At 38.4% G+C, this 57671-nt stretch carries 40 protein-coding genes and 1 pseudogene (2 of these 41 running past the window's edge); 25 read left to right on the top strand and 16 right to left on the bottom strand.

Features of this window, described 5'->3' with window-relative positions; all coding sequences use genetic code 11:
* Nucleotides 1–9095: the 3' portion of a non-ribosomal peptide synthetase gene (locus tag HWV03_RS11145; RefSeq protein WP_211679867.1), read on the top strand. It extends 6151 nt beyond the left edge of the window; the window shows 9095 of its 15246 coding nt (coding positions 6152–15246); its start codon lies off the left edge, out of view; it ends in the stop codon at nucleotides 9093–9095.
* Between the two features lie 662 nt (nucleotides 9096–9757).
* On the opposite strand, the gene HWV03_RS11140 is transcribed toward HWV03_RS11145, so the two are convergent.
* The 3 genes from HWV03_RS11140 to HWV03_RS11130 all read right to left on the bottom strand — a co-directional run bounded on the left by HWV03_RS11140 (nucleotide 9758) and on the right by HWV03_RS11130 (nucleotide 13987).
* Nucleotides 9758–11107 carry an ISNCY family transposase gene (locus HWV03_RS11140; protein ID WP_211680175.1) on the bottom strand — a complete coding sequence of 450 codons (1350 nt, stop codon included), beginning with the start codon at nucleotides 11105–11107 and terminating at the stop codon, nucleotides 9758–9760.
* Nucleotides 11108–11503: 396 nt separating this feature from the next.
* A complete protein-coding gene (locus HWV03_RS11135; RefSeq protein ID WP_211679864.1) occupies nucleotides 11504–13165 on the bottom strand; it encodes a chitinase in 1662 nt (553 codons plus the stop codon).
* A 399-nt stretch (nucleotides 13166–13564) separates the two neighbouring features.
* Nucleotides 13565–13987 carry a hypothetical protein gene (locus HWV03_RS11130; protein WP_211679860.1) on the bottom strand — a complete coding sequence of 141 codons (423 nt, stop codon included), beginning with the start codon at nucleotides 13985–13987 and terminating at the stop codon, nucleotides 13565–13567.
* Nucleotides 13988–14275: 288 nt separating this feature from the next.
* Here HWV03_RS11130 and HWV03_RS11125 point away from each other — a divergent pair, with 288 nt between their 5' ends.
* Nucleotides 14276–15214: a bile acid:sodium symporter family protein gene (locus HWV03_RS11125; protein WP_211679857.1), complete on the top strand. Its 939-nt coding sequence runs from the start codon at nucleotides 14276–14278 to the stop codon at nucleotides 15212–15214.
* Here HWV03_RS11125 and HWV03_RS11120 read toward each other — a convergent pair.
* The 3 genes and pseudogenes from HWV03_RS11120 to HWV03_RS11110 all read right to left on the bottom strand — a co-directional run bounded on the left by HWV03_RS11120 (nucleotide 15189) and on the right by HWV03_RS11110 (nucleotide 17942).
* A pseudogene (locus tag HWV03_RS11120) lies at nucleotides 15189–16446 on the bottom strand (TRAP transporter large permease). The gene HWV03_RS11125 and the pseudogene HWV03_RS11120 overlap by 26 nt on opposite strands.
* A complete protein-coding gene (locus HWV03_RS11115; RefSeq protein WP_211679854.1) occupies nucleotides 16446–16943 on the bottom strand; it encodes a TRAP transporter small permease subunit in 498 nt (165 codons plus the stop codon). The pseudogene HWV03_RS11120 and the gene HWV03_RS11115 overlap by 1 nt, the downstream one beginning before the upstream one ends.
* A gap of 12 nt (nucleotides 16944–16955) precedes the next feature.
* On the bottom strand, nucleotides 16956–17942 hold the full coding sequence (locus HWV03_RS11110) for a TRAP transporter substrate-binding protein (RefSeq protein ID WP_211679851.1): 987 nt from the start codon (nucleotides 17940–17942) through the stop codon (nucleotides 16956–16958).
* 473 nt (nucleotides 17943–18415) lie between these two features.
* Here HWV03_RS11110 and HWV03_RS11105 point away from each other — a divergent pair, with 473 nt between their 5' ends.
* Complete coding sequence (locus tag HWV03_RS11105; protein ID WP_211679848.1) at nucleotides 18416–19147, top strand: PEP-CTERM sorting domain-containing protein; 732 nt, start codon at nucleotides 18416–18418, stop codon at nucleotides 19145–19147.
* Nucleotides 19148–19212: 65 nt separating this feature from the next.
* On the opposite strand, the gene HWV03_RS11100 is transcribed toward HWV03_RS11105, so the two are convergent.
* From HWV03_RS11100 to HWV03_RS11085, 4 genes are all read right to left on the bottom strand, one after another.
* On the bottom strand, nucleotides 19213–21039 hold the full coding sequence (locus HWV03_RS11100; RefSeq protein WP_211679845.1) for a hypothetical protein: 1827 nt from the start codon (nucleotides 21037–21039) through the stop codon (nucleotides 19213–19215).
* Between the two features lie 105 nt (nucleotides 21040–21144).
* Entirely contained in the window at nucleotides 21145–25227 is a 4083-nt protein-coding gene (locus HWV03_RS11095; RefSeq protein ID WP_211679842.1) for a hypothetical protein, read from the bottom strand.
* A gap of 38 nt (nucleotides 25228–25265) precedes the next feature.
* The gene (locus tag HWV03_RS11090; protein ID WP_211679840.1) at nucleotides 25266–27098 is read right to left on the bottom strand and encodes a hypothetical protein; all 1833 of its coding nucleotides are present in this window, start codon (nucleotides 27096–27098) and stop codon (nucleotides 25266–25268) included.
* Between the two features lie 337 nt (nucleotides 27099–27435).
* Nucleotides 27436–27891 (bottom strand): tellurite resistance TerB family protein, encoded by a 456-nt coding sequence (locus HWV03_RS11085; RefSeq protein ID WP_211679838.1) that lies wholly within the window; start codon nucleotides 27889–27891, stop codon nucleotides 27436–27438.
* A 166-nt stretch (nucleotides 27892–28057) separates the two neighbouring features.
* Between HWV03_RS11085 and HWV03_RS11080 the strand changes: the two genes are divergently transcribed.
* Both HWV03_RS11080 and HWV03_RS11075 read left to right on the top strand, forming a co-directional pair.
* Nucleotides 28058–29854 carry an ABC transporter transmembrane domain-containing protein gene (locus tag HWV03_RS11080; protein WP_211679836.1) on the top strand — a complete coding sequence of 599 codons (1797 nt, stop codon included), beginning with the start codon at nucleotides 28058–28060 and terminating at the stop codon, nucleotides 29852–29854.
* Between the two features lie 118 nt (nucleotides 29855–29972).
* On the top strand, nucleotides 29973–30152 hold the full coding sequence (locus HWV03_RS11075) for a hypothetical protein (RefSeq protein WP_211679833.1): 180 nt from the start codon (nucleotides 29973–29975) through the stop codon (nucleotides 30150–30152).
* A gap of 34 nt (nucleotides 30153–30186) precedes the next feature.
* Here the strand turns inward: HWV03_RS11075 and HWV03_RS11070 are convergent, their stop codons facing one another.
* Nucleotides 30187–30735 (bottom strand): hypothetical protein, encoded by a 549-nt coding sequence (locus HWV03_RS11070; RefSeq protein WP_255547164.1) that lies wholly within the window; start codon nucleotides 30733–30735, stop codon nucleotides 30187–30189.
* A gap of 105 nt (nucleotides 30736–30840) precedes the next feature.
* Nucleotides 30841–33495 (bottom strand): beta-N-acetylhexosaminidase, encoded by a 2655-nt coding sequence (locus HWV03_RS11065; RefSeq protein ID WP_211679830.1) that lies wholly within the window; start codon nucleotides 33493–33495, stop codon nucleotides 30841–30843.
* Between the two features lie 632 nt (nucleotides 33496–34127).
* Here HWV03_RS11065 and HWV03_RS11060 point away from each other — a divergent pair.
* Nucleotides 34128–35246 (top strand): porin, encoded by a 1119-nt coding sequence (locus HWV03_RS11060; protein ID WP_211679828.1) that lies wholly within the window; start codon nucleotides 34128–34130, stop codon nucleotides 35244–35246.
* A gap of 243 nt (nucleotides 35247–35489) precedes the next feature.
* The gene (locus tag HWV03_RS11055; protein ID WP_211679825.1) at nucleotides 35490–36161 is read left to right on the top strand and encodes a DsbA family protein; all 672 of its coding nucleotides are present in this window, start codon (nucleotides 35490–35492) and stop codon (nucleotides 36159–36161) included.
* Nucleotides 36162–36220: 59 nt separating this feature from the next.
* On the opposite strand, the gene HWV03_RS11050 is transcribed toward HWV03_RS11055, so the two are convergent.
* A complete protein-coding gene (locus HWV03_RS11050; protein ID WP_211680170.1) occupies nucleotides 36221–36502 on the bottom strand; it encodes a peptidylprolyl isomerase in 282 nt (93 codons plus the stop codon).
* Nucleotides 36503–36733: 231 nt separating this feature from the next.
* Here HWV03_RS11050 and pgm point away from each other — a divergent pair, with 231 nt between their 5' ends.
* From pgm to ttcA, 12 genes are all read left to right on the top strand, one after another.
* Nucleotides 36734–38371, top strand: a complete 1638-nt coding sequence (gene pgm / locus HWV03_RS11045) for a phosphoglucomutase (alpha-D-glucose-1,6-bisphosphate-dependent) (protein ID WP_211679823.1) — start codon at nucleotides 36734–36736, stop codon at nucleotides 38369–38371.
* A gap of 445 nt (nucleotides 38372–38816) precedes the next feature.
* A complete protein-coding gene (gene ccoN / locus HWV03_RS11040) occupies nucleotides 38817–40244 on the top strand; it encodes a cytochrome-c oxidase, cbb3-type subunit I (RefSeq protein WP_211679821.1) in 1428 nt (475 codons plus the stop codon).
* Nucleotides 40245–40259: 15 nt separating this feature from the next.
* Entirely contained in the window at nucleotides 40260–40862 is a 603-nt protein-coding gene (ccoO, locus tag HWV03_RS11035) for a cytochrome-c oxidase, cbb3-type subunit II (protein ID WP_211675523.1), read from the top strand.
* 11 nt (nucleotides 40863–40873) lie between these two features.
* Complete coding sequence (locus tag HWV03_RS11030) at nucleotides 40874–41065, top strand: cbb3-type cytochrome oxidase subunit 3 (RefSeq protein WP_211679818.1); 192 nt, start codon at nucleotides 40874–40876, stop codon at nucleotides 41063–41065.
* Nucleotides 41066–41077: 12 nt separating this feature from the next.
* Nucleotides 41078–41989 (top strand): cytochrome-c oxidase, cbb3-type subunit III, encoded by a 912-nt coding sequence (gene ccoP, locus HWV03_RS11025; protein WP_211679815.1) that lies wholly within the window; start codon nucleotides 41078–41080, stop codon nucleotides 41987–41989.
* 96 nt (nucleotides 41990–42085) lie between these two features.
* Nucleotides 42086–42577, top strand: a complete 492-nt coding sequence (locus tag HWV03_RS11020; protein WP_211679811.1) for a FixH family protein — start codon at nucleotides 42086–42088, stop codon at nucleotides 42575–42577.
* On the top strand, nucleotides 42577–44970 hold the full coding sequence (locus HWV03_RS11015) for a heavy metal translocating P-type ATPase (protein WP_211679808.1): 2394 nt from the start codon (nucleotides 42577–42579) through the stop codon (nucleotides 44968–44970). Before HWV03_RS11020 ends, HWV03_RS11015 begins: the two co-directional genes overlap by 1 nt.
* On the top strand, nucleotides 44970–45161 hold the full coding sequence (gene ccoS / locus HWV03_RS11010) for a cbb3-type cytochrome oxidase assembly protein CcoS (RefSeq protein ID WP_211679805.1): 192 nt from the start codon (nucleotides 44970–44972) through the stop codon (nucleotides 45159–45161). Before HWV03_RS11015 ends, ccoS begins: the two co-directional genes overlap by 1 nt.
* Nucleotides 45151–45840: a sulfite exporter TauE/SafE family protein gene (locus HWV03_RS11005; RefSeq protein WP_211679802.1), complete on the top strand. Its 690-nt coding sequence runs from the start codon at nucleotides 45151–45153 to the stop codon at nucleotides 45838–45840. Before ccoS ends, HWV03_RS11005 begins: the two co-directional genes overlap by 11 nt.
* Nucleotides 45841–45884: 44 nt before the next feature.
* The gene (locus HWV03_RS11000; protein ID WP_211679800.1) at nucleotides 45885–46625 is read left to right on the top strand and encodes an FNR family transcription factor; all 741 of its coding nucleotides are present in this window, start codon (nucleotides 45885–45887) and stop codon (nucleotides 46623–46625) included.
* Nucleotides 46626–46786: 161 nt separating this feature from the next.
* Nucleotides 46787–47698 (top strand): universal stress protein UspE, encoded by a 912-nt coding sequence (gene uspE / locus HWV03_RS10995; RefSeq protein WP_211679798.1) that lies wholly within the window; start codon nucleotides 46787–46789, stop codon nucleotides 47696–47698.
* A gap of 118 nt (nucleotides 47699–47816) precedes the next feature.
* A complete protein-coding gene (ttcA, locus tag HWV03_RS10990) occupies nucleotides 47817–48746 on the top strand; it encodes a tRNA 2-thiocytidine(32) synthetase TtcA (protein ID WP_211679796.1) in 930 nt (309 codons plus the stop codon).
* Nucleotides 48747–48840: 94 nt separating this feature from the next.
* On the opposite strand, the gene HWV03_RS10985 is transcribed toward ttcA, so the two are convergent.
* Nucleotides 48841–49488 (bottom strand): DUF2987 domain-containing protein, encoded by a 648-nt coding sequence (locus tag HWV03_RS10985; protein ID WP_211679794.1) that lies wholly within the window; start codon nucleotides 49486–49488, stop codon nucleotides 48841–48843.
* Nucleotides 49489–49751: 263 nt separating this feature from the next.
* Between HWV03_RS10985 and potA the strand changes: the two genes are divergently transcribed.
* The 4 genes from potA to HWV03_RS10965 all read left to right on the top strand — a co-directional run bounded on the left by potA (nucleotide 49752) and on the right by HWV03_RS10965 (nucleotide 53586).
* Nucleotides 49752–50855, top strand: a complete 1104-nt coding sequence (gene potA / locus HWV03_RS10980; protein ID WP_211679792.1) for a spermidine/putrescine ABC transporter ATP-binding protein PotA — start codon at nucleotides 49752–49754, stop codon at nucleotides 50853–50855.
* The gene (potB, locus tag HWV03_RS10975) at nucleotides 50848–51705 is read left to right on the top strand and encodes a spermidine/putrescine ABC transporter permease PotB (RefSeq protein WP_211679789.1); all 858 of its coding nucleotides are present in this window, start codon (nucleotides 50848–50850) and stop codon (nucleotides 51703–51705) included. Before potA ends, potB begins: the two co-directional genes overlap by 8 nt.
* Nucleotides 51698–52468, top strand: coding sequence for a spermidine/putrescine ABC transporter permease PotC (potC, locus tag HWV03_RS10970; RefSeq protein WP_211675498.1), 771 nt, complete (start codon nucleotides 51698–51700; stop codon nucleotides 52466–52468). Before potB ends, potC begins: the two co-directional genes overlap by 8 nt.
* A gap of 83 nt (nucleotides 52469–52551) precedes the next feature.
* Nucleotides 52552–53586, top strand: a complete 1035-nt coding sequence (locus HWV03_RS10965) for an extracellular solute-binding protein (protein ID WP_211679786.1) — start codon at nucleotides 52552–52554, stop codon at nucleotides 53584–53586.
* An 87-nt stretch (nucleotides 53587–53673) separates the two neighbouring features.
* On the opposite strand, the gene cobB is transcribed toward HWV03_RS10965, so the two are convergent.
* Nucleotides 53674–54399: a Sir2 family NAD+-dependent deacetylase gene (gene cobB, locus HWV03_RS10960; protein WP_211679774.1), complete on the bottom strand. Its 726-nt coding sequence runs from the start codon at nucleotides 54397–54399 to the stop codon at nucleotides 53674–53676.
* Between the two features lie 272 nt (nucleotides 54400–54671).
* A complete protein-coding gene (locus tag HWV03_RS10955) occupies nucleotides 54672–55400 on the bottom strand; it encodes a phasin-related domain-containing protein (RefSeq protein ID WP_211679772.1) in 729 nt (242 codons plus the stop codon).
* A 244-nt stretch (nucleotides 55401–55644) separates the two neighbouring features.
* Here HWV03_RS10955 and HWV03_RS10950 point away from each other — a divergent pair, with 244 nt between their 5' ends.
* Nucleotides 55645–56871, top strand: a complete 1227-nt coding sequence (locus tag HWV03_RS10950; protein ID WP_211679769.1) for a threonine/serine ThrE exporter family protein — start codon at nucleotides 55645–55647, stop codon at nucleotides 56869–56871.
* Nucleotides 56872–56954: 83 nt separating this feature from the next.
* Nucleotides 56955–57671, top strand: partial view of a DNA repair protein RadA gene (gene radA, locus HWV03_RS10945; protein ID WP_211679767.1) — the 5' portion only. It continues 678 nt past the right edge of the window; only the first 717 of its 1395 coding nucleotides appear in the window; the start codon lies at nucleotides 56955–56957; its stop codon lies beyond the right edge, outside the window.

Raw genomic sequence — 57671 nt, 5'->3', positions numbered from 1 at the left:
TGCCAGAGTACATGGTTCCTGCGAGTTTCACGGTTATCGAGCAGGTACCTTTAACTATTAACGGTAAGCTTGACCGTCGTGCATTGCCTGAGCCAGAGTTTACTGAAAGTGACACATATGTGGCACCGCGTACTGCATTAGAAGCCCAGTTGTGTCAGGTCTGGCAAGATGTGCTGGCTATCGAGCAGGTGGGCATTCAGGATGACTTCTTCCGTATTGGAGGGGATTCGATTACCGCGATACGGTTAACAGCCGTTACCCGTAAGGAGATGCACCTTGATACACCGTTGAGCTTGTTGTTTGAACACAAAACAATCGCAAGTCTTGCTCAGTGCTTAGCAAGTTTAGACAGTGCTGAAATGGTGATTATTCCTAAGTGTGATTTAGATGAACCTGCCCTGTCTTTTGCGCAAGAGCGTTTATTGTTCATCGAGACTTTCGAACAGGGTTCAAGTGCGTACCACATTCCCGCGTTACTGCAATTGGATAATACTGTCGACATTGATGTGTTAGCACAGGCTATTCGCTGTGTCGTCGAACGTCATCCGATATTGAATTCAAGCTATCGTAGTCACAATGATGGTCAGTATTATCAGCAGTTACTGGGTCAGCCACCCGTAATACATAAGCACACTGTGGCCGATAAAAATACGCTTGTCGCTTTAGTGCACGATATGACAGCCCAGCCTTTTGATTTGGCCAATGAAGCGCCGATGCGAGTACATCATTATTCGCTACTATCAGAAAGCTATTTATTGATACTTTGGCATCATATTGCTTTTGATGGCTGGTCTACCGAAATCTTTGAGCGAGAGTTATCACATTGTTATGCGGCATTACTGGATAGCAAGCCGATAACCTTACCGGAACTCAGTATTACCTATGGTGATTATGCGGTATGGCAACGGGGTTACTTGCAAGGTGAAGTGCGAGAGCGGTTGCTGGATTATTGGGGAACGCAATTATCTGGATTTGAAACGCTTAACTTACCTACAGACAAGGTACGTCCAGCGCAAATTGATTATACAGGTAGAGACCTTGACTTCACACTTGATGAAGGACTGTCTCAACAATTACGGTCACTGGCGAAACAACAAGGCACAACACTCTACACCGTTATGTTAAGTGCTTTCTATGTCACCTTATCTACGTTATCTGGGCAAGATGATATCGTGTTGGGGTCACCATCGGATAATCGCCATCATGCACAAACGCAAGCGCTTATTGGTTTCTTTGTAAACGTATTGGCTTTGCGCAGTCAGGTGAATAAGCAGCAAACAATAGAGGCGTATCTATCGCAGGTTCATGAAGTGGTTACCGGGGCTAAAGTACACCAAGAGCTGCCGTTTGAACGTATTGTGGATTACCTAAAACTCGAACGTGATACCTCACGTCATCCACTATTCCAAGTGATGTTCAGTGTTCAAAATTTTGCAGGGCAAGATTTTGTTGAGCAAAATGCGGAAGGAAATGAACTGCAATTAAAACCTGTTGTGTTGGGTGCGTCAGATGCGCAAGTATATGCTCCGGCCAAATACGACATTAGCTTCGTTGTCAATGATGGGCAGGGTAGATTATCGATTAACCTTAACTATGCAATCAGCTTGTTTGACGCTGAAAGTATGCAGCGTTTAGTAGGCATGTATCAGCGTGTGATTAAGGCGATGGTGGTTAATCCACAGCAGCAGATAGCAGATATAGATATGTTATCAGCGGAAGAAAGGCATACTCTATTGCACACGTGGAATCAAACAGATGCGCCATACCCGCAAGATAAAACCATTCACCAGTTATTCGAAGCGCAAGTGGAGCGAACACCTGACAATATTGCATTGGTATTTGAAGGGGAAGCGCTGACTTATCGTGAATTAAACAATAAGGCAAACCAGTTAGCGCGAGTAATCGTAGCGCAGCATGCAAGGATGACAGGGCAGGCACAAGCAACACAAGCGCACTCATTACCCGCAGATACCTTGGTTGCACTTTATCTCGACCGCAGTCTAGAAATGGTGATGAGTATATTGGCGGTATTAAAAGCCGGTGGGGCCTATGTGCCCGTGTCTCCTGAATATCCCGCAGAGCGTATTCAGTTTATTCTGGAAGATACGAAGACGAGCCTGTTGTTAACGCAACAGCATCATATGTCATCGCTTGATGTGTTGTTCACTGAGGCGGATGAAATATCCTCTGTATTCAGATTAGCGGTTGATGATGAAAAGCACGCCGAAGGTGTATCAACAAATAACTTAATTGCTGAGAATAATCCAACATCACTGGCGTATGTTATTTATACCTCGGGGACAACGGGTAAACCGAAAGGGGTGATGATTGAGCATCATAGTGTTTGCCATTTAGTCGCTGCGCAAGCTGAGAGATTTAATGTAAATAACATGAAGAACGCTTTATTGTTTTCAGCTTATGTATTTGATGCTAGCGTGTTTGAACTGTTTGTTAGTTTATCTACAGGGCATACACTTTACCTCTGTAATGAGGTCGTTCGTAAAGACTATCTACAACTGTCATTTTTTATCGAAGACAATGCTATAGAGCTAGCAACCTTGCCACCTGTAATGCTGTCTATGATGTCGCCTGAACGCTTGATGTCGATAAAAAGTCTGATTGTAGCGGGTGAGTCACCCCAGCGAGAAATGATGGAGACATTTGGTCGTCAAACTAATATATTTAATGCTTATGGACCAACAGAATCAACGGTATGTGCGTCAGTACACTGTTACGATAAGGGGTTGGTGAACAATATTGGTGTTGCGATTAATAATGTTCAATTATTTGTATTGGATCGTTATTGTAATCTTTTACCGATAGGCACTTCTGGTGAGCTTTACATTGGTGGAGCAGGTTTAGCACGTGGTTACCTAAACCGCCCTGATTTAACAGCGGCGAGTTTTATCGACAATCCATTTGCAACGGAAGCGGATGTTGAGAAAGGGTATACCCGCTTATATAAAACCGGCGACTTGGTGCGCTGGTTACCGGATGGAAACCTTGAATACCTAGGGCGTAATGATAATCAGGTTAAAATCCGGGGTTACCGTATTGAGCTGGGTGAAATAGAGACGGTATTAGCCGCACAAGATAACGTTAAGCAAGCCGTGGTAATTGACCGTGAGCGTAATGGCCGCAAATATCTGGCCGCTTATCTGGTTGCTGATTTACATCCCGAAGACCCTTGTGAAAATAGTATCGAAGCCGATCATGTTGAGGTAGTTCGTGAGTTAGATATAGACACTATTCGTCATGCCCTTTTGTCCGCATTGCCAGAGTACATGGTTCCTGCGAGTTTCACGGTTATCGAGCAAGTTCCTTTAACCATTAACGGTAAGCTTGACCGTCGTGCATTGCCTGAGCCTAATTTTACTGAAAGTGACACATATGTTGCGCCACGTACAGCATTGGAAATCCAACTGTGTCAGGTCTGGCAAGATGTGCTGGGTATCGAGCAGGTGGGCATTCAGGATAACTTCTTCCGTATTGGAGGGGATTCGATAATCAGTATTCAACTGGTTTCTCGGTTACGCCGCGCATCCTTTGACGTGCAGGTTAAGGATGTTTTTGATGCACCTAGTGTTTCTCAATTGGCATCATTGCTGTTATCTTCACGAGACGTGGTAGAGATTGATGCTGAGCAAGGTGTATTAACGGGTGAACTTAGATTACTGCCTATTCAGTCTTGGTTCTTTGACCAGCAATATGCGGTGCCAAACCATTGGAATCAATCTTTCACTGTGCGTATCCCTCACGATATAAGCCGTGCTGATATTAAGCGTGTATTAGAGGTGATGACCGAGCACCATGACATATTGCGTGCTGGGTTTAAGTTCAATAATGAAAACGGTATTAACCTCGCTAATACAAGTAAGGTCAGTCAGCATTATCTCTCACCTCAAGACGCAGTAATGGCGCCATTGCATCATTGTGATGTCAGTCGATACAGTGGTAATGAAGATGCTGAATTAATCGCACAAATGACCCAATGGCAAGCGAATTTCAATATTGAAAACGGCCCCTTATGGCGTGCGGTACATTTAACGGGTTGTGAAGACGGTCAGGCAAGGGTCTGGTTTGCATTCCATCACTTGATTATCGATGCGGTATCTTGGCGTATTCTGGCGGATGATATGATGAGCCTGCTGAAGCAGTCATTAGCTGTCAGGTTGAAGGGGGATGTTGACGCCTCTACGTCAATACCGTCGTTATTATCATTGGGTAAGAAAACCAGCAGTTATCGACAATGGACTGATGCGGTGAATGCCTATCCAGCGGGAAACCCGGATGAGCAAGCGTACTGGCATAGTGTATTATCAGACCTTGGTGAGCCCCCTGTGTTGTCGGAAGTACAGCATCAGGTTGTGTCCTTGTCTGAATTGGACACGAAGCGTCTGTTGCATAAAGCGAATCTGGGTTATAGCAGTGAAATTAATGATGTTTTACTCAGTGCATTAACATTGGCATTGCAGCATACTTTTGAGCACACGACGCATCATATTGCCTTGGAAGGGCATGGGCGTGAACAATTGAATGCCTCCATTGATGTGTCTCGTACCGTAGGCTGGTTTACAACCCAGTATCCAGTGAGACTGGAAGGGCAGAAAACTTTAAGGGACACACTCATCTCGACGAAAGAGATGCTCAGGGCGATTCCTAATAAGGGGATTGGTTTTGGTCCTTGTGCCAGTATGGGTGATAATGGCCAGCGGTTGGCTATGCCTGCAATTTCGTTTAACTATCTGGGGCAATTTGATAATGCAACGGGAGATAGTCATGCAGATGGCATGTGGCAGCTTACCGGTGAGCCAGCGGGACTTGATGTTTCAGCGGGTAATCAGAGTGATTTAGCGTTAAACATAAACGGGTTTGTGCAGGATGGACAGTTGATGATGATGGTTAGCTCGCAACTTTCGGATGAGCAAACACGGGTCTTTAACTGGGAATTTGAACGAGCATTACAAGATGTGATTGCCCATTGTTGTGAAGTGGCGGACGCTGGCGGTATTACCACTGCTTGTGATTACCCGTATGCGGGTATCACTCAGGCTCAGCTTGAACCGTTGCAATCAAATTATGACATTGAAGACTTATACCCGGCTAACAGTTTACAGCAAGGGTTCATTTATCATCATTTACATCAGCCTAATGATGATGCTTATCGGGTTCAGTTATTATTAGATGTACATGCTGAACTGGATATCGTCAGTTATCAGCAGGCTTGGGCATTGGCGTCGTTACGTTATCCTATTTTACGCACCGCGTTTAACTGGGATAATAATATGCTACAGGTGATAACGAAAGGGGCGAGTATCAGTGCGGACAACTTCACCGTTATCGACCTGAGTCACCTCGATACGGTCGCACGTGATGCGGAAATTGAACGTATTCAAGTGCAAGATAGAAAAGTTGGCTTTGATTTAACAAAGCCGGGATTATTGCGTTTCGTCATCATGAAACATCACAATAGTCACTACAGTATATTGATGAGTGAGCATCACAGTATCAGTGATGGTTGGAGCGGCCCAGTTTTACAGCAAACGGTATTGACTTACTACAAGGCATTGATGGCGGGTCAGACGCCAGCGGTAGAGCAGGACAACGCTTATCCGGCAGCACAGGCCTACCTTGTTAAAAATAAAAAGAATGCACAGGCATATTGGGATAAGAAAGCGGCGGAGTTTGCAGAGAGCAATGATATTAATACGTTATTGAGTAATCCGATTGATTTATCGGTAACGCAGGTAATAATAACACCCGCAGAGCAAGCCTTAGTGATAAAAGGTGATGATTATCACGCCTTGAAACAGTGTTGCCGTCAGTTAGGTATCACCATTAATGTGATGGCACAGTTTGCCTGGCATAAGTTGCTCCACACATACACGCATGATGAACAAACGATTGTCGGGACCACGGTTTCGGGACGGGACATACCGATCGACGGTATTGAGTCGAGTGTGGGGTTATACATTAATACCTTACCACTCGCCATTGATTGGCGCGAGGATGCAACGGTTCGTGATATGTTAACGCATATACAAGAGGAAATATCATCGATAAACAGTCACAGTGGTGTTGCATTAGCGAGCTTACAAAAGCAGGGTGAGCGACTGTTCCACAGTTTGTTTGTATTTGAAAACTACCCAACCCCCGAAGGTGATTCGGACGAAGATACACTGAACATTTGTTTATGCAAGGCCGTGGAGAAGGTTGATTATCCCCTCTCTGTAATGGCGTATGAACATGACGGCAGTCTTGTTATTAAATTAAGTTACGATGAATCGTGGTTAAGTGCTGAGCAGGCCAATCGTTTGCTCGGTCAGATGTCGAATGTTGTGAATAAATCGGTTATCACGCCCGATATGCCACATAATGCCATATCGCTGATTAGTGATAATGAGCGTCATACGCTATTACACACGTGGAATCAAACGGATGCACCATACCCGCAAGATAAAACCATTCACCAGTTATTTGAAGCGCAAGTGGAGCGAACGCCTGACAATATTGCATTGGTATTTGAAGGGGAAGCACTGACTTATCGTGAATTAAACAATAAGGCGAACCAGTTAGCGCGAGTAATCGTAGCGGAATATGCAGGGGTGACAGGGGGTGCGCAAGCAACACAAGTGCACTCATTACCCGCAGATACACTCGTTGCACTTTATTTCGACCGCAGTCTAGAAATGGTGATGAGTATATTGGCGGTATTAAAAGCCGGTGGGGCCTATGTGCCCGTGTCTCCTGAATATCCCGCAGAGCGTATTCAGTTTATTCTGGAAGATACGAAGACGAGCCTGTTGTTAACGCAACAGCATCATATGTCATCGCTTGATGTGTTGTTCACTGAGGCGGATGAAATATCCTCTGTATTCAGATTAGCGGTTGATGATGAAAAGCACGCCGAAGGTGTATCAACAAATAACTTAATTGCTGAGAATAATCCAACATCACTGGCGTATGTTATTTATACCTCGGGGACAACGGGTAAACCGAAAGGGGTGATGATTGAGCATCATAGTGTTTGCCATTTAGTCGCTGCGCAAGCTGAGAGATTTAATGTAAATAACATGAAGAACGCTTTATTGTTTTCAGCTTATGTATTTGATGCTAGCGTGTTTGAACTGTTTGTTAGTTTATCTACAGGGCATACACTTTACCTCTGTAATGAGGTCGTTCGTAAAGACTATCTACAACTGTCATTTTTTATCGAAGACAATGCTATAGAGCTAGCAACCTTGCCACCTGTAATGCTGTCTATGATGTCGCCTGAACGCTTGATGTCGATAAAAAGTCTGATTGTAGCGGGTGAGTCACCCCAGCGAGAAATGATGGAGACATTTGGTCGTCAAACTAATATATTTAATGCTTATGGACCAACAGAATCAACGGTATGTGCGTCAGTACACTGTTACGATAAGGGGTTGGTGAACAATATTGGTGTTGCGATTAATAATGTTCAATTATTTGTATTGGATCGTTATTGTAATCTTTTACCGATAGGCACTTCTGGTGAGCTTTACATTGGTGGAGCAGGTTTAGCACGTGGTTACCTAAACCGCCCTGATTTAACAGCGGCGAGTTTTATCGACAATCCATTTGCAACGGAAGCGGATGTTGAGAAAGGGTATACCCGCTTATATAAAACCGGCGACTTGGTGCGCTGGTTACCGAATGGAAACCTTGAATACCTAGGGCGTAATGATAATCAGGTTAAAATCCGGGGTTACCGTATTGAGCTGGGTGAAGTAGAGACGGTATTAGCCGCACAAGATAACGTTAAGCAAGCCGTGGTGATTGACCGTGAGCGTCATGGCAGCAAATATCTGGCCGCTTATTTGGTTGCAGATTTACATTCCGAAGACCCTTGTGAAAATAGTATCGAAGCAGATTATGTTGAGATAGTTCGTGAGCTAGATATAGACACTATTCGTCATGCCCTTTTGTCCGCATTGCCAGAGTACATGGTTCCTGCGAGTTTCACGGTTATCGAGCAGGTACCTTTAACCATTAACGGTAAGCTTGACCGTCGTGCATTGCCTGAGCCTAATTTTACTGAAAGTGACACATATGTGGCACCGCGTACAGCATTGGAAATCCAACTGTGTCAGGTCTGGCAAGATGTGCTGGCTATCGAGCAGGTGGGCATTCAGGATGACTTCTTCCGTATTGGCGGAAATTCGATTCTTGCAATTCAATTGGTATCAGTGATCCGCCGACAATTAGATATTGAAATACCATTAGCGATAATATTTAGTCATACATGTATTTTCTCTTTATCTGATTGGTTGGGTATTAATTGCTTTCAAAACGAATTACTCAGTTTACTCACTCCAACTTCAACAGCAACGCAAGCGTTGTTTATGATCCATGCTACAGGATGTGGAAGTGAAGTATATGCATCATTAGCTGAGGCATTGTCTACCGAATATAATTGTATTGGTATTAATAACTACAACTTTTTAAATAGTGAGAAAGTTGATTCATTACATAAGTTAGCGTCTATATATCTAGAATTAATTTTAAATGTAACGTCAATTGAACAACCTATTAGACTTTTAGGATGGTCATCAGGAGGGCTGTTGTCTATGGAGATTGCTTATCAATTAGAGCAACTTGGTGCTAGGGATATCAAGATATACTTGCTGGACTCTGTGATTGCAACCAAACGAATTATTGAATTATCAGCACAACAGGGTTCATCAGTGATGTTAGAAACTTTTGAAAAACAGTTGCGTAAAGAAGGGGTTAGCCATTCTTATATTGATAATGTATTGGCTGCATTGCCATTTGAATTAAAAATAGGTAATTGTACTCCTAGTGGTAAATTATTATATTCTAACGTTGTTCTATTTAAAGCTGGCAAGCGTATTAACGATTTTGGTAGTGCTACTCAGGAGTTTAATCAATTGATAGTTGAAATGCATGATAATAACATCACGAAATGGGTAAGTAACACGATTGAAAACATTGTAATAGAGGAATGTGATCATCAGGATATTTTAACAGCCAAAGATATTTTATGCAGAGGAATTAAAGATAACAAGCCTAAGGATCAACAGAGAAAACCTATTACGAGTAAAGTTGATTAAGAGCTTATGACAAGGTCGTTAAACTTAGCATTAAAAATTGGATTTACTTATTGCCACCCCAATTTTGGACTGTATGTTATTTTTTGTAAGATATAGTTGAGTGAATATTGTATGACAAACCAGTCTCAACAAACGTTCGTTTTATGAGACTGGTTTATAAATGTAACTTATAGCCTTATGTACAGGCTTCATTAGTCTTATAAACTCATCTCATATATCAAGATATCATTAATTCATTGAAATGATAGTAATTGAGACTTTGGGACAAAAAAATTGGATACATGAGCTAGTTTCTATTTTTAATGGCTATGCAAAAATATTCACGCGCTCAAAAGAACTCGAACATTTAAAGTCAGCTAGGTAATTTTAATAATCAAACCCGGAAATAACATGCGCGCTGTGTGAAATCTGCTGTAACTATAGTGGTAAAAGATTTCAGATTTCACGTAGCGCACGGTAATTTTGTAGTAAATAGAATGGTTTGAACAGAATAATGGCTAATGAACATGACATTTCTAACGGTGACAAACCTGACATCTCTAACTGGGACTTACAACAACTGTTAAACCCCGTTTAAAATGTCATGTGCTCTCACCGATAGAAATGTCGCTTTTGGTATTTAATAAAGATATGTAACAAACGGCGACAAATCAATTTATCAGTCACTGAGTTGATGAACTTGGCTTGAATTCATCTGGGTTAACTAACACAGGATTTATAGCCCGTAGTTGCTCTATTGCCCGCTTTTGAGCAGAACGTTTGGGGGCTTTTTTACTGCGTGAACGTTTATCTTCTAGCTCTAATATCCGTTGTTCAGTTTGAGCGAGTTTTAGCACTGCGCCAAGCCGTTTATTATCAACCACCTGACCTTGATTTACCTTTTGTAGCTTATCAAATATTTGATATTTTAACGTTCGATTCCCATAGTGAATTGCAATTGTGCCATCGGGATAATCTAGCACCTTAACCGTTTCACGCGTTAATCGATTATTTTCATCAGATGATTCAATCATATAAAGCACCTTGTCGTATTGTAAAGTTAATGAATTCGATAATTTACGGAGCTCATGCCAAGAGAAAATGTTATCTAATTCATAGGGTTGCTCTGTAACTGGTCGGTGCATATTTTTGGTGTAGAGCGGGGGTTTTGCAAATCGGCGATTAAAGTCCGCTATAAATTTTGGTAACCATATATTGGCGTCTTCGATATTATTGATTCCATCCAGGCGCATTTCTTTAATCAATCTGTCCTGTAATGTTTTGTTAGCACGTTCAACGCGGCCTTTCGCTTGAGAGCTATTAGCACAGAACAACTCTATATTCAGGTCTTTCAGAGCCCGTCCAAATTGCGTTATTTTAGCCGTTTTAGCATCCCGGTTATTAACTTTAAATACGGAATGTTTGTCTGAATAAAACGCGGTTGGCTTGCCATATTGCTTTATATATTCACGCGTTATCGCCATGTAATCGAGCGTTGTTTCTGCATTCGTAAATCTTAAACTCATGATCTGACTGGTAGCATCATCGATATAAACGATCAGGCAACATTTATCGCTGCGGCCTTCAAACCAGTCATGATGAGAGCCATCAATTTGTATGAGTTCACCGAAGCAATCACGACGATAGCGAGGCTGATATACCTTAGGTTTACGTTTGGCGTGTGGTCGCCACAGACCGTCGGAAATCATCCATTGACGCAGTGTTTCAACGCCCACAGAAATAGCATGTAGCTCGGTAAGTTTTTCGTGTGCGAGAGTTGGACCAAAATTTTGGTAATGAATCTGCACGAGGTCAAGAACGTGTTGTTTGAATTTATAGGAATGGTGATGGTTACTAGGCTGGCCACGTTTATGTGAAATCAAACCTTCAGTTCCATGTTTTAAATATTGCTTCGTCAGTCGATATACTTGTCGTGGACTTAGGTTTAGAAGCGCGGCAGCATCGACGCCAGAGATACGTTTATCAATGACATTTTTGATGGTGTTAATTCTGTATATTTCAATATCAGTCATAGTGAGTAACATCATGTAGGTCCAGAGCGTCGAATTGATGCTCTGAAGATAGTTCAACATGACATTTCTAACGGTGACAAACCTGACATCTCTAACTGGGACTTACAACAACACTGCGCATAATGTATATTATGTTAAATAGGGTTTATGGTCATCTGAAATCAGGCCCTATTTGATGACCGGTTGTATTATTCGATAGACAGAGATGATTTGAGATGTTGTCAATTTAACACCTGGGTTATTTACCATAAAGTATATGATATGCATCTAAATGATTACATCATATTTTATCCAAAATATGATGTAATCAAATATCTTCACACATATTAAAACACCAAAACATAAAATCCCCGTTAACTAACGAGGATTTTAGATTTAGACTAACAAAAGACTAACTTATTGGCAGGATATTTCGTCCCAAAGGTTGTTAGAAACCGCCGGAGTATCCCAAACGCCAGGAGCATTTTTAGCAATAAAACACTTACCACTATTTGTGACCTTGTCACCGTTGGCTACTTGAGACACACCGTCTTCCCAAATAATGAAATTAGTTGGAGAAGAATCAACTGACGTTGCAGTTACTGCAGTTACTGGAGTGACTGTTAAAGCCTTAATGAATAACCATGGCCCACCTGCGCCAGGTAAATCACCTTGTGTCCACCACTTACTTTCATAGATAGACTCTTTATAACTAACTTGCTCACCAGCCGAAGCATAAACTTTACTGGCATCCCAAGCCGCTACACCACCTGCACCGGGATCTGTCGGTTCAGTCGGTATAGTTGGCATTTCACTGCCAGGTACTATACGAACTTCAGGCCAACCTGCATGAGAGCCAAAGAAGTTTGTGACACATTTTCCATAATCACCTGGGACCAGAGCTGAATAAGCAGTTTGAAAGCCAACTAATTCACACTCAAAGGAAGCGCCACCTGGACGATCCGCGTAATATTTCCAGTTACCATCCCAGTTTGTGTAAAGCACATCAGTTGCGCCATTCAGATTAATACTGCCGTAGGGTGTTTGTTGAAAACATGTATTTTTTTCATCAGACTCAAGAAGGATTTGGTAGTGTGCTGATAACCCTTCCCAGTAACGAATTCGATTAACTGGCTGTCCTTTAGTTTTGTTTTGCTCTCCACACTCAATCCCGCCATTGATAACGTTGATTGTGGTACCAAAACCATAAGTAATTCCGGCATCTGCTTCACGCTGTGACGGAGACCATGTTCGGTCAATAACATGCAACATTGCTGGTTTTGGTGCTTGTGGAGTTAAAAAGAACCAAATAGCAGACGCCAAATTTAACCAAGAATCAGCAACTATACTTGGATTATTTAACAATACAGTCGCATCACCGTCGTACATGACTTCAGAGAACATGCCATAGTTAAAGTGGTAAGAAAGTTGTTTAGCACCACGACCAAAATAACCTTGTCCTGCAGAACATGGCCAACGGGCATTTTGCCAATCGTTCTGACCACAACCTGTCGTGTACCCTTCTTGACCTTCAGACCACCCCATCTCACGAACGTGTACAAGCGCTTGCAGCCACTCTTCTAAGGCTTGCGGGTTGTCTGAGATATTGTCTTTAGCAATATGCCCACCCGTTTCTTGTGAAAAATGAGCAAATGCAGTAATAATTGATTTTTTACAAATTTCATCTGAGTTACGGCCATCTGTGTATTCACCACAGAATGCAGGAAACTTACCAACAGCACGTAATAAACGTGTATAGGTATATTCAGGAGCGGCCATCTGCGTTAAGAAGATCCATTCATCTTGTGGGAAAACACGTTCTAAGCGTTTAACATTGTCTGGATTTGAAGCTGACCCAGATTCAATAGCGTCAACTACAGCGTTAGGTTGTGTCCGTAATGCTTGAGCCCAAATATCATACATTGGGTCTAATGTTTTAGCATCTTCTGCAGCTTTAACTTCTGATTGAGAAACGATAAATCCGGTTGGATTTAGTGGGTCTTCTTGTGGGGTCATTGCATAACTGTTGAGTACAACAGCATAGCCTATCAAAGTAGTTAGAAATGTACGTTTAAACATGATTTATCCTTAAATAATGCCAATCCTAGGCATATATCCATCATTTTTTGGTTCATTGAAAAAACCAAAAATCCATTCCGGAAAATATCTAATTATTTGAATTAAGCGAAATAATCAACTCAATATTTTCTGGATGATGCATAATTATCACAACTAAATATCATGTCAATAATTGTATTATCAATACCTTGCACGTGATGGGTTATCACAAAAAGGTCCGATCTGTTAGAGGTGGTAACTTGATGTGACTGCCCTTTTCTCTTTATTAACTTAACGCTCTCATGCTTGATTAATCGTGTTGGCTATCTATTTTTCTGCCTTACATAACATGCGCTATTTAAGATGAGCCAACTTAGCTTGTACCTAAGTTGGCGATGTCATTGCAGACACCTATCATTCTCACATTATCGTATAGGTAAGAGTATTTTGTCTGCCTACAGGCTCATTAGCGCCGGATATTTGAGTAAAGATCGCCATACCATATTTATCCGTTAAGCATTTGAAGATAACTGTATGTGAGGGTTTGTTCAGTGGTTTTGTTTCGTCACCCAAATAGATACCGACACCATTTTCATCGTCGAGTACTTTATAAGTATAAGATCCAGTGAAAGGACCAATTTCTTTATTAAGAAATTCGTTAAGATAACGATCTGTCGTATAGGTAACTTTCGATATAGCTCCTGCATTCGGATTCGTTGCACTGTATTGGGATTCAACATGATTGATCAACGTCATATTTTCCAAACTATTGGGCACGCTACAACTTGCATAAGTAAACCCTGAAAACATGACAGGTAGACATAATATAATTTTCTTAAACATTAACGTTCCTAATTGTTGTGTTAAAAATAGAGCGTTAATAGTACCCAACAATGGGTACTCAGTCTAGCGCGATTTATTGTGAGAGTTCAAGGTTTGGGAAAAATAGATAAGGGTAAAGATGATGTGTTTACACACTACCCCTTTTGACTATAATGCTTAGTTACAAAATAGCTAATGTTTTAAAAGGGTTATAATCAATCGACGTTTAAAACGGAACCAATAACTGGATAATTAATTAAACATACTTCTGCTGCAAATGAATGCGCACTAATTTAAAAAGGATAATACATGTTAAATAGAATTACAGCTCTTTTCCCGCTATGGGCACTTTTGGGGGCTATTTTCGCCTATGTTCAACCCGAACTTTTGATTCCTTTCAAAGGTTATATTGTTCCATTATTGATTATCATTATGTTATCCATGGGGTTAACACTCAGTTTTCGTGATTTTACCAATGTGCTTACGTATAAATATGCGGTTGGTGCCGGAGTATTACTACAATTTACTATTATGCCTTTGGTCGCGTTAATGATTAGCATATTTATGGGTTTGGATGAATCTCTGATGATAGGTATGGTATTAGTTGGAACTGTGGCAGGTGGGACTGCGTCGAATGTAGTGTGCTATTTGGCGAAAGGCGATGTTGCTTTATCTATCACCATGACGGCAACGTCAACACTGCTTGGCGTCGTATTAACCCCCTTATTGGCAGAGTTATTGATTGGCCAAAAAGTAGATATTCCAATGGCTGTGATGATATGGAGCCTAGTTAAAATTGTATTATTACCTGTGAGTATCGGTTTGCTAATAAATCAATTGATAGGAAGTAAAATTACTCGTATTACTCCTGTATTACCTCTTATCTCTATGCTATCGATTGTCACCGCAATTATGATTATTGTCGCACTTAATGCAAAACAATTTGCACAGCTTGGCCCCTTGATTGCACTTGCTGTTGTTTTGCATAACGGCATTGGATTATTGCTTGGGTATATCTGTTGCCGTTTAATGGGATTCAATAAAACGATTTGTCGAACCATTTCATTAGAGGTCGGATTACAAAATTCGGGGTTAGCGACCGCGCTGGCGATGAAATTCTTTACTCCGCTGGCAGCTTTACCTGCGGCTATATTTTCTGTGTGGCATAATTTATCCGGTGCATTATTGGCTGGATACTGGTCGCAGCGTGAGGAGACACCTCCTACCCCGTGTAATGATAAGGGATAAATAACGCGATCTCTGGTAACAGGTAGATAATCAAAACCGCCAATAAAATGAGTATGAAAAAAGGAGTTACACCTTTAGTTATATCGATTATTGGGCTGCCTGTTACTGCTTGTATCGTAAATAGGTTTAAGCCGACAGGTGGAGTAACCAGAGCGCATTCAATCATCATCACGAATAATATCGATCCCCATTAGCTGAATAGTGGGCAGTAATACAGGCATCATCAGTAGCAACATGGATATAGACTCTAGAAATAAGCCGATAATAAGCAGGCTAAAACAAATTGACAAGATAAGTGCTGGAGGAGTACTGAATGATTCGGTTAATGTTAATGAGATACTTTGTGGAATGTCATAGAAGGTTATCGCTTTACTAAATATTTTTGCGCCTGCAATAATAAAAAATACAGAAACAGTTGTTTTCAGTGTATCCATGACAGCGTATTTCATCGCATCCCAACTAAGTGTCCGCTTTAATAATACGATCAGCAGAGATGTTGTCACACCGACGGCGGCTGATTCTGTCGGGGTACACACACCTGTGTAAATACCACCAATAATAATGAATATGAGCAGTAATGTTGGTAATGCTTTGACACTGCAGATCATTCTTTCATGCCAGCTTGCTTTTAAAGATGGTGCATATTGATGATTGAATTTAGCCCAACAAAAACAATACAACATAAACAGAGTGATCAGTAAAATACCAGGTCCAATACCGGCAAGAAATAGATCTAATATGGATGATTCTGTAATAATACCGTAAATAATGAGAGGGATTGAAGGCGGGATCAGTATACCGAGCGTTCCACCTGCAGCAAGTAATCCAAGTACAAAACGACGTTCATAACCACGTGTGATCATTTCCTGAAAGGCAATATTGCCGATGGTTGCAGATGTTGCAACGGAAGACCCTGAGATTGCAGAAAAAATACCACAGGATAGGATCGTCGCCATGGCGAGTCCTCCAGGCCAATGCCCTATCCAACTTTGCACTGCACGGTATAGATCGGCACCAAGCTCACCTCGGATCAAAATGTTAGACATTAATAAGAACAGAGGGATAGAAAGTAAGATAAAGTTATCAGCTGTACTGTAAAGGGTTATGGGTATGTTCATTAATGATATGTCATCATAGATAAACAAACCGAGTCCTACCGTAGCAAATACGAAAGCAACGGGTATTCCTATTGCAAGTAGTATGACTAAGATAGTGAGAGTAATAACGGTCATTATCGATTATCACCTTGCTGTGTGGATAATGCATACTTAAGTGTTCGTATTATTTCTGATATGCATTGCAGTACCAATGTAGCAAAGCCTATTGGTATCGCTATTTCTGTTATCCACATAGGCAAGGCAAGCATACTGGAAGCAGCCCTGCTAAGTCTGATGGAATCTGTGACGACTTGGATGCCGTAATAGCAGGCTATGGTACTAAAAATAGCGATAATAATAAGGGATAATATATCGGAAAAAAGGATGAAATTAGGCCCTAACCATGGCCCTAGAATATCAATACGGATCATCCCTCTTTGTTGTATTGTATACGCAGCACCAAGGTAGATAGCCCATATCATACAACACATTGATAATTCTGCGGCCCAAATTGTGGGACTATTAAAAAGATACCTAGCGATGACTTCATAGGTAATCATCCCTGCGATAACAACAAATAACCAACCCATTATTTGCCCTAATAGGGATGATATCGCATCTATATATTTCATCCCTTTATATCCTTATAATGCGTTAGCTAGTTTGACAAGCTCATTACCGAGTTCGCCAGCAGATTCAATATATGTCTCCACGACTGGAGATGACGCCGCTTTCCACTGCTTAATCTCTGCATCATTTAGCGTAATCACTTGCATAGACGTTTTCTTGATCTTATCTAAAGCTGCATGTTCTTTTTCCGCAATATTCCCACGTAGCTCTTTTTCTACCTGATGTGCAGCAACCGTTAATATTTGTTGCTGTTTAGGTGTAAGACTGAGCCAGAATTCATCATTAATGAGTACAACAAATTCAATGTCGGCATGATTGGTCAGAGTGACATAATCCATAACGTCATAAAGTTTTCGGGAAGCAATGGCTGTTAAGCCTGTCATTCCTGCGTCGACAGTACCTCGTTGATAAGCCATAAACTGTTCACTACCTGAGATCATGGTTGGAGAACCATTGACGGCTGTAACTAATTCACCAACAATTTTACCAAATACGCGAACTTTTTTTCCTGTCATATCTTGTGGCTGTTTAATGGCTTTGTCTTTGGATAGGATGACCGTGCTACCGTAAGCTTGCCACCAAAGTGGTCTAGCGCCTGTTTTCGTCATTTCAGCATCTAGCTTTTGTCTAATTTTGCTATTAGGGGCTGTTGCTTTTACGACTGAGTCATACGTTGGAAACATAAAAGGGACAAAGAATAAATCAACGGCAGGGATCGTGCCTGCGAATCGGGTTAGAGAAGCAACCCCCATATTAATAGCGCCAGAACTAACTGCTGCTGGTACATCTTTATCTTTATATAATTGGGCTGAAGGATAGATTTTAACTTTAAAATCCCCCTGACTTTCTTTTTCAACCTTGTCTTTAAAATGTATCAGGTTCTGACCAAGGGGGTGAGTGATAGGAAGCTGAAGGCTAATTTTTAGTTCTGTGACTGCAGCGGCAGGGAATGTTATGACCATTGTTGAGAGTAACAATGCTATTAATTTACGGGTTCTCATATGCACACCATGTTATTTAAGTGTTAAATATGTTGGCAGTGTTTTACGTGTCCGTATGTAAGTGTTTGTAAGATATACAGTATGTTGTATAGCTTACTTTCGGTATAGCACCAGCATTCCTTTTACTGTATTGGGAATCAACGTCATATTTTCCAAACTATTGGACACGCTACAGTTTGCATAAGTAAACCCTGAAAAGATAACGGGGAGACATAATATGATTTTCTTAAACATTAACGTTCCTAATAATTGTGTTAAAAATAGAGTGTTTATAACAGAATTTATAATGCTGATTTTGTACTGTCGGCTTTTTTTACAAAAAGGTTCATAAAATATTAAGTTATGCTTCAACCATTTGTTATTACTATCATTTAATTTTTGGTGTGTTTATTGCTGCTCTATCAAAGTGCTATTGCTATAAGCAACAAAGTACTCTTACCAAAATAGCGAAAAGATATTAATAAGGAATGCATATGCATATAAGAATGTTGAAAACCAGTTTAGCTGTCTTATTTTTATCAATGAGCAGCTTTGTTAATGCGGGATTGCTTGACTTAAACACCTGGACACCTACCTCTGGAGGAACTTGGACAGTAGATGGTACAGGGACAAGCGTTTTACAAACCACAAACGGAGATCCAACTTTCTTTCTTAGTGACTCTAACTATATAGATAGTATATTTGAGGGCTCTTTTGGAGTTGAAACGACAAGTGACGACGACTATATAGGTTTTGCTTTCGGGTATAATAATAGTAATGATTTTTTACTTTTTGATTGGAAACAAGATACTCAAAACTCTTCATCGTGGGGATATGCTCCATCTGGTTTTACGCTGTCAAAAACTAGCGGTCCAAATGTAAATTATTGGGATCATACAGGTTCAGATATAACTGTCCTAGCATCTGACTATGATCCAAGTAACGGATGGGCAGATAATACTGTTTACGATTTCACTTTAGACTTTACAATGACTGGAATTAAAATCGGTATTGATGGTACGAATATCTTTGATGTGTCAGGGAGCTTTAATACAGGCAAATTTGGTTTTTATAACTTTTCTCAATCACAGGTTCGCTATGCAGGATTCGAGGAAGAAGTGAGCCCGTCAGTACCTGAACCATCTTCAATCGCCATTTTAACATTAGGAATAATATTACTAGCATCTAAGAATTTGTGTAGACTACAAAGGAAGAGAGATGAGTAAACATCTAATTTAACGTATAATAAAGCCGCGTTTGTCGCGGCTTTATTTGATGATTATGAGCTTAATTATTCAACCAATGCTGCAATATTGCTATTAGTTCGTCCACAACTACAACTAACTTGACTATTTTCTTCTGATGTCATGCCTTCGCTTTCAAAATCTTGCACTGCAGACGTCGTTTGATAATTAATTTTTGATACTAGATCTTGATGATTAGAGAATTTCACATCTTTATAAGTGAATACATCGGCACCTGGAAATACAAAACTTTCAAATGTCTTAGTTGGTATTTGTTTAAGGTGTGTATCGACCAATTTCTCAGCTTCTCTTTCGATATCGTGGACTAAATCAGATACATTACCGAACGTATACCAAGCTTCATCAAAATTAATATCATCAGGTTCATTTTTCGTTGTCGATTTATGCTTTACTTTAATCTGGCCAGAATGATCAACATAAAGCTCATGCTTTTCTGTGATCGTTTTATTAATGACTTTGCCCTTTCCTACCGCATCCATATGTTGAACTGAAACATACATTGTAATATTTTGTGTTACTGTCACTGTATTCCCATTGACAGACAAGCGACATTCATAATCAGAATTAATTGTTAACTGACCATAATTAACAGTATATGGGAACATACTAATATGGACTTTCATTTCATCCGAATCTTTTCCTCTATACTTAACAATAAGCAGATCTTCACCTGTCTTTGGAGTGAGTATTTCTGTTGGTTTCTGATTGCTAGCTAACTTCCATTTAAAAGTTACATCCCCAATAGCAAAAAAGCCGCACTTTACATCAACCGAAGGTGCAATCATACTTGATGATGCTAAAGGAAGAATTAGCCCTTTGTAAAACGTAGTAATGGTATCGCGACTCACAGCAATCACACCATTATCCTGTACAGCCTCTTCTTCATTAATCCAATTCCAGTCAAGCGTAGCTGGTGCAGGTAACTGATGATCACCAGTTACACACATATAATTGAATGTAGAGAGTGCTTTTTGAGCCGGTGTTGGGTGTACAACAGGTAAATGTGTACTCTCATCAACATATTTTAGACCCGTTCTTTGTACGCCAGTTAATTTTAAACTCGAGTTATGACGATTATCTGCGGCACTAAGAGAAATAACAGGCTCTCCATTATCTTTGAGAATTTTATCATAATGGGGCTGAGCATATTTCTCAATATAGATCTCCATCATTTCACTGACCCCTTCAATGCCTTCTATCTTTTGATATTTAGCGTTCGTCAAATCAAGGTATAATTGTTCTAAACTAAAGGTGCCCGCTTCTAATTGATTTATCTTCTCAAGAATTGCATTTTTCTGCGCTGGACGATTATTAAAGTATATTGTGTTTAACGCTGGATCAAGATTCATTGTTTCTAGATTTACGGTTGTAAGTAGTCGCCATGCTTGATTCTTTTCTTGATAATTAATATTAAAAGAATCTTCTATGTATGCACCAGTGACAATTTCAACGACTTTGAACTCAGAAAATAATAAATTGCAGCTCACTGTCGCCGAATTATCAACAAAAATTTCAATGATGTCAGGTATATCACCCGCCTCCATGTCTGGCAATCCAGGTATCATCTGAAGTCCACCGACAAATTTAACCCCAAGTAAGGCCTGTACTCTGCTGTCTCCAAATTCAATACCTTCAGGAAGCTCAAAAGGATTTATGCCTGATTCTGCTATAATATCATCTAATGGTTTTATAACCGGATGACCTTCTTCCAGTGAAAACACAAAACAAATATATTTTGGTTCGGCTTTTATCGTTCTCATGTATCGTTTTAAATTTGCATTAATACTTTTTTGTGTTGTTGCAACCATTACATCAAATTTATAATCGGATAAATTGGTATCATTCGCACTCATAAAAATTTCCTTATTTTAATATGATATTTATCTTAGTTGAGGTTTACAGTCCCATTAAGGCCTACTCACATGAGTAGACCTCCTATTTACAAAATAAAAAACGTTTTAACTCACCGCACTTAATGGTTTAAATTCACTTAAGCAATTTGAACCAGGGTTGATAACCGTTTTAATAAGGGGCAATGAACCCGCATAATGATTAGATTGGTCTGCAATTACGCTTTCTGAAATTTGTAAACCGCTAGATAATACTGAGGCAAAAGCCATGACACCAATCGCCAATTCTTTCGTTTCTGTTTCAGGATCATTGACGGCAAGCGCATAACATACACGTGCAACGTAAGTTTCAAGATTGCTCGCTTCATCAATGACTGCAAGTGTCTTATCCGTACCTTTATCCAGTTGAGATAATTCATAAAAATGCCATGCGGTACAAGCAAGTGCAGGTACCACCAGTATGGCATCAACAACCGAACCAGCTGCACGGTTATCCTTTGGATTTAGGATCTTAATACCTAAATTATTGGGCGCAGCAAATTGTTTTTGAATTGCACTATTAAAGGCACCCTTAGATAACATCCGAAGAATAAGCGTTAAGTTACTTACCCATTTGACTGCTGAATTTTGAATTGGATGCTTAGGCACTAATTGATTCGTCACCCCTGTAACAGCACCATTGAAAATAGCCAATCCAGCTGAGTATTTACCAAATTTATTTCCTGTTGCTTTATTTGCTTCTAATGCGTTAATAAAGACAGAGATGTAATTGGTAAAGCCAGCAATCGCTCGGCCAGCAACAAATACACCTTTTTTGGTTTCCTCTGAAATGTTGATAATGGCCGTTGGTTTATCACAAATAGAACATATACTTGCTTCGCTATTAAATCCTTGTTGTAGGGTCTCTAAGTTTTCAGCATGAATCAGGAAGTTTGTTTCCTCTGAATCGGCAAACGGGGCTTTATTGTGTGTTATTTTATAGGTGATAGTATAAGCAACGGCCGAAATCCAGCTTAATATATCTAAAATAGAAAATGAGTCTAGGTTTAAAATATCTGAAATAACAGGAATATGGAACTTTGTTTCCAGCATATCAGTGATAGAACCCATACAGAAAGCCATGATGTCAAATAACACACTGACAACCAAACTCGCCGCGCTTAATACACTATTTGCTAGGATACCAATTAAACGCTTAAGGATATCGCCAATACTTAATGACGGTATATCGTCGATTAATCTCCCCAAGTTTGTTATCAGTTCATTGAAATCTTCTGCGCCATTTTTAAGCTCATTTTGTAAGTCTTGAATTAATTTATCGAGTGAATTAGAACAAAAGTTAGCTGTTTGTGGTACGGATACAATATCGATATTATCAATATTATTGTTAAAATGATGTAACAAATGCAGTGAAGAGGCGGTATGCTGTTTTAGAGGATCTTCTGCTTTATAATCTGTAGGATGAGCCGCGATTGGCCCTAGGTTACCTGACCAATCATCGTACTGAGACCATTCATCAATCTTATTTTTAACTGTATCTATTTCTTTATTGAATTGTTGTTTCATTGTACCAATATTTTTGACTTGGTAGTCTAAAAAACAACGAGACAAATTATGTATCACGTCTTTCGTACGTTTAATGTCATCCCATTCAAAAAGAAACTTAACAAAAGCAATAACGTCTTCTACAAAAACTTTAATTGCATCAAACACCCACTCGAATGCTTCAAATACGGCTTCAACAGTATTAATAATAGCATGATATATTTTATCACCTATGGTTACTGCAAAATACCAAACATCCTCAGCAACATCTTTAACCAATTGAATAATGGCTTCTACACCTGATTTTAACCAGTTAAAAATATCACCAATCGATACATGAAAAACATTAATATCATTCGTGCTTGTTAATTGGTTGGTATATTCTACGGCATTAAATGGACTCGCAGTGCTGCTCTGATAAGAACGTGATTGTAATTGGGCGGCCGTTTTGTTGGATACATCTTGATAACAGGTCGTAATAGCCTCTACGCTTGCAGCGGCTAATTTTAAACTGTCATAAGAAACACCCTCTTTGATAAGTGGCCTTACTGTACCGTCTTCATGCTTAATCGTTGCATTTTTTAATTTATCAGCCGTATTAAGGGCTGAAATTTTACTAAACGCTTGATCCATCGGATTGATAATAGAGAGTGATGATTCATCTGTTTTTACCGTGAACGTCGTTGCACTGAGCAAGCCTTTTATAGGCTCTACAATGGTAACGATACCAAGCTCATCAGTTGTTAATCTTATTTTACGATCGTTAAAAACATAGTACAGTCCATTAATGTAAACACTGCACGGTGCACTTGCACTCAAAGATAATTCTTTTTTATTACAAGGTTGACCTTCCTTGGTAGATAATTTTATCGTTGTGGTATATGAGTCAAATGATATTGCTTTAGCGCCCTTTTGCACTGGCAGTGTTATATCGGCCGTTTGCCATAATGACGAATGAGGTGAACGTGTTATTTTTTGTATGTGACCATTACCCGCCGCAAAGATTGTATTACCACCATCGACACAGTTAATGTATGCAGATATTTTCTTAATACCGAATAAAATAGGAACAGGTAGGCTCCAGGCCGCAGGATTATCAAGTTTTGAAAAATCACAAGAGGTGTAATAAACTTGTTTGCTACCATTTAACCCCCATAGCGTTATCCTTTTATTTTCACTGTCACTCATCGCGATAAGTTTACGTGTATCAGACATAATTGGGTATTTAATCGCGAATTTACCTGTCGCGTCTTTACCATGATTGGAAGGTGAAAAGTAATATAATGTGTCATTACCTATTGTAAATAAATGAGAATTATCATCCTTTTGTCTCTTTATTGATGCTATTGCATCTGGCTGCACTTCGCTTGGTAATCGAAAGTGTGTTGAAGGCGCCGTATCTTCAGGGCTGTATACATCAATCACAGGTGTATAGAAAAATTGAGGACTGTCAACTATATGTCCAATTGTATATAAACCATCAACGGAATCTTTGTCTCTGTGACCCCAACAGCTTGTATATTTATCTGTTTCTAAATCAACCGCTAAATTATGGAGTTTCCAGTAATAATTTGTTTTAGTGTCAACATCAATATAGAAACGTCGAACGAGTTCAGCTGTATCAGTCGGATCACGGACGATATCTACAACTATGTATTCCCTACCACGTCTCGTTTCACAGAAAAGTATATCCACGATATCTAAACGTGATGGTTTAATATCTGTTTTAGGATTATCATATTTGTATTTAATCCAGTCAGGCGCATTGGCCCAGTAAGTTTCTGTATTTGAATTATTTAACGATAGATATAAATGATCACCATCTTGCGCTGTGATGACCATAGCAATACCAAATGAACCATTCGCCGCACTTTGGCCTACAGCAAAAGTATCACACACAGCAGTGTTATCATGCGAAAAGTCTCTTTCTATTATGACACTACTTAAATCTGTTTTAGTCCAACCAGATACTGATTTCCCACTATCTTCTTTGATTAAATTTAACCCCCCACCGGTACCAATAGAAAATAACAGTGATTGACCTGTACTTGTTTGCAATGCTTGAAATTTTTCTTGTGGTGATATTATTTCGGCATGGAGGTAGTTAGTCATAACTTCTGAAGACGATTCTATTTCTACACCTCCATGTGACGAATTAGATGTACATGTCATGCCAACGGCATTATGGCTACTTGCTTTGACTTCTAGCGAATGATAAATCCACCTATGTGCTTTAGAATACAGGTGCTTCGGAACGAGTTTAACAAATGTATAATCAGAATAAACGAGGCGTTCTTTGTTATACAGAGATTGAAAATCATCTAATGAAATATTCTTAGGGGTATCAATTGTTACCTTTATTCCCATTGTAAAACCAGCTTGATATAAGGCTTCTAGTTCTGGTCCATTAGCATCTACATTTTCATCTAATTCGAATGGGTTAACACCTGTTTTTTGGATTAATTTATCTAACGTGATAAATTTAGGTTCATGACTCTTTTTATCGACTAATAAACAGACGACTTTAGTCGGCTTATTAAATTGCTTAATGTATTGTTCTAATATCAGCGGTTTATTTTTAGCGTTTATCGCTGTTGCGAGTTCTATATCAATATTTATAATGTCTTCTGACTTATTTTTGTTCATTATAATACAAATCCTTTGTCTATTGATTGATAACTAAGTTAGTCTACCAGTGCTGCGATATTACGATTACTGTGTTCGCAATGGCAATGTTCTTGGCTATTTCCTACTGATGTTGTTCCTTCATCTTCAAACTCTTGTTCTTCAGATACCGTTTGATAGTTAATGTTTGATACTAGATCTTGATTATCAGAGAATTTTACATTTTTATAACTAAATACATCTCCGCCTGGAAATACGAAATTTTCAAATGTTTTAGTGGGTATTTCTTTAATGTATGTATCGACTAACTGTTCAGCTTGCTTTTTAATATCCTTGACTAAATTTGATACGTTACCGAACGAATACCAAGCTTCTTCAAAGTTAATATCATCAGGATTATTTTCTGTTTTCGAGCTATGCGTCACTTGAATTTGACCTGAGTGGCCAGCATAAAGAGCATGCTCTTCAGTGATCGTTTTATTAATTATTGTCCCTTTACCTTCTGCATCCATATGTCGAACTGAAACATACATTGAAATATTTTGTACTACTGTCACAATATTGCCACTAACAGATAAACGACATTCATAATCCGACTTAATCGTTAACCGACCATAATTTGTGATAAAGGGTGCTACATCGTTAATAAACGAAGAATCTTCATCCGAATCGCTCCCACTATATTTAATCACAAGTAGTTCGCTACCTGTCGCAGGTGTTTGTATTTCTGTTGGCTTTTCATTACCAACTAAGCCCCAATTAAAGGTTACATTACCGAAACGGTCGGGATGACACGTCACACGAGCCCAGGGACGTACCATGCTGTGACCCACGGCAGAAAGAATTAAATCCTTATAGAAGTTGGTAATAGTCTGGCGACTAATTGCGATCACCCCATTGTCTTGTTCATCACTTTCTTCAATCCAATTCCAATTAACCGGAACCGCCATAGGTAATGCGTGATCACCGGTTACACACATATAATTAAATGTAGAAAGTGCTTTTTGAGCAGGTGTTGGATTAATTACAGGTAAATGTGTTTCCTCATCAAAATATTTTAGACCAGTTCTTTGTATACCTGTTATTTTTAAACTGGCCTGATGACGATTATCAGAGGCACTTAAAGAAATGACGGGGTATCCATTATTTTCAAGGGTTGTATTATAATGATCTTGAGCATATTTTTTAATATAGAGTTCCATTAACGGACTAATACCTTCAACGCCATCTATCTTTTGATATTTTGCATTCGTTAAATTGAGGTATAATTGTTCTAAACTAAAAGTTCCACTTTCTAATTGATTTATTTTGTCAAGAATTGCCTTTTGTTGTTTCGGACGCTTATTAAAATATGCTGTGTTTAGTGAAGGGTCAATATTCATAGTTTCCAGATTTACGGTTGTAATCAGCCTCCATGCTTCATTCATACCTTGTGAGTTAATCTCGACTCTATCCTCTCCATACCTTCCACCGTCAACAATTTCGACTAGCTTAAATTCTGAAAATAATAAGTTACAACTCACTGTCGCTGAATTATCAATATAAATTTCAACCATGTCTGGTATATCACCTGGATCCATGTCAGGTAATCCTGGTACCATCTTGATTCCACCAATAAACATACTTTTTTTCGTTAATGCTTCAATTTTACTATCATCAATATCAATATCATCAGGGAGTTCAAAAGGGTTAACACCAGATTCAGCGATAATTTCATCCAATGGTTTTAGGACAGCGTGTTGCAATTCCTTTGAATATACGAAACAAAAATATTTTGGTTCAGATTCGATATGCTTCAAATATCGTTTTAAATTTGCATTAATACTTTTTTGCGTTGTTGCAACCATCATATCAAAGCCATAATTAGATAAATTAGTATCTTTTGAACTCATAAAAATTTCCTTATTTTTATTTCACTTAAAAAATTAACAGCACCAATACTGTTAACATTCAAATTATCTTATCTCAGAAATATCGGAAATAATAATGTTGAAAATATTAAAAATTTATACTTAATATGATAATTTTGGTTTTCAGAGGAATAGTGGCAATTAATATTGAATTAAAGAAATCAAACAGTTAATAATATTAAAAACGATTTAAAAAAAAACAAAAAATAAAAAACGGCGTGATACGTAAAGCCTTGTTTTAAAAGGGTTTGTCAATCGGCGCATGTTAGCGCTATCACTTGGGTATATATAAAATAACAAATGACCAGCAGGTAAATTATTATAACGGTTCTGGATAAGCGGCTAACTTTGCTTTGATGAAATCTGAATGTGTAACGTAGATAAGTTCTGATACTTGCCTGATCAAAGCTTCTTCATATGGGTCAAGAGCGCCATCGGCATAAGCGACATGCCACATAGCCTCTGTGAGTATATAGCGCTGTGCATAATCGATGTTGCGTAATTTAGAGGTGAACTCATAAATTGATACCGATTCGTCACTATTTCCCTGAGCAAGAGTTAACAATTCATTAGCTCTTTCAATATTAATATCGAGTAACACTGCAAGTTGGTGTGACTTTGCATTTTTTTCTTTTTCACTTATGACATTGTCAGCACTGGCAACTTCACATAACAATGCAGCCATTGATAATTCAAATTCTCTAGTATTAGCAGTGCCTATTGAAGCGGTTTCATTAGTGAATTGTTTAAGTAAATTTTGTAATGTTTTAAACATAAAATGCTTCGCTCTTATTGATAATGATGAAATAGTTATCTTGGGTATTAGGGTGAGACAACAATTATTGTAAAAAGTTGGTATCTATTTATCGCTATAATCTTAATTAGCTTGATACAAGTCTGCTATTCTGATTAGCAATCAATCTAAAGCGAAGGTAAATTTAATGAGTGCAAGATTATCGGGGAAAATAAATAAGACTCAGGCATTTACGAGTTTATTGCCTATATTTGCTTTCATTAAACCTTATAAACTGATGGTAATGTACGCCCTACTTGCTCTTTTGTTGACCGCGGGGGTTAACTTATCAATAGGCCAAGGGGTTAGGTTTGTGATTGATAATGGCTTTATTGAAGGGTCAGAAACACAATTAAAAAACGCCATATTTGTGCTTGTTGTACTCATCACATTACTTGCTGTCGGTACATTTAGCCGATTTTACTTAATGTCATGGTTAGGTGAACGCGTGAGTGCTGACATACGAAAAGCAGTTTTTAATCAGATTATTAAGCTTCACCCAAATTACTTTGAAGAAAATCGAAGTGGTGAAATAATGTCAAGACTAACAACTGACACCACACTACTTCAGTCTATCATTGGTTCTTCGTTTTCAATGGCATTACGGAGTGTGCTCATGTTATTTGGTGGTTTGATTATGTTATTAGTCACTAATTTAGGACTGACTTTATGGGTTGTTGCTTGTGTCCCTTTTACCCTTATTCCAATACTTATCTATGGTAGAAAAGTAAGAGTATTGGCTGCAAGTAGCCAAGATGCAATTGCAGACATTGGTACATATGCCGGTGAAATAATTCAAAACATTAAAGTCGTACAAAGCTATACGCATGAAGAAAAAGAACAATTGTCGTTTGCTAATGAAGTAGAAAATGCATTTACAGTGGCAAAAAATAGAATTAAACAACGTTCGCTATTAATCGCAATTGTTATATTTCTTACGTTTGGAGCCATCAGTATCATGCTTTGGGTAGGCGGTATGGATGTACTCGAAGGTAAAATGACGGGTGGTGAATTAGGTGCTTTTGTTTTCTATGCTGTAATGGTCGCAATGTCGGTCGCTACAATTTCCGAAGTATATGGAGAATTACAACGGGCAGCGGGCTCTGCCACACGCTTGTTAGAATTACTTGAAGTCACAAGCAAGATACAATCACCTGATACACCGAAAAAACTAACTAAACAACATGACAATATTATTGAATTTAAAAACTTGGATTTTTATTATCCATCACGCCCAAATACCGCAGCTTTAAAATCAATTAACCTTAAAATCCCGAAAGGTAAAGTCGTCGCACTCGTTGGTCCATCAGGCGCTGGTAAAACGACCCTGTTTGAACTGTTACAGCGATTTTATGATCCACAAATTGGTCAAGTATTGTTTCATAATATCAACCTTAATGAACTAGAACTGAATGATGTCCGAAAACGTATGGGAATGGTACCTCAACACCCGGTCTTATTTAGTTCTGATGTTTGGCATAATATTCGCTATGGTGACCCAACAGCCTCAGATGATGATGTGATTAAAGCTGCACAATTAGCCCATGCGCATGAATTTATTGAACAACTTCCTGAAGGTTATAAGAGTTTTTTGGGTGAGCAAGGTGTGCGTTTGTCCGGTGGTCAAAAACAACGTATCGCCCTCGCCCGTGCGATTTTAAAAGACCCTGAGGTATTGTTACTTGATGAAGCAACCAGTGCCCTCGATGCAGAAAGCGAACATCATGTACAAGCTGCACTTGAGAAATTAATGGAAAATAGAACGACACTTATCATTGCCCATCGGTTATCAACGGTAGTGAATGCAGATCTTATTTTACTTATGGATAAAGGGGAAATTGTTGCACAAGGAACTCATACTCAATTGATTCATGAATCGACTTTATATAATCGTCTTTGTGAACTGCAGTTTGATAAGTCTATGTATAAGCATAGATTGGGATAGTCTTAATTTTTAGTATAAATTAATTTATCAAGCTTGAAGTTAATTACCTACTGTCTACTATTACAAAGTAGAGGATGATACATCTATGTATCTACTTAAATAAAACAGTAGGAATACTATGAAACAATTAATTTTATTGATGGTGATAGTGATACCTTCAGTTACACTTTCAGTGAGTGCAACCGAAGGACAAGGCTCTGGAGTATTAGGGCCGGAAATGCAATGTAAATTACAAAGCGGTTCTGTTATTCAAACATTCGCTCAAATATGTATAGCACACAAAGGCAACTCATTATAATCACGGCATATTAGTACAAGCTTACAACCTTGTACTAATTATTGGCTTTAATCTCGGCCTGCACATGTTGATAACCTTTCAGGTATTCTGTAGGCAGCGTGATAAGTGGACCGTGCTTACTCCCCCGTTTTTCTTGTAGTCTAATGGTCAGATCATTATTACCTAGGTCTTTTGGTAACGAAAACGAGAACATTTGGTCGTAAACACATAACTCATCACATGTTCTAAATGTTGCTCGTTCTTGTTTAATCGCGACAGATTGCTGTCCATTTAAAGACACAAAGCCATATTCAAAACCAAAATCAGTGTGCTTAACAAGTAGGTTAACGCGCGTATTTATTTGATGTTTGTCGTTCTTACTTTCTCTGCCATACATATAGGCATCAGCGGTGAATAATGCTTGGCTGGTTCCTGCTTGTGGCTCTAATGTGATTACTGGACCAGTTAACCTTTTACCTTCCCAAGTTTGTTTAATTGAGACCATATCTTTAAATTGCTCTGCGTTCGCATCTTGGTAAGTATTTGTACAGGCTGATATTGTAAGTGGTAGTAATAGTGGCGCTAAAAATTTAAGTTTCATCATTGTTATCTCTTGTTATTCCCTTAAGCCGCGTCTAATAATACGCTTTAATTCATTGCATCATGATAAAGGTGATTGAATACAATCACCTCTATAGCCGTTGGTTAATTATTTTATGCTTGTGATACGACTAAAGCGTTTACCATCGGGTGATACCGTTCTTAGTTCTGCTGATGTGACCGCAACAGGTTTAGTCCAAGTTACCCATGATGAACCTGAGTCTGTGCTGTATTGTACCTCTAGACCAGGGAATGCAACGTTAGTAACCAGTTTACCTGACTCTATTTTCCCACCAGGTACTGGTAAACGATATTGAATACCGGTTGAATCTATTTTAGCCAGTTCGCGTTGCCCAATGATGTTCGCAAACTGAATCCACTCATTCTGCTGCTTGTTCGTGTCGACAAATTTTGTCTCGCCACCTTTGAATTCGCGATCTTTGACATAATCAAGTTCCCATGATGCTTTATGCCATGCACGTTCTGCTAATGGTAAGATCCGTGGGAACACCATGTACTCAAACTGTTCATCTGTACGTACCACCTCACTCCAAAGTTGACCTGAAATACCATTGTAACCACGGTTTTCACTGTCACCTTTTATGTTAAAGTTATTACCATCACGGTCTTTAGATGTTTCAGCATTCTGAGGTAAGTTGTTCGGTGAGAATTTAAATACCTTTTTACTGTCTGTGTAACGTGTTGCCCAATAATAACCACGTTCTTTCGGGTTCACTTCCTGAGGGAAATCGAAATACAAATAATCAGGATGTGATTGTACAACTTCAAATCCTTGTTCTACCATGTGATTTGATGTGTTCGCACCACCCCAATATAAGGTTTCCCAAACGTTAGCAACGGCGACTAATGGCAGATCTTTGGGATCAACATCTTTAAGCCCATCTTGCCAGAGCTGTGTTTTTTCAATGCCTGCAGCAGAAATGATATTTGCTACTTTTTTAACAAACATTGGGCCAAGATCATGCGCTGTTTTTAAGTTATCATCTGCGGCTATTTGCGCGACACATTGTGGTGATTTAGCCCACGGCATTGATTCTTTCGTTAAGTCTTTATCACCTTTCCAAGCTGTTGACCCGCCCGTCTGCTCATAACCATTACCTAAATGAATATTTTTAGCTTCATCACCGCCCATGTGCCATGTTTTTAATGGCTGGCCGGCTTCTAGGTGCATTAACTGAACTTCAGAAATAACTTTACGAATGAACTTATAAGTTGAATCCATACAAGGATTTAAAATACCGTCATTGTAGAATTGAATGGTTGTATAAACGGATTCATCATCAGGATCTGCTAAGCGGTATTCATTTGCTTTTGTAATATCGGAATCTTTGTATTTGTTGTAACGAGCTTCCATTGAAACCACACCAGCACGCGCGTGCGCAGGCATATCAATCTCAGGAATAACTTCAATATTACGCGCATCAGCATATTGGACTAATTCGATGTAATCGTCTTTAGATAAAAACCCTGAACCGGGATTATCTGATGTAGGACCAGACCCTAGTTGAGGTAATAAACAGTTGTTTTCGTCTAAATCGTGGCAACGCTGTGAACCAATATCTGTTAATTCTGGTAATCCAGGGATAGCTAATCGCCAGCCTTCGTCATCAGACAGGTGAATATGGAATTTATTCAGTTTATACGCACTCATTTGATCGAGTAAACGTAAAAGCGATGCTTTACTGTGGAAATTACGTGCAATATCAACTTCCATTCCACGGTACTCAAAGTTTGGCGCATCTTTAACGCTTACTTGTGAAATGGTTTTATTAGACGAAAAATCGGATGGAATTAAGGACGCGATAGATTGTAAAGCGTAGAGTGCACCAGCATTATCAAACGCAATAATCTCGGCGCTGCTATCTGAAATATCAAGGCTGTAGCCACCTGATTTAGCATAAGCAGTATCTAATTGTAGAGGTGCAATAGTCACGTTTACTGGGTATTTACCTGAAACATTCACACCGAAATCATCAAATCGGCTTGTAACAGCAGCAAGTGACGCAGTATTCATGGCTGGAGCATTAATGTTAATGCCTTTACTAAGGTCTGCGCTTCCTGTGATCGCGATATCTTGCCAAACAGGGGTTGGTAAAATCTTGTTTGCAATTGTAGATACTGACAGTTGTGCAGTCGCTTTGTTTTTATCAAACCGCGTACTTGCATTCATTACTACATTGTTATCACCAGCATGACGCTTTAAGTTTTCGCCCGTTAAGGGGGTGATGATCTTTGACATATCTTCGGTGTCAGTACTTGCGATGACTTTTGGTTCTGCATTTTCGGCGGTGACGTAATAACGTGGGATCACATCGGTTTCAAATAAAGACCAATATTCTGCAATGAAGTTTATCTCTACTGTTGAGTTAGCTTCAAATCCTTTAAATTCAGAAGTCGGTGTGATTTTATGTAAATCACCACTAATATGTTCAATCATAAATTCAGGTGATTTCACATCTAAGATACGACGAATACTGTGAAAGTATATTTCCCACTCATTGGAATTAATTGCATCGCCGTTATTGGTTAGTTGAATGGTCGTATCTTGACATGCAGCCCATTCAGCGCCAAGTGCTTTACATATTGAAGCCGAGCCACCTTCAAGCTTTTTATTTACCTGATAAGTAACTTGTACAGATGAAGATATTGCATCAACCACCATTTGTGTCGATAACGTTTCCAAAGTTGTAGTACAACCTGCCAGTGCAACGCTTAATCCAAGTGCTATTGCTGTTTTTTTCATATCCACCCCTTCCTTTGCATGAAATCAGTTTGAACCTTAAACTTAATTTGGACTATAAAATAATTAACTGTATTTACCAGCCGGATTTCTACTCGATGTGACAAAAATCACTTTTATAATGAATTTTATGGATGTTACGTGATTAAAGTCATTATTAATGAATAACTAAGCGTGAGGAATAAATTAAATAATCACAGAATGAGAAATAACAAACTAAAAACCACCTCTGATTAAATGAAGCATAATCATAATTAACATAGTTATCGCAGCCCCACTCTTAATGAGAAGATATTAATATTACTATAAATCAGCAATCTACGGGCAAACCATTATCATTTTAGTCTTTGTTGTTAGAGGCGTAATGAAAGTTCATTTCATAAATAAATCCAGACCACATAGTTTCCTATGTAAATTATTACAGTGAATTAACGGGAGGCTATGGTTATTAATGAGATCTTAATCATTATTTATAACTTTATATTAATTATATTGTGATTTTTATCACGTATGAAAATAACTTAATTTGTAACGCAAATTTAATTGAGTAGACTCAAAATCAACAAGTTATAAAGTTCATTATTATTTTACGACAAATAACAAACAGCATTTACATCTACTAAAAGGAATTTAGAATGAACAAGTTAAGTCTATCGGCAGTATCCCTAGCGGTATCAACTGTTTTGTTTTCAACTGGTGCGAGTGCATATGTATTAGGCACCGAAAATACAGGCAATGTAGAAATCTACGGTGTCGTAGCAGTATCTACTTATGGCCACACGGGTGATGATACGAATCTTGCAGATTACAGTATTGATAACGAAACACGTGTAGGTTTTCGCGGTAGTAAGCAAATGACAGATGAGATAAATGTCATATTTCAAGTTGAATCAGGATATACAGATGTAGATGACTGGTCTGGTGGCGGTTTAGGTTTCCGCGATACATTCGTGGGTGTTGAAGGTGATTACGGTAAAGTAACTGTTGGCCGACAGTTAACGCCTATGTACGAAGTTGTGGACTGGCCTTTTACTAACCCTGGCTTAGGCCGCGTATTTGACCCTGCCGCAACAGGAGATATTGCTTACATGTACGATCGTACGGAGTCTATTCGTTATTTTGCCCCTGCGATGGGAAATCTGAATGTTAATGTTGCAACGGGTCGTGCTGGCAGTGATGAAAATGGCCATTGGTTCGGTGGCGCAGCTAAGTATAAAGCATTTGATACGGTCACATTACATGCAACGTTTGAGTATGCTAATAGTAGACAATCAAAAGCAGCTGTAGATGGTGTCGCAGCAGGACATAAAATTGATGCGAATGGTGTGATTGTACCTGTTGCTGCTGTAGATCCAATAGACGCAGTTATAACGGACACTTTTACCTATCTCGTTGGTTTTGAAGCTCCAATTTTAGATACTGGCATCAGCATTGCTGCCGCGTATAAATACGGCCAAGCTGAGAATATAGCGACTAAAAAAGTTGACTCACAAGGTTCATATTCTGTTGTTGCGCAATATTGGAATGGCCCACTGGGTATTAAATTAGGTTACGCGGCAACGGAAGACGTAGATTCAGAAGACAACTCAAACGAAAGAAAAGGCTCTTCTGTAACATCACTACAAGTGATGGGTGTTGTGAACGGTTTTGTTCCTTATGTGCGAGTTGGTATGACAGACAAACTTGGCTGGGGTGCAAAAACTTCTGATAGCCAAGAAACATTTGCTCGTGTAGGTCTTGAATACGGTTTCTAAAGTTAATACCTTTATATAGTAAAGAAAATAGATAACAGGAAACCAGCTGCAGATGTTAAATTTGTAGCTGGTTTTTTTAATTCTACATGCAGATGTTACGCATTACTTAGCTTGGTGTTGATTTCATGAACCGATAGAGTAATTACCTGTACTTTTTATCCGTAAATTAGCGTTTGATCAAGACGTTATTGATTTTTAAATCTAGAATACGCAGTGTATTTCATTTTCTATTTAGGTTTATTCATGAAAAAATTAGTGACAACAAAAAGTTTAGAAATAAAAAAGAAAAATAAAATAATATCAATGGCTATATTATGTATAGCTGTTGTAATCAGTGCCTTTACATTTATGACTCAAGAGACAACTAAAAATATAGATCAATATCTCTATAGTGAAAATGCACTTGTTTTTGGTAATCAAAATGCCAAAGTGACTATTGTTGAATTCTTTGACCCCGCATGTGAGTCTTGTCGAGCCTTTTACCCTCTCGTTAAAAGCCAAATAAAGAAATATAAAGGCAAAGTAAACTTAATTGTTCGACCAGTGGCATTCCATAAAAACGTAGGTCCTGTTGTTACCGCATTAGAGGCAACCAAAATACAAGGTAAATACTGGGATGCACTGAGTACGACGCTATATAATCAAAGTCGTTGGGCAATCAATCATACTGCCAATGTAGAGTTGTTATATCCATATCTGCAAGACGCTGGTATTGATATTGAAAAGCTTAAAATTGATATGACGAAAACAGTTATTACTGACAAATTAGCTCAAGATACACTAGATGCTAAAACGCTAAAAGTATTAAAGACACCGACCTTCTATGTTAACGGTGTGAAACTGACAACTTTCGGCGACGCACCATTAAAAGCGCTTATCGCAAGTGAAGTAAAAAAAGCATATCCAGACAAATAATTTATAACGAAGTATAAAAAAGCCCTCAAATTGATTGAGGGCTTTTTATTAGAAGCTAATTACGTTCTATACAATATCTTAACGATGTGCCAACCATGCTTGGTCTTCACAAGATGTGGAGTAAGAATTTCGGCATTGAAACAAACCTTATCGAAGGCGGGAACCATCGCACCTTTTCTGAACTCACCTAAGTTACCACCATCCTTCTTACCTGATGGGCAAAGAGAATGTGACTTAGCTAGCTTTTGGAAGTTGCCACCTTTTTCTAGCTGTTCTAAAATGTCATATGCTTTATCTTGGTGCTTTACTAAGATATGTAATGCTGCAGCTGTACGCGCCATAACTAAATTAACTCTAAATAAATAATTTACAATTGCACATTTTAACACAATCGATACACCAATGCCTATAGTCTTAATTCACAGCTGCTAGTCACTGGTTATAGAAAGCGCAGAAACAACAGCTAAGACCAGTTTTTAGTCATTTCAAATGAAACAGTGTGCCACTATTAACTTATAAGAGGTATAATGGTAACAAATAATCGCTTTCATATATTAAGGAAATAATTGCACATGGCAGTTCACCCAAGAGCCGGACAAAAGGCATTAAATTCTGATCTTTGTAATATCCCTGCACTTGTCTCTCATTATTACATCAACAAACCTGATGTGAGTAAAATTGCTGAGCGTGTTGCATTTGGCACATCTGGTCATCGTGGTAACGCTTTTGCGTCTTCTTTTAATGAAGACCATATCCTTGCTATTTCTCAAGCGATTGCCGAATATCGCCATGAACAAGGCATTACAGGCCCTTTATTTATCGGTAAAGATACACACGCATTATCTGAACCAGCAAATATTTCAGTTATCGAAGTATTAGTTGCAAATGGTGTTGATGTACGCATTCAAGCGGATGATGGTTTTACACCGACGCCGGTTATCTCACATGCAATTTTAACGCATAACAATAACAACACAATTCAAGCTGACGGTATTGTTATCACGCCATCACACAACCCACCACAAGATGGCGGCATTAAATATAATCCGCCACATGGTGGCCCGGCTGATGGTGATGTAACGAAAATAATTGAAAACCGTGCCAACGATATTATTGCAGAAGGCTTAACTGCTGTTAAACGTATTAGCTTTGCTATTGCTATTGAGTCTGCTCATTATCAAGAAATTGATTATGTAGCAGGCTATGTTGCAGATTTAGAAAATGTGCTCAACCTTAAAGCAATTTCAGATGCAGGCATTAAAATCGGTGTCGATACGTTAGGCGGTTCTGGTTTTGCATACTGGGAAGTGATTGCTGCGAAATATAATTTAGATATTGAAGTAGTAAACGACCGCGTAGATCCAAGTTTTTCATTTATGTGCCTAGATAAAGATGGCAAGATCCGCATGGACTGTTCATCACCCTATGCAATGGCAAGTTTGATCAACTTAAAAGACGATTTTGATATTGCCATTGGCAATGATCCCGATTATGACCGCCATGGTATTGTGACGAAAAGTGGCTTGATGAATCCGAACCATTACCTTGCAGTCGCAATTCAATACTTATTTAGTCATCGCAAAGATTGGCCAGTGAATGCGAAAATAGGTAAAACACTTGTATCAAGTTCTATGATTGATCGTGTCGCAACTAAGATTGAACGCCCATTATGTGAAGTCCCTGTTGGTTTTAAGTGGTTTGTTGACGGTTTACATACTGCCGATTTTGCCTTTGGCGGCGAAGAAAGTGCGGGTGCATCATTCTTACGTAAAGACGGTACCGTTTGGACTACGGATAAAGACGGCATCATTCTAGCATTACTTTCTGCAGAGATTCTTGCGGTAACAGGTAAAGATCCTGCACAACTTTATGCAGCACTGACTGAAGAGTTTGGCTCTCCCGTTTATAACCGCATCGATGCGCCAGCTTCATTTGAAGAAAAAGCGATTCTTTCGAATTTATCACCAGAGTCGGTTCAGGCTAAAACATTGGCCGGTGAAACTATCACGGCTAAATTAACAAACGCGCCAGGCAACAATGGTAAAATTGGTGGTTTGAAAGTAACGACTGAAAATGGTTGGTTTGCTGCGCGCCCATCAGGCACAGAAGCTATTTACAAAATTTATGCAGAAAGCTTTAAAGATGAAGCGCATTTAGCGTTAATTTTAAGCGAAGCACAAGAAATTGTATCAGCAGCATTAAAAGCTTAAGCGATTAATTAACACGTTTAATCTCATACTTAAATCTAGTACGAGCCAAAAGGTTGTCTAACTCTCTTACTACAGCAGAGCTAAGCAACCTTTTTTATTAACAAGCTAATAACCTTATGTTGCACTAGGCTCAAAAAGAACACGAATCATTTTACACCCTGTTATGTTCTTAGCACTATTTTTGCTTGATTATTATCAATTCAACATTGAAAAATCTATTTTTAAATACAAATTGATTGATCTAAATCAATCAAGTCAAATACACCTATTTATAGTGTCTTTTTAACAAAATAACAAACAAATTCCGCTGTTAATGTTACGTAAAATCGCGTAATATCCCCATCTGAGTACGATAGTCAATTTATAAAACCTATATTTACACGTACTTTTTTGGGTATTCACGCATCGTAAGATGTTTAATTATTCGTAGCACCGGAAGCAAAATATGAGCTCTCATTCACCTATAAAAACTGACTATAACTATAAAGTTGTACGACAGTTTACTGTGATGGCTGTTATCTGGGGTATTGTTGGTATGTCAATTGGTGTGCTAATTGCAGCACAGTTAATTTGGCCTGCACTAAATTTCGATACACCTTGGTTAACTTATAGCCGTCTTCGTCCCCTACATACCAATGCAGTAATCTTTGCATTTGGTACTTCGGCCCTAATGGCAACATCTTTTTATGTTGTTCAACGTACCTGTCAAACTCGCTTATTTGGCGGTGTTTTACCAGCAGTTGTATTTTGGGGTTGGCAACTTGTTATTATCTCCGCCGTTATATCATTACCACAGGGTTATAACACCTCAAAAGAATACGCAGAACTTGAATGGCCAATTAGTATTTTAATTGCAATTGTTTGGGTTATCTACGCAATTGTATTCTTTGGCACAATTGTTAAACGACGTACGTCACATATTTATGTTGCGAACTGGTTCTTTGGCGCATTCATTCTAACTGTTGCTATTCTACATATAGTGAATAATGCTGCAATCCCACTGAATATGATGAAATCCTATTCTATCTACGGTGGAGCTATTGATGCAATGGTTCAGTGGTGGTACGGCCATAATGCAGTAGGTTTCCTTCTAACGGCAGGTTTCCTAGGCATGATGTATTACTTTGTTCCTAAACAAGCGAATCGTCCTGTTTACTCATATCGTTTATCTATTGTTCACTTCTGGGCATTAATATCGCTGTACATCTGGGCTGGTCCTCACCACCTTCATTACACAGCGTTACCTGATTGGACTCAATCAGTTGGTATGGTCATGTCGTTAATCCTATTTGCGCCATCTTGGGGTGGTATGATTAATGGTATCATGACGCTGTCAGGTGCATGGCATAAACTACGTTATGACCCTATCCTGCGTTTCCTTATTGTATCTTTATCTTTCTACGGTATGTCGACGTTCGAAGGCCCTATGATGGCAATTAAGAGTGTAAACGCATTATCGCATTACACTGACTGGACTATTGGTCACGTACACTCTGGTGCCCTAGGTTGGGTTGCAATGGTCTCTATTGGTGCTATCTACCATTTAATCCCTGTGTTATTTAACCAAGGTCGTATGTACAGCGTTAAGCTTATCAATGTTCACTTCTGGTTGGCAACTGTCGGTACAGTTCTTTACATTGTTGCAATGTGGATCTCAGGCGTTATGCAAGGGCTAATGTGGAGAGCGGTAAATGCTGACGGTACTTTAACGTATAGCTTCGTTGAATCACTGCAAGCTTCATACCCATTCTACTTTGTGCGCTTCATTGGTGGTGTGTTCTTTGTAACAGGTATGCTTCTTATGGCATATAATGTCTTTAAGACAATCTCTGCCGCAGATCATTCAATCAAAGCTGATGCTGAAGCTGCATAACTTAGGAGATATGTTATGAAACATGAATTAATTGAAAAGAACATCGGTTTATTAGCGATCTTCATCGTCATTGCTATCAGCTTTGGCGCAATGGTTGAAATTACGCCACTGTTCTGGCAAAAAGATACCACTGAACCTTTAGATACTCTACGCCCTTATACGGCGCTAGAGATGGAAGGTCGTGATATCTACATCCGTGAGAACTGTTCAGTCTGTCATAGTCAAATGATCCGACCTTTCCGTGCAGAAACAGAGCGCTACGGTGCATATTCTGTTGCTGGTGAGTCTGTTTGGGAGCATCCATTCCTATGGGGTTCTAAACGTACTGGCCCAGATCTAGCGCGTGTTGGCGGTCGTTATTCTGATGATTGGCATCGTGCCCATTTACTTGACCCACGTAGTGTTGTTCCTGAATCAAACATGCCAGCTTTCCCTTGGTTAGCTGAAAATGTATTAGATGGTTCAGAGTCTGCTAAGAAACTAAGTATCTTCAAAAACTACTTTGATGTTCCTTACACAGATGCCGATATTGCTGGTGCAGAAGCCGCGGTTAAAGGTAAAACTGAACTAGACGCTTTGGTTGCTTACCTGCAATCATTAGGTCATGCATTAAAATAGGGGTATAACGTATGGATTACGGTACATTTCAAGGGGTTTATACCCTAATACTAATGGCCATTATTATCGGTATTATTGCTTGGGCTTACAGCAAACGTCAAAAACGTTCGTTTGATGAAGCTGCTAATTTAGTATTTGCTGATGAAAAAGTCCATAGTGATTCACTTAATGGAGAGCAGAAAAATACATCTGCTCGTATTTAGGAGTTTATGATTATGAGTACTTTTTGGAGTATTTGGATCACAGTGATCACACTAGGTAGTATTTTTGGTTGCCTAGGTCTGCTTTGGATGTGTAACAAAAACGACACCGGAGTTAAAGAAGGCGAATCAATGGGCCACTCTTTCGATGGTATCGAAGAGTTAAATAACCCATTGCCAACATGGTGGAAATACCTGTTTATTTTTACTTGTATAGGTGGTTTCATCTATTTTGCACTTTACCCTGGTTTAGGTGCCTATAAGGGCCTATTAGGTTGGACAAGCACTAATGAATACCAACGCGAAGTGTCGTCTGCAGATGACAAATATGCAGCTGTATTTAACAAATTAGTTAAAACAGAAGAAAGTAACTTCACTGAATACCGTGAAATTACTGACATCGCGAAAGACCCTGAAGCAGTAAAAGTAGGTCAACGCCTATTCTTACAAAACTGTTCACAGTGTCATGGTTCTGATGCACGTGGGGCTAAAGGCTTCCCTAACCTAACGGATAACAATTGGTTATACGGTGGTACTACTACTGATATCAAAAATACGATCATGCATGGACGAAATGGTGTAATGCCAGCTTGGTTATCGGTTCTCGGCGATAAAAAAGTAGATCTAGTAACAACTTATGTTGTTGGTCTATCTGGTCGTAGAGTGAATGCACGTGACGAAGCTGCAGGTAAAGAGATATTTCTTCAAACTTGTGCAGCTTGTCATGGTGCTGATGCTAAAGGCATGACTATGCTGGGTGCGCCTAACCTAACGGACAAAATTTGGTTGTACGGTGGTTCAAGAAAAACTATCGAACAAACAATTAAATACGGTCGTAATGGGGCTATGCCTACATGGAGTAAAATCCTTGGTGAAGACAAAATAACGCTATTAACCGGTTATGTTTACAGCTTAAATGTAAAGTAACGTAATAGTGGTAATTTAAAGCTCCATTTACTAAATGGAGCTTTTTTTTTAGCTGTAACTTTGTTAAATTTCGCTTTTCCCTTTTTGGAGTTCACAATGAAATCTTATTGGTATAAAGAACCTTGGTTCTGGTTCGTTTTTTTCTTTCCTTTTTTGTCTGTGGTTGCTGGTACTTCGACATTTATTGTTTTTCAACATAACCAGCCAAACATGGTTTCTGAAGATTACTATAAAGATGGTAAAAAAATTAACCAAGACTTAACTAAATACCATGAAGCGTTAGCTCGAAATATTACATTCAATTTAAAATTCGACAACGGCTTTGCTGTGTTCACACCTGCCACAGGTGATATGACAGAGAACGAAGCGCTTAACATTTCATTTTTCCACGTAACGTTGGCAAAACATGATATTTCAATGTTAGCTACAGCAGCGGCTGACGGGAGTTACCGTGTAGAAATACCAAAAGATATGCTACAAGGAAAATGGCGTGTGCGTGCAGAGTCTTTTGATCATACATGGCGTGTTCAAGAATACGTTCAATATCCAAATACTTCTGTAATTAAGTTAGACGGCGAGCAAGATTAATGTCAAACGGTACTAATTGTTATCACTGTGGCGAAGATGTTTTAACTGCAGATAAAAATAAATATAAAGTGTATATCGCACCTGAAGAACGTGAAATGTGTTGCCCAGGTTGTATGTCTGTCGCTGAAATGATTGTCGGTTCAGGCTTAAGCTCATATTATGAACACAGAACTGATTTATCTCCCACAGCAAAGCAATTAGTACCGGATGAGTTATTACGATTAGAAATATACGATGATAATGAAATTCAAGATGAGTTTGTTTATCAAGACGGTGAAATAAAAGAAATCACCCTCACCGTTGAAGGATTAACCTGTGCCGCTTGTGCTTGGTTAATTGAAAAAAGTTTACGTAATACCCAAGGTATTCACTTCATCAACGTCAACGCGACAAGTAATCGCATTACGCTCAAGTGGGTTGATGAAGAAATAAAGTTAAGTGATATTTTAAAACGAATCAGCAATTTAGGTTATAGTGCATCGCCTTTTCAAGCAGACCAACATGAATTGATGTACAACAAGCAACTTAAATCTTATTTCAGACGATTAGGGTTAGCTGGGTTAGCAACAATGCAAGTAATGATGTTTGCAGTAGCGCTCTACTCTACTTGGTTCGGTGATATGGAAGAGATGTATCGCCAACTTTTCCGATGGGTAAGTTTGATTGTTGCAACGCCTGTATTACTTTATTCCGCGCAGCCTTTTTATTCTAATGCCTTACGTAATTTACGTACCAGAACGCTGGGTATGGACGTACCTGTTTCAATCGCATTACTTGGCGCTTATTCAGCCTCTGCTTATGCAACCATGACTGGAACAGGCGAAGTTTACTTTGAATCTATTTCAATGTTCACTTTCTTCTTATTATTTGGTCGTTATCTAGAACTAAGAGCCAGAAAGAAAACGTCCGAACTGAGTGCAAACATGGCAAAGCTTATTCCAAATATGGCATTGCGTGTTAATAAAGATAAAACTGAAAAACTAATTCCTACAAAACAGCTTGAAATCAACGATCTCGTCATTGTCAAAATCGGCGAAGTGATCCCTTGTGATGGCACCATTGTAGCAGGTGAAACAAGTGTAGATGAATCAATGCTAACTGGTGAGTTCTTACCTATTACAAAATCGGTTGATTGTGGTGTGTACACAGGTAGTCTTAATGTTGAACAAACAATTAAGGTATGCGTTACTAAAACACACAAGCACAATTTGATTTCAGAAATTATCCGCTTACAGAATACAGCGCAGTCATCAAAACCTCAGATTTCAATCTTGGCTGATAAAATATCACGTTATTTTGTTCTCGCGCTATTGGTCATATCCGCAAGTACTTACCTTTTCTGGTTGGGTTATGAACCTGAGAAAGCGTTTTGGGTCACCTTGTCTGTTCTTGTAGCAACCTGCCCTTGTGCTTTATCATTGGCAACGCCAACGGCACTAACCTGTGCAACCAGCTTCTTATCTCAACGTGGTATTTTAATTCGTAAAGAACACGTGCTTGAATCGCTAACTAAAGTTGATGAAATCGCATTCGATAAAACAGGAACGTTAACAAAAGGTTCATTCTCGCTAACGAGTATTAAATCGGACAGTGAATTACAAGAAAATGAATTATTACGCATAGCAACGTCTTTAGAGCAACACTCAACACACCCGATAGCATCTGCGTTTAAATCGAATATAGAAATAATTCAATTTGATACAACACAAAATCATATTGGTTTAGGTATTACGGGAACACTTGGCGAGAATACTTACAAAATAGGTTCTTCTGCCTTTACACAGCAAACAAGTTCAACATCAGATGGTAAAGAAATTGTTGTTTATTTAATTAAAAATAATCAGTTAATTGCACGTTTTTATATTCAAGATGAAATGCGAGAGAACGTTTCAACCACATTGGATTATATTGCCAATACTGGCTTAGACGTGACCCTGCTTACTGGCGATACAGAAAACAACACGAATAAAGTGATCGACGGTTTGGCAATAACAAATATAAAAACCAGCCAATCACCAGAAAGTAAACTTGCCTACATCAATCAACAACAAGCACAAGGAAAATTAATGCTAATGGTTGGCGATGGGGTTAACGATGCGCCAGTCCTCAGTGCTGCGACTGTATCAGTTGCAATGGGTGAAGGCTCTGATCTTGCGAAAAACAGTGCAGATGTGGTGTTATTAACTACTGATTTCATTGCGATGAAATATATGCTGGCTACTGCGACAAAAACATATAAAATAATAAAACAAAACTTAATGTGGGCGCTTGGCTATAATTCATTAATTTTACCGTTGGCAATGTCAGGAAGCGTTCCTCCGTATATTGCGGTAATTGGAATGTCACTCAGCTCACTGCTCGTTATTGGTAATTCATTAAGGCTGTTAAAGTAATGGAAATTATTTTTATGTTAATCCCGATTGCGATAATTTTTGTTGCAATCGCTGTAGGTATCTTTTTTTGGGCAGTTAAGTCAGACCAATTTGAAGATTTAGAACGTGAAGGCAGTAATATCTTGTTTGACGAAGATAATAATAACAACGAATCACCGGTTACTAAACCAGTTGTCAAACATGATAACTAGTTTTTTCGCTGCTTTTATGATTGGTATCTTAGGGGCTGGTCATTGTATTGCGATGTGTGGCGGTATTTCTGGCGCAATCGCACATGCAAACACGCAATCATCACCTCAAACTGCATCACTCGCCCCACTATTTTATAATCTAGGACGGATCTCTAGCTACACGCTAATAGGCCTAATTGTCGGTTATACTGCACAAATTGGTTTGAATTTTGGTGCTGGCTATGACTTATTAGTGATTTTACGCTTTGTTTCTGGTATTACGTTAATATTGATTGGGTTATATATTGCGCAACTCAATTCAGCGATTCTCCAACTTGAAAAAGTGGGTCGTTTAGTCTGGCGATATATTCAGCCTCTGGCTCGCCAATTTTTGCCATTAAAAACACCTTATCACGCCTTCCCGCTCGGATTTTTATGGGGTTGGTTACCGTGTGGCTTAGTTTATTCAGCGCTAACTTTAGCTTTATCAAGTGGGTCCGCATTAGAATCTGCATTAACTATGTTTTCTTTCGGGCTGGGAACTTTCCCCATTATGTTTTTAGTTGGAAGTTTGTCGAGTAAATTTAACAGCTTAATACAAAACGCAAAGTTCAAAAAAATGAGCGGTTTATTACTCGTTTTATTCGGTTTACATATTATTTATATAGCATTAGTACAATTAAGTGCTTCTGGCATTTAATTTTGCTACAATATTGACATATATCAAAAGAGTTTATTGGAATTATGGCCCTAGATAACAAGATCCCAACACGAGTTGCGACTTCAAAGTGTGAAATCCACTGTCAAAACTGCAGCATTAGCCAACTTTGCATACCATATTCTTTGAATGATTCGGAGCTAGATTCTCTCGACCAAATTATTGAACGCAAAAAACCTTTTCAAAAACACGATGAAATTTTTAAAGCCGGTGATAAAATTAAATCACTTTACGCTATCCGTTCAGGATCTGTAAAATCATATACAATTACAGAACAAGGTGATGAGCAAATTACAGGTTTCCATCTCGCTGGAGACTTAATCGGTTTTGATGCATTGAGCTCTGGTATTCACCCAAGTTTTTCTCAAGCATTAGAAACGTCTATGGTTTGTGAAATACCTTTTGACACCCTTGATGACTTAATTGGCAAAATGCCGATGTTACGTCGCCAAATAATGCGCTTAATGAGTGGCGAAATTGCCGCTGATCAAGAAATGATTCTTTTATTAAGTAAAAAGAACGCTGAACAACGTCTTGCCGCTTTTTTAAATAACCTTTCAGCGCGTTTCTCTGAGCGTGGATTTTCGCCTAAAGAATTCCGATTGACCATGACACGTGGTGATATTGGTAATTATTTAGGGCTTACGGTTGAAACCATCAGCCGCCTACTTGGTCGCTTCCAAATAAGTAAAATGATTGAAGTTAAAGGAAAATACATCACTATCTTAGATCGTGAGGGTTTAGCTTTACTCGCTGGTAAAAAATAGTCTTAATTCACAGCGCTTAACTTATAGCCCATAAAATGCAGTACATTTATGGCATCTATCACAAATTGAGATATAGTTAAATAAGTAAAATTGTTGATTGTGTATAATCGATATAAGAAACATATACTTACTCTACATTCAATTTGTGATGAAGGTGCCTTATGAATAAATATAAAAATATTCTAGTGGTTGCAGATCCCGTTAATACGCCACAAATCGCATTATCCCGTGCGCTGTATCTTGCATCTCAACAAGATAATGTATCAATTACCCTTCTTCTTGTTATCTATGACCTTTCTTATGAACTAACGTCTCTATTTTCGAGTGATGAACGTCAGTCAATGCAAGATGCTATTGTTGCTGAAGAAAAAAAATCATTTACACAGCAATTAAAACAAGATTATTCCGGTATAGATTTAAAGTTAAAGCTTATTTGGCATAAGCGTCCTTTCGAATCAATCTTAGAAGAAGCTAAACTCAATAATCACGATTTGATTGTAAAAAGTACACACGATCATAATAAGCTAAGTGCAGTTATGTTTACACCAACTGATTGGCATCTGTTGCGTAAAAGTCAATGCCCAGTATTACTTGTCAAAGATCATGAATGGCCGATTGGTGGTAATATTGTTGCCGCTATTCAAGTGCTTGAAACAACGAGCCTCAGCTCAGAAGATGATAACTCCATTAATGAGCGTATCACGCAAGAAGCGATACAGCTAAAAGAGTTACTTAATGCAAATATACATTTAGCAAATGCTTATCCAAGCACACCTGAACATATATCGATAGAAATCCCTAATTTTGATGCGGTTGCATATAATCAAGAGATTGAAGACCATCATAAAAATTCGATGTATATCCACGCAGCTAAGTTTGATATTGCCAAAGAAAATGTTCATATTCAATCAGGAGCACCCGAAGACGTGATTGTTGACGTTGTTCAAGCAGTAGATGCCGAATTAGTCATACTAGGTGCACCGACTCGTAATGGTCTTTCTGCATTTTTAATCGGGAATACGGCTGAGATGGTGATTGATTCAATTAACTGTGACCTTCTAGCGTTAAAATAACTGTCAATTTCTAATGTGAAATCTTACGGTAACACTCTGCCCTTGCTCTGGAACTTGCTTTTCCGGCTTGCTTGGGTATACTGCGCTGCTTACAGCAATATTTACCCTGAGTGTCCCAATGAATCCTGAAAACCTTACCGCTTTAGAAAAAAAGCAATTTGCTAAACTGCAAAAAAAACTGCGCCATGAAACAGGTAAAGCAATCGTAGATTATAATATGATTGAAGATGGTGACAGAGTCATGGTTTGCTTGTCTGGTGGTGCAGATAGTTTTACAATGCTTGACATTTTAATTCAATTACAAGCAGCTGCACCGATTAGTTTCGATATAATTGCGGTTAACTTAGATCAAAAACAGCCGGGTTTCCCTGAAGATATTCTTCCACGCTACCTTGACAATCTTGGCATTGAATACAAAATTGTCCAGAAAGATACTTACAGTATCGTTAAAGATAAGATTCCAGAGGGCAAAACAACGTGTAGCCTTTGTTCTCGTTTACGTCGTGGTATTTTGTATAATGCAGCGGTAGAACTTCGTGCAACCAAACTTGCACTTGGCCATCATGCTGATGATATCGTTGAAACATTATTCTTGAATATGTTTCATGGTGCTAAAATGAAAACAATGCCACCAAAACTAATTTCTGACGATAAGCGTAATATTGTTATCCGCCCACTTGCATATTGCCGCGAAGCAGATATTAAAGCTTACTCAGCCTTTAAAGCATTCCCTATTATTCCTTGTAATCTATGTGGTTCACAAGAAAATTTACAACGCCAAGCGGTTAAAGCAATGCTAGCACAGTGGGATGAAGCAAACCCTGGTCGTGTGAATAATTGCTTTAATGCCATTCGCAACATAGTGCCAAGCCATCTTGCAGACACCAACGCGTTTGATTTTGTAAATATGGATTTAGAGCGCGCTGATGAGTTAACTGAACTCGATACAGCGTTTGATAATGAAATTGAAATGGTTCCTGTTGAAAGATCTAAAACAGGTGTAGAAAATTTTGATCCAAACGACGCCATTACTGTTCTGGAATTATAAACGTTTACAATTTTAGAAATAAAAAAGCACTGCATTATCGCAGTGCTTTTTTTTATCTAATGTTTACTTATTTAATTCTCTGATTCAGAGCCAATCAAATTTCGGTTAGCGGTACGATACGTAATGGTTGTTTACTGAATTTTATTCCCGCAATTTTATCGCGAATAATTTCATCCTGAGATAACGAAATTTGTTGACCACTTTTAAATAAATTTCCGCTGGTGGTATAAGCGTCGACAGGTTCATCAAAAATAAATTGTACGCCTATAGTTGCAGGTAAATTCATCCGACCAAAGTAACCAGCCATATTTCCTAAAAACAGATCGAACTCTTCAATTTGCTTCACTAAGGATAAAGTTGAATATTCAACACTGTTATTTTCTGCAGCCATAATTTGGAAAGCAAGGTCACATGACGCTATATCAGTCACATTCACGTGCACTTTTGCTTTATTATCACGTAAATCTTTATCGAAAGGAAGCAGCAGCTCAGAGTCAGTTCCAACTTCAACATCAGTGATCGCGCCTTCGAAATTAATAAATGCATTTTCGATCTGACAATGTTTACCTGTCTGACTATTATTAAGGAAAACACCAATTTTTGTATTAACGTACTGTTCTTTTTTACTATTTTTTATTCTGTTATAAAAACCATCATAACCAACGACTAATTCTTGGGCGCTTAAAGAAGGGACAAGGAGACTTGAAAGAAGCACCACTTTGATGAAATGGTTATTAAACATGATCTGGTTCCTTAATAAATTAGTAAGTAAAAGTAAGAGGTATTATTCTATCGCTGATTATACCTAAAATAAGTCATAAATTAGAGCACATATTCCGACTTTATTACTTTTAAAGTTTTAAAAATGACCTGAATATGTTTTAAATGCATTATTTTTATTGAAGTTCAAATTTATGCTTCATTTCTGTGAACTATAGCATTAGAATTCAGGCAAATTGTTCATCTTACTCGATTAGATGGACCTCTTATCATTTAGGTTTATTGATGCTTAATAAAAATCAAAACTCAATCATTAGACTTGCTAACGCAAAAAAGTCATTTGATAACAAACTTATTATTAATGACTTAACATTAGATATTTATGATGGTGAATTTGTCACAATTTTAGGCCCTTCTGGCTGTGGCAAAACAACTGCATTGCGTGTGCTTGCTGGATTAGAAACGCTTGATAGCGGTGATGTATACCTTGAAAATACATGTATCACAGATGTCCCGGCAGAAAAGCGTAATACCAATACCGTGTTTCAAGGCTATGCACTGTTCCCACACATGACAGTGTTTGAAAATGTAGCCTTTGGTTTGCGTATGAAAAATATTGCGGAATCAGAAATCAAACAGCGTGTTAAAGATATTCTAGCCGTCGTAAAGCTAACCGACTTTAAAGATCGCAAACCAGCTCAACTTTCAGGTGGTCAACAGCAACGTGTGGCAATTGCACGCGCTGTGATTAACCAGCCAAAAGTGCTGTTATTGGATGAATCGTTAAGCGCATTAGATTATAAGCTGCGTAAAGAAATGCAGAACGAGCTTAAAATGTTACAACGAAAATTAAATATTACTTTTATATTCGTTACACACGATCAAGAAGAAGCATTAACAATGTCTGATCGTATTATTGTAATGAACAAGGGTAACGTTGAACAGATCGGTACACCACGAGAAATTTATGAAACGCCGATTAACTTATTCGTGGCTAAGTTTATTGGTGAAATTAATATCTTCCCTGGTGTTATTGAATCATGCCTAGGCGAAGATAAATACATTGCCAATGTACATGGCTGTCAGTATACGATTTCAACAGCGCTATCGCTACAACTCGATCAACAAGTCAATATTTTATTACGACCAGAAGATTTAAGAATTAAAGAAATAGACGCTAAAGCTACGTCTGCACAGATTACTGGCCATATTATCGAACGAAATTACAAAGGGATGACGCTAGATTCGGTTATCCGCTTAGATTCAGGTGAAAGAGTACAAATCAGTGAATTCTTTGACGAAGATGATCCCGATTTTGACCATAGCCTAGGACAAAAAGTGGCTGTTTCATGGGTAGAAAGCTGGGAGGTTATCTTAAAAAATGATTAATTCGTCGCTTTTTAAGCGTTTCTCTATTGGACTTTTACTTGTTTGGCTAAGTGTCTTCGTTTTAGTGCCTAATTTGATGATTATCGTCACCAGTTTCTTAACACGTGATGATGCAAACTTAATAAGCTTAACTTTTACGTTAGACAACTATGTGCGTTTATTTGATCCCTTGTACTTTAAGGTATTAAGTCATTCAGTATATATGGCGAGTATAGCAACATTTGTCTGCTTAATTATTGGCTACCCTTTTGCTTATACGATAGCCCAGTTACCTAAAAAAGTACGACCTGTGTTGTTATTCCTAATTATTGTCCCGTTTTGGACCAATTCATTAATTAGAACATACGGAATTAAGATCTTATTAGCTAAAAAAGGTCTACTTAACGCTTTATTACTCAATTTACATCTCATTGATAAGCCATTAAAGCTGATGTACACCGAATTTGCCGTCATTTTTGCTTTGGTCTATATATTACTGCCATTTATGATTTTACCTTTGTATTCGAGTATTGAAAAAATAGATAAAAGCTTGATTGAAGCAGCGAAAGATCTTGGTGCTTCTAAGTTTATTACTTTTTTAAAAGTTGAATTACCTTTGACTATGCCGGGGATTATCGCTGGTATGTTATTAGTATTTTTACCTGCTATGGGGATGTTTTATATTGCAGACCTGGTCGGGGGAGCTAAAAACTTACTGATCGGTAATACGATCAAAACACAATTTTTGAATATTCGAGATTGGCCGTTTGGTTCTGCCGCAAGTATCACATTAACAGTGTTCATGGCGGGCTTACTATTTTTCTATTACAAGGTAGGTAAATCGATTAAAAACAGAGGTAACAATGCTTAAACGTCATATATCCAAAGTCTTGTTGCTATTAGTATATATATACTTGTATACACCCATCTTTATTTTAATCGGAAATTCGTTTAATGCCTCTAAATACGGCTTAAAGTGGAAAGGATTGACAACAAAGTGGTATGAACTACTTTGGAGTAACGATACATTACTCCAAGCGGCATTTAACTCGATAACAATTGCTGTTTTTGCATCATCAATTGCCGTCGTTATAGGTACATTGGGCGCTGTCGCTTTATTTAAGCATAAGTTTAAAGGTAAAAAGTTTATATCTGGGCTACTCTTTGTTGTGATGATGTCTCCCGATATTGTGATGGCGATTTCATTATTATCTTTATTCATTATACTTGGTTTAGATCTTGGCTTTGTTACCTTACTTATCGCTCACATAACCTTTTGCATCCCGTTTGTTGTCATCACGGTTTACAGTCGTTTAAGTAATTTTGATAACGCGATATTAGAAGCTGGTAAAGATTTAGGCGCAAGCGAAGCAACAATCTTTAAACGTATTATTTTACCCATTGCTAAACCGGCAATTATTGCGAGTTGGCTATTATCATTTACCTTATCGCTTGATGATGTAATAGTGAGCTCGTTCGTGACAGGCCCTAGTTTCGAAGTACTCCCATTGAAGATATATTCAATGGTTAAAGTTGGCGTTTCGCCAGAGGTTAATGCACTAGCTACTGTTATGATTTTAATATCGATTTCGTTTGTTATTGCCGCAGCCCTTATTAATAAAGGTGAAAAGTAGATTCACTAGCATCGCTTTTACTTGTTATGCAGCCTTGTGCTGCTGTTGTTTACTATTAAATAAAAAGAAGAAGTCAAATTACTATGTTTAAATCAACCGTAAAGTGTATAGCCGCTGCCCTACTTTTTAGTAGCTCAGCTTACGCAACGACCATTAATTTTTATAACTGGTCAGAATATATCCCGCCAGGCTTATTAGCTCGTTTCACTGAAGAAACAGGTATTAAAGTCGTTTATTCAACGTATGAATCTAATGAGTCAATGTACGCTAAATTAAAAACGTATGATAAGAACGGTTATGATCTTGTTGTGCCGTCAACTTACTTCATTAGTAAAATGAAAAAAGAAGGCATGCTTCAAGAAATCAATCATAAGAAGCTAACCAATTTTGGTAACCTAGAACCGTCTTTGTTAAACAAAGAATACGATTTAGGTAATCGTTATAGTATTCCATATATTTGGGGCGCTACAGGTATTGGTGTTAACACTGCAGATATTGAATTGTCATCAGTAACAAGCTGGAAAGACTTGTGGGACCCAAAATGGAAAGGTCAATTACTATTGACTGACGATGCTCGTGAAATTTTCCACATGGCATTAAAAATACAAGGTCACTCGGCTAATACACAAGACAAAGAAGAATTAGCACAAGCATATGAATTATTAAAAAAACTGATGCCTAACGTGCTTGTATTTAACTCTGACACACCAGCTAACCCTTATATCGCAGGCGAAGTAGAGTTTGGTATGATTTGGAACGGCAGCACTTATATGGCGCAACAAGAAGATAGTGATATAACCATGGTATATCCAAAAGAAGGGGCTGTATTTTGGATGGATAGCTTAGCAATTCCTAAGAATGCGAAGAACGTTGATGCCGTACACAAGCTTATCGACTTCTTACTGCGCCCTGAAGTTGCTGCTGAAGTTGCTTTAGAGATTGGTTACCCAACGCCTAATAAGGCAGCTAAAAAATTACTACCTAAAGAATTTACTGAAAACAAGATTGTATTCCCTGATGCAGAAACAATTGAAAACGGTGAGTTCCACTCAGATGTTGGCGAAGCAAATATAATTTACGAACGTTATTACGAAAAGCTAAAAGCGCAAAACCTGTAAGGTTAGCTGCGATTTAGTACTGATACTAGATAATAAAAAGGTGCATAATTTTGCACCTTTTTGTCGCGTTCAATTTTAATTGATCATTTAAAAAAACTGTTTATCTCTCGCCATTAATTCATCAACCAACTCTCTCACTTCATCAGTTGCTTTACCGATTCGGTGCTCTTGAAAATTATCCGAGATATGCGTAGAGTCTAAATTTATTTCGATGGTATGCGCACACGCTTTATGTGCTTCATTAACAAAATCAGCCGCAGGGTAAACCGAGCCTGATGTACCTATAGCAATAAAGAGGTCTGCAGTGCTTAATGTTTTATAAATATCATTCATAAATAAAGGCATTTCATTAAACCAGACAACATGTGGGCGAAGGTTACCAGCTTCTTTGCAACACGGGCATTTTAGTGTCTTATTTAATTGCTTGTAGGGGAATAATTTATGCGTCTTTTCACAACGTGCTTTGATTAACTCGCCATGCATATGAATAACATTCTCCGCCCCCCCACGCTCATGTAAATTATCTATATTTTGCGTGATAATACTAACGTTACCAGAATAGCTTTTTTGTAGCTCAGCTAATGCTATATGTGCGTCATTAGGTTGAATGCTAGGCAAAGATAATTGGTTAAATCGTTGATTATAAAAACTATAAACTAACTCAGGATCTCGACGATAGCCATCTAGAGTGGCAATATCATCTATGTGATGTTTAGCCCATAATCCATCACTTGCACGGAATGTTTCAATACCTGATTCAGCAGAAATACCTGAACCTGTAAGGATCACTATGTTGTTATAGTTGTCGAACATTTAACTTCTCTTTGTAATAAATCTTATATTGACCATAACATTATTGCGTCTTTGCCGCACGATGAAATACCTATTTTAGGTAATTTATTTGTGTTATGTGATACGAATTAATGTTGGATAATTTGGACTCTATTATGTGATAAAAACCGGTGCTAACTATATGGAAGGCATATATAAATAAGGGAGCTATATGATTACAGAGGTTGGCATACTTGAAATAATAAAATCTTATTGTGGCAGTCCTGCCTACCACCACAATAAGTTACACTACATTATTTTTTTTTCGCGACTGCTTTTTTAACACGTTTGTTTGGTACTTTTTTTGACGCTTGCTTAACCGATTGCTTAACAGTTGCAACAGCTTCTTTTGCAACTGGATTACTTGTTGCTGGCGCAATAACGTCAGCAACAGTTTCAACCGCAGTGGTCACTTGAGCGACAACACTTGAAGTGCTTTCACTTGCTTGTACAACAACTGGATTACTTGTTGCTGGCGCAATAACGTCGGCGACAGTGTCCACTGCAGCGGTGACTTGGGCAGCCACACTCGCCACTTTTCCCGTTACAGCAATTTCTACTTTTTCAACAACGTCTTTAATTGCTTCAACTTCGACGATTACGTCTTTATTCTGCTGTGCTTTAGCTTCTGAAAGTGCCTTTTCGATTTGATCAATTTTATCAATAATATTATCGAATGTATTAACATCAATATGTGTCAAAGTTGTGACGGCCTTATGCACTTTATCTTGTAGCGAATCTGTAGCGCATTGACCTGCTGATGTTAATTTATTTTTTTGAGATGTAAGAGTTTGTGTTGTGTCTGCTTCTAACTTACGGCCTCGCTCAACTAATTCATCGAAGATTGATTGGCTTTTACTTACCGTGTTTGATGCTGATTCATAACCTTTATCATAGGCACCTAAACCTGCTAACCAGATATTACGTGTGATTTGATCTTTTGCAGACCATACTTGTTTTGCTGCAGTAATTACTTTCGACATAAGAAACCCTTTTTGAAGCCGCTAATACAATATAAACTTTATGATTTATATATTATCGAGGGAAATTAGAAGTTACATTCCAAAATTTAAGTTACTTAAGTGGTCTCTCACACTACAAACAACTTTTAATTTAACAAGTCACCAACAAATTTCAATTAAATTAAAAATAACCAACATTTAAGCTAACAAATTAACTTAAATGGAACTAAAATATAGCTCTTTTTGCACCTCCCAGAATATAACTATGCACAGTCAGACATATAAGCTTCAAATAAATTTTATTATTAAACTCGGGCTCGCATTACATCGTTGTGGTGCAACAAGTTATCGAATTGAAAATCATTTAATAAATTTAGCTAAGTTCTGGAATATTGAAGCAAGTTTTCTTGTCACTCCGACAGCGTTTACATTCATATTTTCAAGTAATCCAGACGATCAACATACGCATATTGCACGCGTTAAACCAGCGGGTAACGACCTTGGTAAACTGGCAACAATTGATGAGATTGTCGAAAAAGTTGTAGATTCAGAAGTTACGTTGGACCAGGCTATCGATTTATTGATTGAAGCGAAGCAACAACCTGGTTTTTATGGCGTAAAAACTGAAGCGCTTGGTTGGTGTATGACCGGTGGCGCGTTTGCAATGCTGCTGTCTGATTCAAGTTTAGACATTGTAAGCTCATTTTTCTTTTCTTTTCTTGTCTTTATTTTATATAAACTATCTGCGCACTCGTCACGACTTGCTTCAATTGTAGAGTTCTTCGCACCTTTTATTTCCGCGCTGTTGGCATGTTTTTTCGCCAGTCTCGAGGTTAATATTAATGTTCCATTTGTCATATTATCATCCGTTATTATTTTCATTCCAGGGTTAGCCATTACCGTTGCGCTAAGTGAGATCGTAAACAAAGATTTGGTTTCAGGTACTTCTAAACTGGTTGATGCCATTATGTTGCTTTTTAAACTCTATTTCGGCGCTTTACTTGGTATCACGTTAGGGAACCTCATTTGGACAATTGACCCGCTAATGCTTGATATGAGTTACTCGTTACCCGATTGGAAAAACTACGTCGCCGTAGTTGCGCTTTCAACAGGCCTTGTCGTTGCGTTTAATGTGCATAAATCTGACATGCTTTGGGGGATTTCAGCAGGTCTTATTGCTTATGTTGTTAGTACCTTTGCCGCCCAATACTTAGGCTTCACTTTAGGTACTTTCGTCGGTTCTTTCACCGTCGGTTTATTTAGCAATATATATGCGATAATTAAAAACAGACCCGCATCAATAGTCTTGATCCAAGGTATTGTATTGTTAGTTCCTGGTAGTAGAACTTATATGGAATTAAATACTTATATTTCAGGACATGAAATATTAAATAATATTAATGACAGTGGTTTTGTTTTCATGATCTTTATTGCGATTCTTGCGGGTATGATTTTAGCAAACGCAGTATTACCAGCCAAAAAGAGTTTGTAACTTTATCAAACGAAAAACAACTGTATAAACATCCAGACACTCATGCTATTATTATGGCATGAGTATTTTTTTATAGTTAAATCATGGCCAAAACTCCCAAAACAAAAATAAGTTTCCTCTGTTCAGAATGTGGCGCTAACTTCCCTCGCTGGCAAGGCCAGTGTAATGCCTGTAAAGCATGGAATACATTAGCTGAATTCAAAGAAGCGACATTACCGAGTCAACAACGTGCAATAGCATCTCAAGGTGGTTATGCCGGTACACTCGGCAATACCGTTAAAAAGATGTCTGAAGTATCACACGTCGCATTAAATAAAATTGATACAGAAATAGGTGAATTAGACCGTGTACTAGGTAACGGTCTAACCGTCGGCTCTATTGTGCTGATTTCTGGCGATCCAGGTGCCGGAAAAACGACGATATTGACACAGCTCTCTGCAAATATTAGCAAGCAGATGGTTTCGATGTACTGTACTGCGGAAGAAAGCTTAGAACAGTTCAAAAGTCGCGCCATAGAACGTTTGAAAATTGATTTTGTAGAAGAAAACTTGTTACTGATGTCTGAATACATTGTCTCTAACATTATGGAGCGGGCTTTAGAGGCTAAGGTTAAATTTTTAATTATAGACTCTATCCAAGCTTTAGAAAGTGAACATTGTAACGGTAGTGCCGGTTCTGTTAGCCAAGTTAAAGGCTGTGCTCAAGAACTGAGCCGATTTGCCAAGCAGCATGGTATTACACTTATCATTATTGGCCACGTAACCAAAGGCAGTGACTTAGCGGGTCCAAAAACCCTCGAA

The organism is Moritella sp. 36 (genome assembly GCF_018219415.1).
Lineage (GTDB): Bacteria > Pseudomonadota > Gammaproteobacteria > Enterobacterales > Moritellaceae > Moritella.
Note: the sequence above shows the minus strand (reverse complement) of the source record. Positions and strands in the feature narration are given on the sequence as shown.

What these genes read in the sequence shown, in the direction of transcription:
- HWV03_RS11105 (WP_211679848.1), top strand. Translation starts at nt 18,416, where the DNA reads ATGCATATAAGAATGTTGAAAACCAGTTTAGCTGTCTTATTTTTATCA.
- HWV03_RS10985 (WP_211679794.1), bottom strand. Translation starts at nt 49,488, where the DNA reads ATGTTTAATAACCATTTCATCAAAGTGGTGCTTCTTTCAAGTCTCCTT.
- HWV03_RS11005 (WP_211679802.1), top strand. Translation starts at nt 45,151, where the DNA reads ATGATAACTAGTTTTTTCGCTGCTTTTATGATTGGTATCTTAGGGGCT.
- HWV03_RS11075 (WP_211679833.1), top strand. Translation starts at nt 29,973, where the DNA reads ATGAAACAATTAATTTTATTGATGGTGATAGTGATACCTTCAGTTACA.
- ccoP (WP_211679815.1), top strand. Translation starts at nt 41,078, where the DNA reads ATGAGTACTTTTTGGAGTATTTGGATCACAGTGATCACACTAGGTAGT.
- HWV03_RS11065 (WP_211679830.1), bottom strand. Translation starts at nt 33,495, where the DNA reads ATGAAAAAAACAGCAATAGCACTTGGATTAAGCGTTGCACTGGCAGGT.
- HWV03_RS11140 (WP_211680175.1), bottom strand. Translation starts at nt 11,107, where the DNA reads ATGACTGATATTGAAATATACAGAATTAACACCATCAAAAATGTCATT.
- potA (WP_211679792.1), top strand. Translation starts at nt 49,752, where the DNA reads ATGCTTAATAAAAATCAAAACTCAATCATTAGACTTGCTAACGCAAAA.
- HWV03_RS11050 (WP_211680170.1), bottom strand. Translation starts at nt 36,502, where the DNA reads ATGGCGCGTACAGCTGCAGCATTACATATCTTAGTAAAGCACCAAGAT.
- HWV03_RS11090 (WP_211679840.1), bottom strand. Translation starts at nt 27,098, where the DNA reads ATGAGTTCAAAAGATACTAATTTATCTAATTATGGCTTTGATATGATG.
- HWV03_RS11070 (WP_255547164.1), bottom strand. Translation starts at nt 30,735, where the DNA reads ATGATGAAACTTAAATTTTTAGCGCCACTATTACTACCACTTACAATA.
- ccoS (WP_211679805.1), top strand. Translation starts at nt 44,970, where the DNA reads ATGGAAATTATTTTTATGTTAATCCCGATTGCGATAATTTTTGTTGCA.
- ttcA (WP_211679796.1), top strand. Translation starts at nt 47,817, where the DNA reads ATGAATCCTGAAAACCTTACCGCTTTAGAAAAAAAGCAATTTGCTAAA.
- cobB (WP_211679774.1), bottom strand. Translation starts at nt 54,399, where the DNA reads ATGTTCGACAACTATAACAACATAGTGATCCTTACAGGTTCAGGTATT.
- HWV03_RS10950 (WP_211679769.1), top strand. Translation starts at nt 55,645, where the DNA reads ATGCACAGTCAGACATATAAGCTTCAAATAAATTTTATTATTAAACTC.
- potC (WP_211675498.1), top strand. Translation starts at nt 51,698, where the DNA reads ATGCTTAAACGTCATATATCCAAAGTCTTGTTGCTATTAGTATATATA.
- HWV03_RS11115 (WP_211679854.1), bottom strand. Translation starts at nt 16,943, where the DNA reads ATGAAATATATAGATGCGATATCATCCCTATTAGGGCAAATAATGGGT.
- pgm (WP_211679823.1), top strand. Translation starts at nt 36,734, where the DNA reads ATGGCAGTTCACCCAAGAGCCGGACAAAAGGCATTAAATTCTGATCTT.
- ccoO (WP_211675523.1), top strand. Translation starts at nt 40,260, where the DNA reads ATGAAACATGAATTAATTGAAAAGAACATCGGTTTATTAGCGATCTTC.
- HWV03_RS11095 (WP_211679842.1), bottom strand. Translation starts at nt 25,227, where the DNA reads ATGAACAAAAATAAGTCAGAAGACATTATAAATATTGATATAGAACTC.
- HWV03_RS11085 (WP_211679838.1), bottom strand. Translation starts at nt 27,891, where the DNA reads ATGTTTAAAACATTACAAAATTTACTTAAACAATTCACTAATGAAACC.
- HWV03_RS11020 (WP_211679811.1), top strand. Translation starts at nt 42,086, where the DNA reads ATGAAATCTTATTGGTATAAAGAACCTTGGTTCTGGTTCGTTTTTTTC.
- HWV03_RS11135 (WP_211679864.1), bottom strand. Translation starts at nt 13,165, where the DNA reads ATGTTTAAACGTACATTTCTAACTACTTTGATAGGCTATGCTGTTGTA.
- HWV03_RS11080 (WP_211679836.1), top strand. Translation starts at nt 28,058, where the DNA reads ATGAGTGCAAGATTATCGGGGAAAATAAATAAGACTCAGGCATTTACG.
- uspE (WP_211679798.1), top strand. Translation starts at nt 46,787, where the DNA reads ATGAATAAATATAAAAATATTCTAGTGGTTGCAGATCCCGTTAATACG.
- HWV03_RS11125 (WP_211679857.1), top strand. Translation starts at nt 14,276, where the DNA reads ATGTTAAATAGAATTACAGCTCTTTTCCCGCTATGGGCACTTTTGGGG.
- HWV03_RS11015 (WP_211679808.1), top strand. Translation starts at nt 42,577, where the DNA reads ATGTCAAACGGTACTAATTGTTATCACTGTGGCGAAGATGTTTTAACT.
- potB (WP_211679789.1), top strand. Translation starts at nt 50,848, where the DNA reads ATGATTAATTCGTCGCTTTTTAAGCGTTTCTCTATTGGACTTTTACTT.
- HWV03_RS10955 (WP_211679772.1), bottom strand. Translation starts at nt 55,400, where the DNA reads ATGTCGAAAGTAATTACTGCAGCAAAACAAGTATGGTCTGCAAAAGAT.
- HWV03_RS11100 (WP_211679845.1), bottom strand. Translation starts at nt 21,039, where the DNA reads ATGAGTGCGAATGATACCAATTTATCCGATTATAAATTTGATGTAATG.
- HWV03_RS11030 (WP_211679818.1), top strand. Translation starts at nt 40,874, where the DNA reads ATGGATTACGGTACATTTCAAGGGGTTTATACCCTAATACTAATGGCC.
- HWV03_RS11060 (WP_211679828.1), top strand. Translation starts at nt 34,128, where the DNA reads ATGAACAAGTTAAGTCTATCGGCAGTATCCCTAGCGGTATCAACTGTT.
- HWV03_RS11110 (WP_211679851.1), bottom strand. Translation starts at nt 17,942, where the DNA reads ATGAGAACCCGTAAATTAATAGCATTGTTACTCTCAACAATGGTCATA.
- HWV03_RS11000 (WP_211679800.1), top strand. Translation starts at nt 45,885, where the DNA reads ATGGCCCTAGATAACAAGATCCCAACACGAGTTGCGACTTCAAAGTGT.
- HWV03_RS10965 (WP_211679786.1), top strand. Translation starts at nt 52,552, where the DNA reads ATGTTTAAATCAACCGTAAAGTGTATAGCCGCTGCCCTACTTTTTAGT.
- ccoN (WP_211679821.1), top strand. Translation starts at nt 38,817, where the DNA reads ATGAGCTCTCATTCACCTATAAAAACTGACTATAACTATAAAGTTGTA.
- HWV03_RS11055 (WP_211679825.1), top strand. Translation starts at nt 35,490, where the DNA reads ATGAAAAAATTAGTGACAACAAAAAGTTTAGAAATAAAAAAGAAAAAT.
- HWV03_RS11130 (WP_211679860.1), bottom strand. Translation starts at nt 13,987, where the DNA reads ATGTTTAAGAAAATTATATTATGTCTACCTGTCATGTTTTCAGGGTTT.